52 protein-coding genes and 2 pseudogenes (1 of these 54 cut by a window edge) are annotated in these 56,713 nt (G+C 57.8%); 18 read left to right on the top strand and 36 right to left on the bottom strand.

Going from position 1 to position 56,713, the window contains the following annotated elements; genetic code table 11:
- The 10 genes from prfB to PSES9_RS0105065 all read right to left on the bottom strand — a co-directional run.
- A protein-coding gene (gene prfB / locus PSES9_RS24800) for a peptide chain release factor 2 (protein WP_138943017.1) occupies positions 1-954 on the bottom strand; the annotation gives its coding sequence in 2 pieces (ribosomal slippage) (positions 1-881 and positions 883-954; 1,095 coding nt in all); it reaches 142 nt to the left of the window's first position.
- 90 nt (positions 955-1,044) lie between these two features.
- A complete protein-coding gene (locus PSES9_RS0105105) occupies positions 1,045-2,058 on the bottom strand; it encodes a diguanylate cyclase (protein ID WP_010484755.1) in 1,014 nt (337 codons plus the stop codon).
- Positions 2,059-2,122: 64 nt separating this feature from the next.
- Positions 2,123-3,127 carry a chemotaxis response regulator protein-glutamate methylesterase gene (locus PSES9_RS0105100; protein WP_010484753.1) on the bottom strand — a complete coding sequence of 335 codons (1,005 nt, stop codon included), beginning with the start codon at positions 3,125-3,127 and terminating at the stop codon, positions 2,123-2,125.
- Entirely contained in the window at positions 3,124-5,415 is a 2,292-nt protein-coding gene (locus PSES9_RS0105095) for a hybrid sensor histidine kinase/response regulator (protein WP_010484751.1), read from the bottom strand. The genes PSES9_RS0105100 and PSES9_RS0105095 overlap by 4 nt, the downstream gene beginning before the upstream one ends.
- Positions 5,412-6,098, bottom strand: coding sequence for a chemotaxis protein CheW (locus tag PSES9_RS0105090; RefSeq protein WP_010484748.1), 687 nt, complete (start codon positions 6,096-6,098; stop codon positions 5,412-5,414). The genes PSES9_RS0105095 and PSES9_RS0105090 overlap by 4 nt, the downstream gene beginning before the upstream one ends.
- The gene (locus PSES9_RS0105085; protein ID WP_010484746.1) at positions 6,088-7,380 is read right to left on the bottom strand and encodes a CheR family methyltransferase; all 1,293 of its coding nucleotides are present in this window, start codon (positions 7,378-7,380) and stop codon (positions 6,088-6,090) included. The genes PSES9_RS0105090 and PSES9_RS0105085 overlap by 11 nt, the downstream gene beginning before the upstream one ends.
- A complete protein-coding gene (locus PSES9_RS0105080) occupies positions 7,373-7,891 on the bottom strand; it encodes a chemotaxis protein CheW (RefSeq protein ID WP_010484745.1) in 519 nt (172 codons plus the stop codon). Before PSES9_RS0105080 ends, PSES9_RS0105085 begins: the two co-directional genes overlap by 8 nt.
- Positions 7,892-7,897: 6 nt before the next feature.
- Entirely contained in the window at positions 7,898-9,538 is a 1,641-nt protein-coding gene (locus tag PSES9_RS0105075) for a methyl-accepting chemotaxis protein (protein ID WP_010484743.1), read from the bottom strand.
- Positions 9,539-9,672: 134 nt separating this feature from the next.
- A complete protein-coding gene (locus PSES9_RS0105070; protein ID WP_010484741.1) occupies positions 9,673-11,340 on the bottom strand; it encodes a GMC family oxidoreductase in 1,668 nt (555 codons plus the stop codon).
- 142 nt (positions 11,341-11,482) lie between these two features.
- On the bottom strand, positions 11,483-12,250 hold the full coding sequence (locus tag PSES9_RS0105065) for a tellurite resistance TerB family protein (RefSeq protein WP_029529378.1): 768 nt from the start codon (positions 12,248-12,250) through the stop codon (positions 11,483-11,485).
- Between the two features lie 197 nt (positions 12,251-12,447).
- Here PSES9_RS0105065 and PSES9_RS0105060 point away from each other — a divergent pair, with 197 nt between their 5' ends.
- Positions 12,448-13,044: a carboxymuconolactone decarboxylase family protein gene (locus PSES9_RS0105060; protein ID WP_010484735.1), complete on the top strand. Its 597-nt coding sequence runs from the start codon at positions 12,448-12,450 to the stop codon at positions 13,042-13,044.
- Positions 13,045-13,129: 85 nt separating this feature from the next.
- On the opposite strand, the gene PSES9_RS0105055 is transcribed toward PSES9_RS0105060, so the two are convergent.
- The 3 genes from PSES9_RS0105055 to PSES9_RS0105045 form a co-directional block, all read right to left on the bottom strand.
- On the bottom strand, positions 13,130-13,891 hold the full coding sequence (locus PSES9_RS0105055) for a tellurite resistance TerB family protein (protein WP_010484733.1): 762 nt from the start codon (positions 13,889-13,891) through the stop codon (positions 13,130-13,132).
- Between the two features lie 240 nt (positions 13,892-14,131).
- The gene (gene recJ, locus PSES9_RS0105050; protein ID WP_010484732.1) at positions 14,132-15,847 is read right to left on the bottom strand and encodes a single-stranded-DNA-specific exonuclease RecJ; all 1,716 of its coding nucleotides are present in this window, start codon (positions 15,845-15,847) and stop codon (positions 14,132-14,134) included.
- A 39-nt stretch (positions 15,848-15,886) separates the two neighbouring features.
- Complete coding sequence (locus PSES9_RS0105045; protein WP_010484730.1) at positions 15,887-16,414, bottom strand: winged helix DNA-binding protein; 528 nt, start codon at positions 16,412-16,414, stop codon at positions 15,887-15,889.
- 204 nt (positions 16,415-16,618) lie between these two features.
- Between PSES9_RS0105045 and PSES9_RS0105040 the strand changes: the two genes are divergently transcribed.
- From PSES9_RS0105040 to PSES9_RS0105020, 5 genes are all read left to right on the top strand, one after another.
- Positions 16,619-17,368 carry a 5-oxoprolinase subunit PxpA gene (locus tag PSES9_RS0105040; RefSeq protein WP_010484728.1) on the top strand — a complete coding sequence of 250 codons (750 nt, stop codon included), beginning with the start codon at positions 16,619-16,621 and terminating at the stop codon, positions 17,366-17,368.
- A complete protein-coding gene (gene pxpB, locus PSES9_RS0105035; RefSeq protein ID WP_010484726.1) occupies positions 17,365-18,069 on the top strand; it encodes a 5-oxoprolinase subunit PxpB in 705 nt (234 codons plus the stop codon). Before PSES9_RS0105040 ends, pxpB begins: the two co-directional genes overlap by 4 nt.
- Positions 18,066-18,986: a biotin-dependent carboxyltransferase family protein gene (locus PSES9_RS0105030; protein ID WP_010484724.1), complete on the top strand. Its 921-nt coding sequence runs from the start codon at positions 18,066-18,068 to the stop codon at positions 18,984-18,986. The genes pxpB and PSES9_RS0105030 overlap by 4 nt, the downstream gene beginning before the upstream one ends.
- 20 nt (positions 18,987-19,006) lie before the next feature.
- Complete coding sequence (locus PSES9_RS0105025) at positions 19,007-19,798, top strand: putative hydro-lyase (protein WP_010484722.1); 792 nt, start codon at positions 19,007-19,009, stop codon at positions 19,796-19,798.
- Positions 19,799-19,894: 96 nt separating this feature from the next.
- Positions 19,895-21,121 carry an NRAMP family divalent metal transporter gene (locus tag PSES9_RS0105020; RefSeq protein ID WP_010484721.1) on the top strand — a complete coding sequence of 409 codons (1,227 nt, stop codon included), beginning with the start codon at positions 19,895-19,897 and terminating at the stop codon, positions 21,119-21,121.
- 73 nt (positions 21,122-21,194) lie between these two features.
- Here PSES9_RS0105020 and PSES9_RS0105010 read toward each other — a convergent pair whose 3' ends face one another.
- On the bottom strand, positions 21,195-21,734 hold the full coding sequence (locus tag PSES9_RS0105010) for a YaeQ family protein (RefSeq protein WP_010484719.1): 540 nt from the start codon (positions 21,732-21,734) through the stop codon (positions 21,195-21,197).
- Between the two features lie 221 nt (positions 21,735-21,955).
- Here PSES9_RS0105010 and PSES9_RS23010 point away from each other — a divergent pair.
- Positions 21,956-22,666 (top strand): annotated as a pseudogene (locus PSES9_RS23010) (endonuclease).
- Positions 22,667-22,690: 24 nt separating this feature from the next.
- Here PSES9_RS23010 and PSES9_RS0104995 read toward each other — a convergent pair.
- Entirely contained in the window at positions 22,691-23,614 is a 924-nt protein-coding gene (locus tag PSES9_RS0104995) for a LysR substrate-binding domain-containing protein (RefSeq protein ID WP_010484716.1), read from the bottom strand.
- 201 nt (positions 23,615-23,815) lie between these two features.
- On the opposite strand from PSES9_RS0104995, the gene PSES9_RS0104990 reads away from it, so the two are divergent.
- The 5 genes from PSES9_RS0104990 to PSES9_RS0104970 all read left to right on the top strand — a co-directional run bounded on the left by PSES9_RS0104990 (position 23,816) and on the right by PSES9_RS0104970 (position 29,327).
- Positions 23,816-24,934 (top strand): ABC transporter ATP-binding protein, encoded by a 1,119-nt coding sequence (locus PSES9_RS0104990; RefSeq protein ID WP_029529377.1) that lies wholly within the window; start codon positions 23,816-23,818, stop codon positions 24,932-24,934.
- Between the two features lie 15 nt (positions 24,935-24,949).
- On the top strand, positions 24,950-25,876 hold the full coding sequence (locus PSES9_RS0104985; protein ID WP_029529376.1) for an ABC transporter permease: 927 nt from the start codon (positions 24,950-24,952) through the stop codon (positions 25,874-25,876).
- Positions 25,876-26,682: an ABC transporter permease gene (locus tag PSES9_RS0104980; RefSeq protein ID WP_010484710.1), complete on the top strand. Its 807-nt coding sequence runs from the start codon at positions 25,876-25,878 to the stop codon at positions 26,680-26,682. The genes PSES9_RS0104985 and PSES9_RS0104980 overlap by 1 nt, the downstream gene beginning before the upstream one ends.
- 33 nt (positions 26,683-26,715) lie before the next feature.
- Positions 26,716-27,750, top strand: coding sequence for an ABC transporter substrate-binding protein (locus PSES9_RS0104975; RefSeq protein ID WP_010484709.1), 1,035 nt, complete (start codon positions 26,716-26,718; stop codon positions 27,748-27,750).
- A gap of 113 nt (positions 27,751-27,863) precedes the next feature.
- A complete protein-coding gene (locus PSES9_RS0104970) occupies positions 27,864-29,327 on the top strand; it encodes an amidase (RefSeq protein ID WP_010484707.1) in 1,464 nt (487 codons plus the stop codon).
- Between the two features lie 48 nt (positions 29,328-29,375).
- Here PSES9_RS0104970 and PSES9_RS0104965 read toward each other — a convergent pair whose 3' ends face one another.
- Together PSES9_RS0104965 and PSES9_RS0104960 are read right to left on the bottom strand one after the other, a co-directional pair.
- Positions 29,376-29,615: a GntR family transcriptional regulator gene (locus PSES9_RS0104965; protein WP_010484705.1), complete on the bottom strand. Its 240-nt coding sequence runs from the start codon at positions 29,613-29,615 to the stop codon at positions 29,376-29,378.
- Positions 29,616-29,802: 187 nt separating this feature from the next.
- Complete coding sequence (locus PSES9_RS0104960) at positions 29,803-30,594, bottom strand: IclR family transcriptional regulator domain-containing protein (RefSeq protein WP_010484703.1); 792 nt, start codon at positions 30,592-30,594, stop codon at positions 29,803-29,805.
- Between the two features lie 324 nt (positions 30,595-30,918).
- Here PSES9_RS0104960 and PSES9_RS0104955 point away from each other — a divergent pair, with 324 nt between their 5' ends.
- A complete protein-coding gene (locus tag PSES9_RS0104955; RefSeq protein ID WP_010484701.1) occupies positions 30,919-32,235 on the top strand; it encodes a short-chain fatty acid transporter in 1,317 nt (438 codons plus the stop codon).
- Positions 32,236-32,299: 64 nt separating this feature from the next.
- Here the strand turns inward: PSES9_RS0104955 and gtfA are convergent, their stop codons facing one another.
- From gtfA to xerD, 5 genes are all read right to left on the bottom strand, one after another.
- Positions 32,300-33,742 (bottom strand): sucrose phosphorylase, encoded by a 1,443-nt coding sequence (gtfA, locus tag PSES9_RS0104950; protein ID WP_010484699.1) that lies wholly within the window; start codon positions 33,740-33,742, stop codon positions 32,300-32,302.
- Between the two features lie 289 nt (positions 33,743-34,031).
- Positions 34,032-35,441: a threonine synthase gene (gene thrC / locus PSES9_RS0104945; protein WP_010484697.1), complete on the bottom strand. Its 1,410-nt coding sequence runs from the start codon at positions 35,439-35,441 to the stop codon at positions 34,032-34,034.
- A gap of 11 nt (positions 35,442-35,452) precedes the next feature.
- Positions 35,453-36,757 (bottom strand): homoserine dehydrogenase, encoded by a 1,305-nt coding sequence (locus tag PSES9_RS0104940; protein ID WP_010484695.1) that lies wholly within the window; start codon positions 36,755-36,757, stop codon positions 35,453-35,455.
- Between the two features lie 127 nt (positions 36,758-36,884).
- Positions 36,885-37,613, bottom strand: coding sequence for a bifunctional protein-disulfide isomerase/oxidoreductase DsbC (dsbC, locus tag PSES9_RS0104935; RefSeq protein WP_010484692.1), 729 nt, complete (start codon positions 37,611-37,613; stop codon positions 36,885-36,887).
- Positions 37,614-37,695: 82 nt separating this feature from the next.
- Positions 37,696-38,592, bottom strand: coding sequence for a site-specific tyrosine recombinase XerD (gene xerD / locus PSES9_RS0104930; RefSeq protein WP_010484690.1), 897 nt, complete (start codon positions 38,590-38,592; stop codon positions 37,696-37,698).
- Positions 38,593-38,706: 114 nt separating this feature from the next.
- On the opposite strand from xerD, the gene PSES9_RS0104925 reads away from it, so the two are divergent.
- A complete protein-coding gene (locus PSES9_RS0104925) occupies positions 38,707-40,581 on the top strand; it encodes a cation:proton antiporter (protein WP_010484688.1) in 1,875 nt (624 codons plus the stop codon).
- Positions 40,582-40,628: 47 nt separating this feature from the next.
- Here the strand turns inward: PSES9_RS0104925 and PSES9_RS0104920 are convergent, their stop codons facing one another.
- From PSES9_RS0104920 to ffh, 6 genes are all read right to left on the bottom strand, one after another.
- Positions 40,629-41,048, bottom strand: a complete 420-nt coding sequence (locus PSES9_RS0104920) for an acyl-CoA thioesterase (RefSeq protein ID WP_010484686.1) — start codon at positions 41,046-41,048, stop codon at positions 40,629-40,631.
- Positions 41,049-41,221: 173 nt separating this feature from the next.
- Complete coding sequence (gene rplS / locus PSES9_RS0104915; RefSeq protein ID WP_010484685.1) at positions 41,222-41,572, bottom strand: 50S ribosomal protein L19; 351 nt, start codon at positions 41,570-41,572, stop codon at positions 41,222-41,224.
- Positions 41,573-41,614: 42 nt separating this feature from the next.
- Positions 41,615-42,367, bottom strand: coding sequence for a tRNA (guanosine(37)-N1)-methyltransferase TrmD (gene trmD / locus PSES9_RS0104910; RefSeq protein WP_010484682.1), 753 nt, complete (start codon positions 42,365-42,367; stop codon positions 41,615-41,617).
- A 5-nt stretch (positions 42,368-42,372) separates the two neighbouring features.
- The gene (gene rimM, locus PSES9_RS0104905) at positions 42,373-42,909 is read right to left on the bottom strand and encodes a ribosome maturation factor RimM (protein ID WP_010484680.1); all 537 of its coding nucleotides are present in this window, start codon (positions 42,907-42,909) and stop codon (positions 42,373-42,375) included.
- Positions 42,910-42,915: 6 nt separating this feature from the next.
- Positions 42,916-43,167, bottom strand: a complete 252-nt coding sequence (gene rpsP, locus PSES9_RS0104900) for a 30S ribosomal protein S16 (RefSeq protein WP_010484678.1) — start codon at positions 43,165-43,167, stop codon at positions 42,916-42,918.
- A gap of 227 nt (positions 43,168-43,394) precedes the next feature.
- Positions 43,395-44,774, bottom strand: a complete 1,380-nt coding sequence (gene ffh, locus PSES9_RS0104895) for a signal recognition particle protein (protein WP_010484677.1) — start codon at positions 44,772-44,774, stop codon at positions 43,395-43,397.
- Between the two features lie 157 nt (positions 44,775-44,931).
- Between ffh and PSES9_RS0104890 the strand changes: the two genes are divergently transcribed.
- Positions 44,932-45,732 (top strand): cytochrome C assembly family protein, encoded by an 801-nt coding sequence (locus PSES9_RS0104890; RefSeq protein WP_010484674.1) that lies wholly within the window; start codon positions 44,932-44,934, stop codon positions 45,730-45,732.
- Positions 45,733-45,747: 15 nt separating this feature from the next.
- Positions 45,748-47,034 carry an HlyC/CorC family transporter gene (locus tag PSES9_RS0104885; RefSeq protein WP_010484671.1) on the top strand — a complete coding sequence of 429 codons (1,287 nt, stop codon included), beginning with the start codon at positions 45,748-45,750 and terminating at the stop codon, positions 47,032-47,034.
- On the opposite strand, the gene PSES9_RS23005 is transcribed toward PSES9_RS0104885, so the two are convergent.
- The 6 genes and pseudogenes from PSES9_RS23005 to PSES9_RS0104860 form a co-directional block, all read right to left on the bottom strand.
- Positions 47,024-47,605: a GDSL-type esterase/lipase family protein gene (locus PSES9_RS23005; protein WP_083840244.1), complete on the bottom strand. Its 582-nt coding sequence runs from the start codon at positions 47,603-47,605 to the stop codon at positions 47,024-47,026. The genes PSES9_RS0104885 and PSES9_RS23005 overlap by 11 nt on opposite strands.
- Positions 47,533-47,880 (bottom strand): annotated as a pseudogene (locus PSES9_RS25210) (SGNH/GDSL hydrolase family protein); the annotation flags it as partial. The pseudogene PSES9_RS25210 and the gene PSES9_RS23005, both read right to left, overlap by 73 nt.
- Positions 47,877-49,058 carry a formate-dependent phosphoribosylglycinamide formyltransferase gene (gene purT / locus PSES9_RS0104875; RefSeq protein WP_010484667.1) on the bottom strand — a complete coding sequence of 394 codons (1,182 nt, stop codon included), beginning with the start codon at positions 49,056-49,058 and terminating at the stop codon, positions 47,877-47,879. The pseudogene PSES9_RS25210 and the gene purT, both read right to left, overlap by 4 nt.
- 93 nt (positions 49,059-49,151) lie before the next feature.
- Entirely contained in the window at positions 49,152-49,340 is a 189-nt protein-coding gene (locus tag PSES9_RS0104870; protein ID WP_010484665.1) for a DUF1289 domain-containing protein, read from the bottom strand.
- The gene (locus tag PSES9_RS0104865; RefSeq protein ID WP_010484663.1) at positions 49,340-49,864 is read right to left on the bottom strand and encodes a gamma carbonic anhydrase family protein; all 525 of its coding nucleotides are present in this window, start codon (positions 49,862-49,864) and stop codon (positions 49,340-49,342) included. The genes PSES9_RS0104870 and PSES9_RS0104865 overlap by 1 nt, the downstream gene beginning before the upstream one ends.
- A gap of 8 nt (positions 49,865-49,872) precedes the next feature.
- Positions 49,873-50,478 carry a CoA pyrophosphatase gene (locus PSES9_RS0104860; RefSeq protein ID WP_010484661.1) on the bottom strand — a complete coding sequence of 202 codons (606 nt, stop codon included), beginning with the start codon at positions 50,476-50,478 and terminating at the stop codon, positions 49,873-49,875.
- Between the two features lie 414 nt (positions 50,479-50,892).
- Here PSES9_RS0104860 and PSES9_RS0104855 point away from each other — a divergent pair, with 414 nt between their 5' ends.
- Positions 50,893-51,453 (top strand): NUDIX hydrolase, encoded by a 561-nt coding sequence (locus PSES9_RS0104855; protein WP_010484659.1) that lies wholly within the window; start codon positions 50,893-50,895, stop codon positions 51,451-51,453.
- 19 nt (positions 51,454-51,472) lie between these two features.
- Positions 51,473-51,994 carry a L,D-transpeptidase family protein gene (locus PSES9_RS0104850; protein ID WP_010484657.1) on the top strand — a complete coding sequence of 174 codons (522 nt, stop codon included), beginning with the start codon at positions 51,473-51,475 and terminating at the stop codon, positions 51,992-51,994.
- Between the two features lie 38 nt (positions 51,995-52,032).
- Here the strand turns inward: PSES9_RS0104850 and PSES9_RS0104845 are convergent, their stop codons facing one another.
- Complete coding sequence (locus tag PSES9_RS0104845; RefSeq protein WP_010484655.1) at positions 52,033-52,350, bottom strand: Nif3-like dinuclear metal center hexameric protein; 318 nt, start codon at positions 52,348-52,350, stop codon at positions 52,033-52,035.
- 347 nt (positions 52,351-52,697) lie between these two features.
- Positions 52,698-56,594, bottom strand: coding sequence for a phosphoribosylformylglycinamidine synthase (gene purL, locus PSES9_RS0104840; protein WP_010484653.1), 3,897 nt, complete (start codon positions 56,592-56,594; stop codon positions 52,698-52,700).
- Between the last annotated feature and the right edge of the window lie 119 nt (positions 56,595-56,713).

Raw genomic sequence — 56,713 nt, 5'->3', positions numbered from 1 at the left:
CATCCGATGTCCGACTTGGAGTCCTCGAGCTCTTGCGAGGCCGCATTACGCTTTTGAATCTCTTGCTCGTACAGCTTGGCCCGCAACATTTTCATGGCGGTGTCTTTGTTGGCGTGCTGAGAACGCTCGTTCTGGCAGCTCACCACCGTGTTGGTCGGCACGTGGGTGATACGTACCGCAGAATCAGTGGTGTTCACGTGCTGACCACCGGCGCCGGAGGAGCGATAGGTATCAATACGCAGGTCAGCCGGATTGATCTCGATCTCGATGTTGTCATCGATTTCAGGCGAGACAAACACTGCTGTAAACGAGGTATGGCGACGATTGCCCGAGTCGAACGGACTCTTGCGCACCAGGCGGTGGACACCGATTTCAGTGCGCAGCCAACCAAAGGCGTACTCGCCCTTGATATGCACGGTCGCGCCTTTGATACCGGCGACTTCGCCAGCCGACAGCTCCATGATGGTCGCATCAAAACCGCGTTTGTCTGCCCAGCGCAGGTACATGCGCAGCAGCATATTGGCCCAGTCCTGAGCCTCGGTGCCGCCAGAGCCCGCCTGGATATCCAGATAAGCGTTATTAGGGTCCATTTCACCGCTGAACATGCGGCGGAACTCAAGCTTCTCAAGAATTTCACGCAGGCGTTCAACTTCGGTCGCTACATCATCAACTGCGCCCTGATCGTCTTCTTCAGCGGCCATTTCGAGCAAGTCGGCACAGTCGGCCAAGCCTGTCTGAAGGTCGTCCAGGGTCTCGACTATTAATGCAAGGGATGCGCGTTCGCGCCCCAAGTTCTGGGCGTACTCAGGGTCATTCCAGACATTTGGGTCTTCAAGCTCACGGTTTACTTCGACTAGACGATCATGCTTTTGATCGTAGTCAAAGATACCCCCGAATTGTCAGGGTGCGCTCGGAGAGGTCCTTGATGCTGTTAACGATCGGGTTGATTTCCATAGCTGGCGGGCACTCGCAGGTAAAACGTTCGAAAAGCCGACGATTATACCTGCTGTAGCGCGCCATCGACAGCCCGGTGTTTGTCCAGCGCTATTGCTCGACGCCAACCTGGTTACGACCGTTACCTTTGGCCCGATATAGCGCGTTGTCGGCCTTTTCGACCAGGGTCAATGAATCGCCCCCGGCGATAGGCATGATGGTTGCGACGCCAAGGCTCACGGTCACTGACGCCCCTTCCTGAGGCTGGCAGTGCGGAATATTCAGGGCCTCGACAGCACGGCGGACCTTTTCGGCCTGCAAGCGCGCGCCACCGGACGCCGTGCTTGGCAGAATCATCGCAAACTCTTCGCCGCCGTAACGGGCGACCAGATCGGAGGAGCGCGAACATGCGTCGGCTAGCGCAGCACCCACCCGGCGCAGCACGTCATCGCCAGCCACATGGCCAAACTGATCGTTATAGACCTTGAAATAGTCGACATCGATCATGATCAAGGACAATTGACTTTGCTCGCGAAGCGCCCGGCTCCACTCGATCTCAAGGTACTCGTCGAAATGCCGGCGATTGGCCAAACCGGTCAGGCCATCGGATTTCATCATGCGCTGCAGCACCAGATTGGCTTCAAGCAGCTGTTGCTGACTCTCACGCAAGGCTCGAAACGCCTCGTCCCGCTGCTGCAAGGCAATATAGGAACGCGAGTGATAGCGAATACGCGCGATCAATTCAATGGTGTCGGGCAGTTTCACCAGGTAGTCGTTGGCGCCGCTGGCAAAGGCGGCGCTTTTGACCTGGGGATCTTCCTTGGTCGAAAGCACGATAATGGGAATGTCCTGCAGGCTTGGCTCTGCTCGATATGCACCCAACAAGCTCAAACCATCAACCCCCGGCATGACCAGGTCTTGCAGAATCACCGTTGGCCTGATTTGCCGGGCAGTATCCACGGCCGAGTAGGGATCGGAGCAAAAGTGAAAATCAATGCCCTCCACGCCGCTCAGTGCACGACGCACTGCCTCGCCAATCATGGCTTTGTCGTCGACCAGCAACACCATCACAGCGTTGGTCGCTGCAGGATAGTCTTTGGCATCTATTAGCTTGGAATCGTGCATACCATCTCCAGACAACACAGGGCATTGTGCCTTTATCTACTCAACTCAGCCAGCAGCCAAACCGTTACCCGTAGTGTTCAATCAATTTTGATGCAATTTGATCCAGAGGCAGAATCTCTACCGCCGCATTGATAGAGGCAGCAGCCTTGGGCATGCCGTACACCGCGCAAGTGGCCTGGTCCTGGGCGATCGTCAAGAAGCCCCGCTCACGCATGTTTTTCAAACCCTGGGCGCCGTCACGCCCCATCCCCGTCAACAAGACCCCAACCGCCTCGCCTTGCCAATGGCGCACCAGGCTGTCAAAGAACACATCTATGGAGGGCCGGTAGATCTGCTCGGCAGGCTCCTTGCGATAGCACAGGCGACCATTGGCTTGCATGCACAGGTGGTTGTTGGTACCCGCCAGCAAAATCTCGCCACGGCGAGGCTGATCATCGGGCTGCGCCAGACGCACAGGCAGTTTTGACTCTGTGGCCAGCCATTGCGCCATACTTTTGGCGAATACTTCATCAACATGCTGCACCAGCACGACCCCGGCACTGAAGTCCGCCGGTAATTGCCTGAGCAACGTCACCAGGGATGCCGGCCCTCCCGCCGATGCGCCAATGGCGACTATTCGTTCACGCTTGCGAGTTGTCTCGGCTTGCGTGTGTACGGCCGCCGACTTGACGCCGTGCTGCCCAATCATCCAACCAATATTGTGCAGCTTGCGCAGCAGTGCTGTTGCATCGACAGCTTGCGGGTCAATCAGAGAAGGGGTGTTGACGACATCCAGCGCACCATGCCCCATGGCCTCGAAGACCTTGTTCATGTTGCGTTCGATGTCCGAGGTAACGATCAAAATAGCGCAGGGACACTCAGCCATGATGCGCCGGGTAGCCTCTACGCCATTCATGCGCGGCATCAGCATATCCATCAACACCACGTCAGGCCTTTGCTCTTCGCACTTTTGCAGCGCTTCCAGACCATCAGTTGCAGTCCAGATAACCTGATGCGCATGCTCTCGACTAATGACTAGCCGCAACACCTCAATCGCCAGCGGCATGTCATTGACTATCCCGATCCTCATTCCTGCGCATCCCCAATCAAAACCTGAACAGCATCCAGCAATGCTTCGTCATGGAAACTGGCTTTCGCTAAATAGTAGTCGGCCCCGGCATCAAGACCACGCTGGCGATCTTCTTCGCGATCCTTGTAGGAAACCACCATCACTGGCAGCGACTGCAGGCGACTGTCGCGGCGTACCAGGCTAACCAGCTCGATACCGTCCATGCGTGGCATATCGATATCGGTGATCAGCAAGTCGAATGACTCCGCCCGCAGCGCATTCCAGCCATCCATGCCATCTACCGCAACAGCTACATCATAGCCACGACTGAGCAGCAACTTACGTTCAAGTTCACGGACTGTGAGCGAGTCATCAACCACCAGCACGCGTTTACGCACCCGGCCACCCCCTTGCCTGTCACGACTGTCGACCCGCTGCAGGTTACCGCTGCCGAGCAACTTGCCAATCGAGCTGCAAAGGTCTTCTACATCGAGGATCAGCACCGGCGTGCCGTCATCCAGCAAAGCCCCTGCCGACACATCTCGTACCTTGCCAAGCCTTGCATCAAGCGGCATTACCACCAGGGTTCGCTCGCCGATAAAGCGTTCGACCGTCAGCCCATAAAGCATGTCCCGGTCGTTGATAAGCACCACCGGGATACCGTCTTGCTCGACACGCGCCTCGGTCTTTTGCAGCAGCTGGCTCGCCGCGATCAAGCCGACATGGCGGTTCTCGTGCCAAAAATGCTGGCGTCCCTCAAGCTGGACAATTTGCTGTTGCTCAAGGCGTACCATGTGTTCGATATGCGCCAACGGAATCGCATAGGCCTCGGCGCCAATTTCAACCACCAGGCTACGTACAACCGATAGCGTCAGGGGAACCTCGAGGATAAACAGGCTGCCCTGCCCTGTTTGCTGCTGCATGCGTACGCTGCCACGCAGTTGGCGAATCTCGTGCATGACCGCATCAAGCCCCACGCCGCGACCCGAGACTTCGGTCACTTGCTCGCGCATGCTGAAACCGGGCAAGAACAGGAACGCCAGCAGTTCTTCCTCGCTCAACTTGGCGATGGTTTCCGCAGTCGACAGCTTGCGCGCGCGAATGCTTTCCCTGAGTCGCTGCAGGTCGACCCCGCCACCATCGTCACCTAGCTCCAGAACCAGCATGCCCGCGTGATGCCGGGCACGTAGCTTGATCACCCCTTCAGCGGCCTTGCCGTGACTGACCCGTTGTTCAGGACTTTGGATTCCATGATCAACTGCATTGCGCAACAGGTGTGTAAGCGGCGATTCAAGTCGCTCCAGCACATCGCGGTCAACCTGGGTACCTTCCCCCTCGACTTCCAGGCGCACCTGTTTGCCAAGGGATCGGCCAAGGTCACGCACCATCCGCGCCTGACCCGCCAACACATCGGCAAATGGCCGCATGCGCGAGGTCAGCGCCGCGTCGTACAGCGCCTGGGTACGCTGCTCGCCCTGCCAGGCGAACTCGTCAAAGGCTTCGATATGCTGCGTCAGCATCTGCTGGCATTCACCAAGCAGCCCCCGGCTTTCACTCAGCAAAGCCTGGGCCTGTGCATCCAAAGACGACTCGAGGGTGACTTCACGCAAAGAATCGAGCGCCCGACGGGTCGTGGAATGCAAGCGTTTCAGACGTGCCAGGGAGTCACTCAGCGGCTTGATACGCTGAAACTCAACCAGGGATTTCCCCGACATGTCCAGAAGATGATCCAGACGCTCGGCCGAGACACGCAGCACTCGCCCACGGGCATCAGTTGCCGGTTCAAGGGTCGAGTCCTGGGAAGGCTCCACCACTGCTGGCTCGGGGCTGTCCTGCACCATCGGCTCTTCAGCCGGAGCTGGCGGCGGTACGGGCGGCGGCGATGATTGCGCAAACGCAGGAACAGCCGCAACAAACAGCGCCTGCAGGCGGACGACCAGACTGGCAACCTGCTCGCTGAGCTGGTTCTGTTGCTCGCTATTCAGCCCGACCTGGCCAATGCGCAATAACACATCGGAACCCTGCAACAGTGCATCGATATGATCCGACTGCAAGCGCAGCAAGCCTTCCTGCGCGGCAACCAGCAAGTCTTCCATGACGTGGGCAATGCTCACGCCCTCATCAAGACCAACAATTCGCGCCGCACCTTTTAACGAGTGCGCCGCACGCATACAGGCTTCGAGTTGTCGGGCGTGCGTGGGATCACGTTCCGGCACCAGCAAGCCGGCATCAAGCACCTGGGTCTGTGCCTCGGCCTCCATGCGAAACAGTTCAAGCAGCGAGGCGTCACGCATTTGATCAGGGGTCATGCCAGGCTCCTGGTCATTGCCTGCGCCAGCAGTTGCTCATCCAGCAAGGTAATACTGCGTTCCCGCCAGCGGACCACGCCCTTGGCGTACTGGCCAGCGGCTTGCCCGACACCTCGTGCAGGCTCCCTGATGGCACTCAGGGCAATCCTGTGAATGCCTTCGACCTCGTCAACAGGAGCAACAAAGACACCGTTGCTGCTGCCCAGAATCAGCATGCGTGGCACGACACGACGCTCAGTATTGGCGATCTGCACGGGCTCAAGACCGAGCAGGTCCTGCAGGGAAATGCAGGCAACCAAGGCCCCGTTGACATTGGTCACCCCCAACAGGCTTCGCGAGCGCTGATGGGGCAGCGAATGAATGGTGGTCTGGCTCACCACCGAGACCAAACCCGAGGCCGAAAGCCCAAGCCATTGCTCACCCAGCCGAAAGATCAGGGTTGAGCGACATTCGCCAAGGTCTTGTTCAACGTCCGCAGTAGCATCATCGCGTTCGAGCAACTGCGACCCATAGCGGTCAAGCAAGCTGATTGCCGCCTGCGCATACACCTCGCAATTACGGCAGTGCACATGCTCGACCAGGCGCGGGCAGCTTTTATCGCCATAAACGCCAATGCGTTTCCAACAGTCATCGAGTATTGGCAAGGAGTCATCAGTGATGAGGGTTGGCGAACTATCGACCACTGTTATTCACTCCACGACTCGCTCGCAGGCGCAAGCGCCGGGCACCGGCCTGGTCACCACGGGCTTCCAGCAACATGGCCAGATGCGATAACGCCTCAATGTGTTCAGGCTCCAGGTACAGCGCCTTGCGGTAATAGTTTTGTGCCTCATCGCTGCTGCCAGCAGTGTCATGAAGCAACCCAAACCAGTAGAACAGCCCTGCGCTCGGCCCCTGCGTCGCCAATAAGGCATCACAGGCTTTTAACGCCTCGGCAGTGCGCCCGCTATTGGCCAAAGCCTCGATTGCAGCCAACTGATCAGTTGTTGCATCAGGCTTGGCCTGGGTGTTTTTTCCAGTGACGGTACTCAGCGAAGACAATGCCGGCCTGGGCGCAACAGGCTTGGTCTGCCGGGGAGGCGCCATCACCGGTTTTGCGGGCAGCTTAAGTCGGGCGGCCAAGGGTTGCGGCCGGGACCTGTCATTCAGCCCCTGCGTCGAGGCGGTCGCACTGGCATCGGCAAGCTTGAACACAAAACTCAAGGGCACGCCCAATGCCTGCATACCGTTCTGACTGAACAGGCCTGTCTCGGCCGGCCCGGTGAACATCGCACCACCAGGCGCCAGCAAGCGCTTGAGCGCCTGCAAGGCCTTGAGCTGGGTGGGCCGGTCAAAATAGATCAGCAGATTGCGGCAAAACACAAAGTCATAAGGCTGGCGCGTGTTGTGCAGGCTGGCGTCGAGCACATTGGCACATTGCAAGCTCACCTTTTCACGCACGCTTTCAGCAAGCCGGTAGCGATCAGTCTCAAGGCTGAAATAACGCTCGCGAAAGCCCAGGTTGTCACCACGAAAGGAGTTGCGCCCATATACAGCCTTGCCGGCGACTTCCAGTACCCGCTCACTCACATCCAGCGCTTCGACCCGAAACGACTCCGGCGCCAGACCACCATCCAGTAATGCCATGACGATTGAATAGGGTTCTTCACCGGTCGAGCATGGAATACTGATAATCCGAAGTGGCCTTGAGGCCTTCAATTCGCTTAGACGAACCTGCGCCAACCTGGCCAGGAGATTGAATGACTCGGGGTAACGGAAAAACCAGGTTTCAGGCACAACCACAGCCTCGACCAAGGCATGCTGCTCATCTGCAGAGACCTGCAACTGCTGCCAGTACGCTTCTTCATCGGTGCTGGCCGTTGCCTTGATGCGCTGGCGTATGGCGCGCTCGATCACGGTCTGCCCTACGGACTCGACATCCAGGCCGATTTTACGCTTGAGTAACTGCTCGAACCGTTCATTCATGAGTTGGATCATCAACTGCATCACGCACCAGCAGCGCCCGGACTTCATCGGTCAACAACTGCTCAACGCTGATGCGCTGAACCATTCCCCCGGCGGTCTGCTGGACCATGCCCAAGTAGGGCGCTGTCGGGTTTTGCACCGGATTGGAGCTGAACCCATCCTCACGCAAACGCTGCGTATCAGTTGCCTGCTCAAGGATCAGACCAAGTTGCACCGGCTGTGCCTGCGAGGACAAATACCTGACCACTACCAAACGGGTACTGGCGCGCGACTGCGCGGGGGTGGCAAACACCAGCTGGCAGAGATCAATCACTGGCAGCGGCTCCCCACGAAACACAAACAAGCCGGAAACCCACTTCGGTGCGTCGGGGATCGCCTTGAACCGCTGCATTGGCAAGACCGCGCTGATGGCGTGAACGTCCAGTGCATAGCGGTCCTTACCGAGGGAAAACAGCAAGTACAACTCGCCACGCTGGCGGCGAGCTTGCTGGTAGGTGGCTGGCGCGCTCATCCCGATCTAGACCTTGAAGCGGCTAACGCCGGATCGCAGGCTACCAGCCACCTGGTTGAGTTCATCAATCGCTGATCCGGTCTGGCGCAGCGACTCGACTGTCTGGCCACTGGCCTCACCCAGTTGCACCAGTGCCTGGTTGATCTGCTCGGCCCCAGTGGCCTGCGCCTGCATCCCTTCATTGACCATCTGTACCCGGGGCGCCAGCGCCTGGACCTGATGGATGATTTGCGTCAACTGCTCACCCATTTGCCCCACTTCAGCAATACCGCGACGCACCTCTTCGGAAAACTTGTCCATGCCCATGACACCGGCAGAGACAGCAGACTGGATTTCACGAACCATTTGCTCGATGTCATAAGTCGCCACCGCGGTTTGATCGGCCAGACGACGGACTTCAGTTGCCACAACCGCAAAACCGCGACCATATTCACCGGCTTTTTCGGCCTCGATCGCGGCATTCAGGGACAACAGATTGGTTTGATCGGCAAACTTAACAATGGTGGTGACCACATGATTGATGTTGCCAGCCTTCTCGTTAAGGATCGCCAGCTTGGCGTTGACCAGGTCAGCGGCGCCCATAACCTGGTGCATGGTGTCCTCCATGCGGGTCAGGCCAAGTTGGCCAGACCCTGCCAGCACCGAGGTTTGCTCGGCGGTACCGGACACCTCATCCATGGTGCGCACCAGGTCGCGGGCAGTCGCGGTAATCTCGCGCGACGTGGCGCCAATCTCGGTGGTGGTCGCTGCGGTTTCGGTCACTGTGGCTTGTTGTTGCTTGGAAGTTGCCGCGATTTCGGTGACAGCAGTGGTCATCTGCACCGCCGAACGTTGCGCCTGGGTCACCAACGACTTCAGCGCCTCGCTCATGTCGTTGAAGCCGACCTCGATTGCGTTGAATTCATCATTGCGTTGCAGGTCCATGCGTACCGACAAGTCGCCCTCGCCCATCACCCGCAACGTCCTTACGATCGCCTTGATCGGCGTAGTAATGGCTCGCAACAGCAACAATCCACAAACACCGGCAATCAAAATAGCCAGCAAGACCGCGATAACGGTGCTGACTTCCAGCGCAACCACCGCAGCAGAAATCCCATTTACCGCTGTTATGGCATGAGTGCGATTCAAATCCACAAGCTGGTTGAGCTGTTCACGCCCTTGCAGCCATTTACTTTCTAGCGGACCGAGCCCCAATGCCGAAGCTTGAGCAAACTCGCCCTGGCCAAGCAACGCCCTGAACTGCGCATGCAGCTTGAGGTAATCAGCACGGTCATGTTCAAACTCAGACAGGAGCTGCTCATCCGTTTTATCGAATACCGTCCTTTTGTACAGGGCAATTTCCTTGTCGAGTTGTTTCTCGCTGTCCTCGAAACCCTTCATATCAATGGGCTGGCCATTGAGCTCGGTTGCGCCCTCGCGCAGGGAGGCCGCCAGCAGGGCCTGCTGCGTCATGAGTATATGGTCGACCCAAATACCGCGAATCTTGGAAATCTGGTAAAGGCCAGGCACCGCATCTTCCTGTACCGACCTTGCCTCTTCGTCGACACTGGCCAGGCGGGTATAGGTATACACCGCAAGCAACAGCAAAATGGCAATGACAACCGCAAAACTTGCAACAATACGCCGCCGAACAGTCCAGTTCTTCACAGTTTTCCCCGGTTTTAAATACTTGACTCGATTCAGTCCCGCAGCATAGGGCTTGGGCCTTAGGGTTATAGCGGCGACTCTAGAGACTCCCTGTATCGACTGCAAGTTGGATATCTGTAGGTTCGACCACCCGCTTAACTAACCTGGCCTTCTGGCTGCGTGACTGATCCAGCACAGACCTCCTTAACCATAGCTGTTGAATTGACCTGCATGATCATTTGCGCCGCTTTCTCGGCAATCATCAGCACTGGCGAGCAGGTATTGCCCGAAACGATGCTGGGCATGATCGAGGCATCGGCGACCCTCAACCCGGCAATTCCGTGCACACACAGGCGGTCATCAACCACCGCATCGGTGCCTTGGCCCATCTTGCAAGTGCCGACCGGATGAAAAATGGTGGTGCCTATTTCAGCGGCGGCGCGGTACAGGTCCTCCTCAGTCTGATAACTCGGGCCGGGCTTGTATTCCTCCGGCCTGAAGGCTGCCAACGCAGGGGCGGCAACAATCCTGCGCGTCAAGCGAATAGCCTCTGCAGCTACTTGCAAGTCGCGCTCATCGCTCAGGTAATTAGGCTGGATCAATGGCATCGCCGTGCTGTCGAGCGAATTGATCTCGACCTTGCCGCGACTAAAAGGACGCAAATTACACACAGAGGCGGTAAACGCCGGGAAGTCGTGCAGCGGTTCACCGAAACGCTCGAGTGACAGGGGTTGAACGTGATACTGCAAGTTGGCGCTGGTTTGCTCGTCACTGGAACGGGCGAATGCTCCCAACTGACTTGGAGCCATCGCGAGCGGTCCGCTACGCTTGAGCAAATACTCAAGCCCCATGGCCATCTTGCCCGTCAGTTTCGAGGCTATCTGATTAAGGGTTCTAACCCCGCTGACTTTATAGACAAGGCGTAGTTGCAAATGGTCCTGCAGATTCTGGCCAACACCGGCCAGCTCGTGCTGGACGGCGATACCCAGGCGCGCCAATAACGGACGCGGACCTATACCGGAGCGCTGCAACAACGCCGGCGAACCAATGGCCCCGGCACAGAGGATCACTTCCCGACGCGCCTTGATACTGTGCTCACGGCCTTGCAAATGCACGTTCAAACCCTGGGCACGCCCCTCCGCCAAGATCACCCGCTGGACATCGGCGCCGGTCACTATGTGCAGGTTGCTGCGCTGCTCAATGCCTCGCAAGAATGCTTTCGAGGCATTCCAGCGCACACCACGGCGCTGGTTAACCTGGAAGTAGCTACAGCCTTCGTTATCGCCACCATTGAAGTCCTCGACACTGGCGATCCCGGTTTGTGCGGCAGCCTGCCTGAACGACTCCAGTACATCCCATTTCAAGCGCTGCTGCTCGACTCGCCATTCCCCCTGCCCCCCGTGCAAGGCGCTCTCGCCGCCATAGTGGTTTTCACTGCGCTTGAAGATGGGCAAGACATCATTCCAGGCCCAGCCCTGGTTACCCGCCGCCGCCCAGCCATCGTAGTCCTGGCGCTGGCCGCGCATGTAAATCATGCCATTGATTGAAGAACTGCCGCCCAGCACGCGCCCTCGCGGGTATTTCAGGGAACGCCCATTGAGCCCGGGCTCGGCAACAGTGTCATAGCACCAGTCCGTACGCGGGTTGCCAATGCAATAAAGATAACCCACCGGGATATGAATCCATGGATAGTTATCGCGGCCTCCTGCCTCAAGCAGCAGCACCTGGACACTCGGATCCGCAGACAAGCGGTTAGCCAGCAGGCACCCGGCAGGGCCAGCACCGACGATCAGATAGTCGTAGCTCTCCAGAAGTTTCTGCATTGACGCCTCGCTTTGTAGTTTTTATATGCTCGCGGCCAGCCTAGCCGCTCAAGGCTGTCAACAGAAATAATCTATTGGTCGGAGTACTTCATGGCTTCGCCAACTGCACAGCACAGTTGGCGAAGCCATTTCCCGCGATTGATCAGCCCTGTGGCCGGGCGTGTGCCTCAAGCTGTGCCTGCAAGCCTGGCTCCAGCTGTAGCTGGGCGGCCAGTTGGTTGAGGTACTCACGCTCACCGCCCTCTTGCTGGCCAATCAACATGGCACTGGCAAGGTACATTTCAGCCGCCATTTCAGGACTATTGGCGGCCTGGGCAACGACGGCGGCATCCAGTGGGCTGCGCACTTCGCGATCCAACCAGTCCTGCAACTCGGGGTCGGAGGTCAGCTTGGCTATTTCCCCGTAGATAAGCTTTTTCTCTTGCTCATCCACTCGTCCGTCGGCCTTGGACGCGGCAATCAGCGCACGCAATATCCCATGGCTATGTTCTTCAACCTCCGGACCGGCAAGCATGTCGACAGTCTGAGGCATCGCCATTGCAGCCGAACGGGTCGCCGGAGCCTGAGTATTTTGTGCCTGGCTTTTTTGCCAGACGCTATAAGCCTGATAGGCCAGCATACCGAGGGTGGCCAAGCCGCTCATGCCAATACCGCCAGTACTATTCGTGGTACTGCCTCGGGACTGGCCAGCTTGCGGGCTCTGCCCTCCAGAACCCAATAGACCACCGAGTAAATCCCCGAGACCACCTGCTCCGGCATTGGTACCGCCCGCCCCGCCCAACAGGCCGCCAAGCGCACCACCCAATGCACCGCCAAGACCACCGGCCATGCCGCCTGCGCTTCGGTTTGAGCCTCCTTGCCCAGACAACCCAGCGCGTAATAACTGTTCAAGTAAACCGCTAGTGTTCATTGATGCCTCCTTTGCGTTGATACACCCGATTCTGGGAAATAAACCATAGACCAGTGCCTGGCCCCACACCAGCGATTAAACCTGCAAGCACAGCTTCGTCTGGAACTTGTGGGCAGTCGTACGTACCATTGCCGGCGCATCATGGAAATTAGCGCATTGGCGCTATGCGGATAATTAAAACAAAGGAACTGTGCAGAATGAAAAGCAAGACAATCACACTGGCCGCCTGCCTTTTGACAATTGTCACAGCCAACGCTGGTGCTGCGGATATCATCAATCAGAATTTTGGCGATATCACTTTCAAGACCACTCGCCTGTCCAGCAACGAGTCCAACTACCTGGACCTGCCCACGCAGTGGGCCAAGGCCTACGGTTCATTCAATAAAAAACTGAAACTAGAGCCGCAGATCGCGGAAATGGTGCGCTTGCGCGTTGGCCAGATAGACAACTGCAATTACTGCAATGTGTTTCATACTCGCGATGCGCTGGAGTCTGGGATCTCGCCTGCCAAGGTCTATGCAATTTCCACGTGGCGCAGCAGCGAGCTGTTCAGCGCCAAAGAGCGCGCAGCGCTTGCATATGCCGAGGCCCTGGCCAAGGTGGATAACGCCGCCATGCCCGAGGCATACGCCCAACTCGACAAGGTCGGCTACAGCGCGGTAGAGAAAGAAGAACTCACCAACTGCGCGCTCCTGATGAGCCTGTGGTCGCGCCTGTTCCTGGCCCAGGGTAAAACCTCCTACCTCACCGATGGCCCCAGTGAGCCCGAGAAAGCCCCAAGCCCGAAGCCCTGAACTGCGAGCCTGGCGTCATAAAAAAGGCTGGAACACCCAGGTGCGCCAGCCTTTTAGCTAAAAGGTCAAAGGTGTCTGAAGCGACTTAGGCTGGAGTGAGCTCCGCCCTGACCTGTGCTTCCAGTTCCTGCTTCAACGCAGGATCAAGCTTGAGTTGACGCGCTAATTCCTCAAGGTATGCGCGCTCCATAAAATGCTCTTCATCGACCATCAACACACTGGCGATATACATTTCCGCCGCCATTTCAGCCGTGGTGGCAGCACGGGCGACATCAGCCGGGTCCAGAGGCTTGTTCAGCTCGGCCTCTAGCCAACTCTGCAATGACTGATCATCCGCCAGCTTGCTGAGTTCGCCTTCAATCAATTGACGTTCGCGGGCATCGACATGACCATCGGCCTTGGCTGCCGCCACTAACGCCTTGAGAATGCCCTGGCTGTGAATCTCCGCTTCCGGAGCGGGCAGACGATCGATGGTTTGCGGTTCATGTCGAACATTACCCGCCTGCTGGGACTGCCAGTTGCCGTATGCCTTGTAGGCAATAACCCCCAAGGCAGCCAAGCCACCATATGTGAGCGCCTTGCCACCAAACTTGCGGGCCTTCTTATTGCCCAGCAACAACCCCATTGCCCCAGCAGCCAGCGCACCGCCACCGGCGCCAGAGAGCAAGCTACCCAAACCGCCAGATGAGCCAGACTTGCCCAAGACACTGCCCAACACATCGCCCAAGCCACCGCCACCGGAGCTTGAGCCAGGGTTATTGGCAGCGCCCTGCTGGCCTGATGATTTTTGCTGCATCAGGTCTTGGCCGGATTTGAGTAACTGGTCGAGCAGTCCACGTGTGTTCATTGCATTCTCCGCGCATTATCTGAAGGCGTTGAAATTTCAGGTCTAACTAAATTGACCGGATTTAAACGCATCAGTTGCGCAGAGCCTGCCAACAGAGTGCATCGAAATATTGCGAGGTCTGAGCCTGCACCCATGCAACTGAGCCTGTTGCGAACAGGCCGATGACGATGCCTGCGGCAGCCAGTATCCGCGCTCGACGGGCAAGCCCACGCAAACCCTGCCCGTTATGAGTGCTGTTTTTTAGCGAGCCGCCAGATGGGCAACCATGAGCTGTACCGTTTCGTTGCCGCGGTACTCATTCACGTCGAGCTTATAGGCCAGTTCGACCCAGCGCACGGTCGGGTTCGGCCACTGGTCACGGTCGATATTGAAGGCGATGGCGTCCAGGGTTTGTCCGCCACACTCGGTTTTAAGCACCATTTTCAGGTGTTTTTCACCCACCAAACGCTGCTGCACAAGCTGGAATGCACCATGAAAAAGCGGCTCGGGGAAATGCTGCCCCCAAGGCCCGGCATTACGCAGTGCCCGTGCCAGCTCAAGGTTGTACTCGGCAAGCGACAGCGTGCCATCTGAAAACAGGCGTCCGGTAAGGTCATCTTCGTTCAACTGGCGGCGCACCTCGCCATCAAATGCCTCGGCGAAGGCCGGAAAATTAACTGCAGGCAAGGACAAGCCCGCCGCCATGGCATGACCTCCAAACTTGCTGATCAACCCCGGATGCCTGGCTGCAACGGCATCGAGCGCATCGCGAATATGAAAACCTGGGACCGACCGCGCAGACCCCTTGAGCAGACCATCACCGGCATCGGCAAAGGCAATGGTTGGCCGGTGATAGCGCTCTTTCAGGCGCGAGGCGAGAATTCCGATGACCCCCTGGTGCCAATCTGGTTCGTATAGGCACAAACCAAAGGGCATCTGTTCAACCGGTAACTCCTTGAGTTGCGCCAGGGCTTCGCGCTGCATGCCTTGCTCGATGCTTTTGCGATCCTGGTTAAGTTGATCAAGCTCAACGGCCATGTCACGGGCCAGCGCTTCGTCTTCACACAGCAGGCACTCGATACCCAGGCTCATATCGTCCAACCGCCCAGCCGCATTCAAGCGCGGCCCGAGGATAAAGCCCAGGTCGGTAGAAGTGATACGTCCATGGGGACGCCCCGCAACCTCCAGCACCGCCCGTAGACCGGGGCGCGCGCGACCGGCACGAATCCGCGCCAGGCCCTGATGCACCAGGATGCGGTTATTGGCATCCAGCGGGACCACGTCTGCAACACTGCCCAGTGCAACCAAATCCAACAACTCAGCCAGATTCGGCTCTGCTATCGCGCGCTGGGTGAACCAGCCGATAGTCCGCAAGCGCGCACGCAGCGCCAGCAGCACATAGAACATCACGCCGACACCGGCCAGCGCCTTGCTCGGAAACTCGCAGCCAGGCTGGTTGGGGTTGACGATTGCATCAGCCGCCGGCAACTCCGGCCCAGGCAGGTGGTGATCGGTAACAAGCACACTCAAACCCGCAGACTTGGCTGCCGCCACACCCTCGACACTGGAAATGCCGTTATCAACGGTGATCAGCAATTGCGGCTCACGCTCAAGTGCCACGGCAACGATTTCCGGGGTCAGGCCATAGCCATATTCAAAGCGATTGGGTACCAGGTAATCGACATGGGCTGCGCCCAGCATCCGCAAGCCCAACACGCCCACAGTGCTGGCCGTGGCGCCATCGGCGTCGAAGTCACCAACAATCAGCATGCGCTGGCGCTGCTCAAGGCCTGCCACCAACAAATCAACCGCCGCATCGATCCCCTTGAGTTGCTGGTAGGGGATCAATCGCGCCAGTCCTTTATCCAACTCAGCGATCGATTGCACGCCGCGCGCGGCATACAGGCGCGTCAGCAAAGGTGGCAGGCTGCCCAGGTCGGGCAGTATGTCTGGCAGTGGACGAGGTTCAATACGCATTAATCAGTATCCAGGAGGGCTGCACAGGCCTGCACAGGCTTACAAAGAGGTCGCAGCGCGTGCGGCCTGGTCATAAAGCCCGGACATCGCGCGCAACATACCCGCGAGACGATGAATGTCCTCGGGATTGATATTGAGGTTTTCAAAGGCGGAGATCAGGCACTCTTGGCGAATCTCGATGTATTCGGCGCAAAGCTCAAGCCCCTTTTCAGTGGCCTGATAGAACATTTCCTTGCCTTGCTTGCTTCCCGACACCAACCCCAGCTTGCCCAGCTTTTTCAGGGCATAGGTGACGGTATGGGTGTCTTCGATATTGAGCAGCAGACAGAGATCGGCCTGGCGTTTCGCCCGGCCACGACTGACCAGATTGTGTAACACCATCACATCGAGGGCATTCATTTCAACGCCGCCCGCGGCCTTCATGCAGCGCTCCATCCAGCGCATGAAGGCGTTACCCGCGATGATCATGCCGAACTCCATTTGCGAGAGTTCTTGTGACTGCTCCGCCAGGTGGCTGGAGGCCACAATCGAGCTGCGCGCGGGTCGTGAGGAGTTGCCGTCGGTCATCTGGAGTCCGTTGCTAGGCGAAGGTTTTTATGGGGTTTAGGGTCAGCAGCTGGCAAGCATACAACAAAGCCATTTGTCTGGCAGACGACTGGCCGGAAGATTCTCGGTAAAAAATACATTGACGTTTTATCGATAAAATATCATCGTTTTGTCAAAGAAATTCTAGTTCGCATTTTGAACGCCAATAATAAACAGGGGATTTCAATGAGTCGTTTACTCCTCAATTGCGATATCGGTGAGAGCTTTGGTGCGTGGCGCATGGGCCTCGACGCCGAAGTAATGCCGTTCATCGACTGCGCCAATATCGCCTGCGGCTTCCACGCCTCGGACCCCAGCATCATGCGCCGTACAGTGGCCCTTGCGGTGGCTCATCAAGTACGCATTGGCGCACATCCGGCCTATCCCGACCTGGTCGGTTTTGGTCGTCGCTCCATGGCCTGCAGCCCGCAGGAAATCGAAGACATGCTGCTCTATCAGATTGGCGCGCTCGAAGGCATTTGCCGCGCCGAAGGCACCCAGGTCAGCTACGTCAAGCCACATGGGGCTATGTACAACGACATGATGCGCAACCCCGACTCGCTGCGTGCAGTCATGCAGGCGGTTGCCCGCTACAACCCCGAATTGCCACTGATGCTGATGTCGACCCGCGACAACAGCGCCAGCCAGCGCCTGGCCGATGAAATAGGGATCAAGCTGTGGTTCGAGTTATTTCCCGCCCGCGCCTATGATGCCGCCGGCATGCTGGTCTCCCGCGCCAAACCAGGCGCGGTGCACCACCAGGCTGAAACCATCGTCAAGCAAGCCACCGACCTTGCCACTGGCACCGCCCTGACCGCCGAGGATGGCAGCAGCTTGCAACTGCGTGCCGATACCCTTTGCGTGCATGGCGATAACGCCGGCTCGATTGCTGCGGTGCAACAGATTCGTGCTGCATTGAAGGCCCTTCCAGCATGAAGCTGCGCATTGAAGTGGTTGCCATCGACAGCCTGATGCTGCGCCTGTTTGACCAGATCGACGAAGACAACATGCCTTGGCTGCTGGCCGCCACCGAGCGCCTGCGCGAGACATTCGCCGGCGCCTTGCTGGAGTTGGTCCCCTCCTACACCACGGTGTTGCTGCAATATGACCTCAAGCAAATTGACGATCGCCAGGCGCGCCTATTGATTCAACAGGCCTTGGCTGACTTGCAACCCCAAGCCAGCAAAGCCGGGCGTGAACAACAAATTCCCGTGTGGTACCAGCGCAGCGTCGGTCCTGAACTGCAAGCCATCGGCGAACGCACCGGGCTGGGTGATGCCGGGGTCATAAAGTTGCATAGCGAGCACACCTACCAGGTGTTCGCCTTGGGCTTCGCCCCCGGCTATGCCTTTATGGGCCTGGTTGATCAAGTGCTTGCCAGCCCACGCCTGAGCACGCCGCGCCAGCAGGTTCCGGCAGGCAGCCTGGGCATTGCTGATCGGCAGACCGCGATTTACCCGCTGCAATCGCCGGGGGGCTGGAACCTGATCGGACGCAGCCCAGCGCGCCTGTTTGACCGCGAACTGGATGGCTACAGCTTGCTGCAACCCGGTGACCGCGTCCGCTTTATCCCTATTGATCATGCCGAATTTATCAAGCTGGGCGGCGATGACACCCCTTTTGAGGCCAAATCATGAGCCTGTTGATTGAACGCAGTGGCGCCCTCGCGAACCTGCAGGACATGGGTCGCGTCGGTGTACGTCACCTGGGTGTAACCCAGGGTGGCGGCGCTGACTGGATCGCACAGAACTGGGCCAACTGGCTGCTCGGCAACCCGCTTGATGCGGCGGTGATCGAAGTCACCCTTGGCAACCTCGAACTACTCGCCGAAGCCGACACCTGCCTGGCGCTGTGTGGCGCGGACCTGGGCGCCCAACTGGATGATCAAGCCATCAGCCCGGGGCGCAGCTTCAAGATTCGTCGCGGCCAGCGCCTGCGCTTGCAAACACCAGTCGCAGGCGTGCGCGCCTATATCGCGGCACCCGGAGGCTTTGTCGCGCCACAGGTATTGGGCAGTTGCTCCAGTGTGAAACGCGACCAGCTCGGCGGCTTGCATGGTGATGGCCAGGCACTGCAAACCAATGATCGCCTGCAATGGCGCGACACCAGCCGCCTTCCCACACCGCGGGAACTGGATCCGCAACTGTTGCCGCAACGCCCGACAAAAATTGTCCTGCCAGTGGTTTTAGGTGCACAGATTGCAGATTTCAGCGGCCAAAGCCTGTTCGATGCATTCAACAGCAGTTGGAAGGTTGATCAGCGTGCCGACCGCATGGGCATTCGGCTGCTCGGCCCGACGCTGCGTTGCGAGCGCCAGCAGATGGTGTCTGAAGGTGTGCCGCTCGGCGCCATTCAGGTGCCGAGCGATGGCCAACCCATTGTGCTGCTCAACGACCGGCAAACCATTGGTGGCTACCCGCGTCTTGGCGCACTGACACCAAGTGCCGTCGCTCAATTGGCGCAGTGCCTGCCCGGCACTGAGTTGCAGCTTAAACCCATGGCGCTGGAAGCAGCCCAACGCCTACATAAACAGCTACTGGCCCAGTGGGCTTAAGGGCTTTCGGAGACTCGGCCATGCAGCCACTGAACAGTTTGAGCCCTGGGCAATTGCGCCAGAAAATTCGCCAGGGAGAATTTACCGGCCCCACCGCCGGATTGGCTACTGGCTTTGCCCAGGCGAATTTGTTGATTGTTAATCAAGCCCAGGCCTACGACTTTCTGTTGTTCTGCCAGCGCAATCCGCAAGCCTGCCCGCTGCTGGATGTCACCGATGTTGGCTCAGCCGTATCGCGCTATGCCGCACCCGGCGCGGACATCCGCACTGATTTGCCCAGGTACCGGATTTACCGGCACGGCGTGCTCGAGGAGGAAGTCTGCGATATCTCGGCCCACTGGCAAGACGATATGGTGGCTTTCCTGATCGGTTGCAGCTTCAGCTTTGAAAGCGCCCTGTTGGCCAATGATGTGCCGGTCAGGCATATCGAAGACAACCACAACGTGCCCATGTACATCAGCAATCGTCAGTGCCGCCCTGCCGGCCAGTTCAGCGGCCCGATGGTGGTCAGCATGCGGCCGATGCCTGCCGAAAAAGTGGTGCGCGCCGTACAGGTGACCTCACGCTTCCCCGGCGTCCATGGCGCTCCAGTACACATTGGCGACCCCGCAGCGCTGGGCATTGACGACCTGGCGCAACCGGACTTTGGCAACGCATCACGACTCAATGAAGGCGAAGTCCCGGTGTTCTGGGCGTGCGGCGTAACTCCACAGGCAGTGGCCATGCACAGCAAACCGCCACTGGCGATTACCCATGCACCGGGCCACATGCTTATTTGTGATGTGCGCAATGAGCAGTTGGGCGTGATCTAAGGCCCCAGAACAACCTCAAGGCTTCACCCAATAACAATCAGAGCACTCCGCTTTTCTAAAAACGACCTGCCAAACTCCAAAAAAAAGAAGGTAATCATGCAACCAACGGCAAGCACCCTCGACACCGCCCCTGGGCAACAGCGCAGCGTAATGCGTGGCGCTATATTCATCATGGCGACCTCATCGATTGGGCCGGCGTTTCTCACCCAGACTTCGTTTTTCACCGCCAAATACATGGCCAGCTTCGCCTTTGCCATTCTCATATCATTGCTGATTGATATAGGCGCGCAACTGAATATCTGGCGCATCCTCAGCGTCTCCAACCTGCGCGGCCAGGACGTGGCCAACAAGGTACTGCCTGGAGCTGGCCACCTGATTTCCGGGTTTATCGTGCTCGGAGGTATCGCCTTCAACATCGGCAATATCGGTGGCGCGGGCTTGGCCATGAACGTGTTGTTCGACGTGCCACCGGTGCTGGGCTCGATCATCGCGGCGGTCGCCATCATCGGTATTTTCATGATGCGCAATGCAGCGCGGGTCATGGACAAGGTCATGCAACTGCTTGGCCTGGTAATGCTGTGCATGATCGGCTACGCCATGCTGCAATCGAACCCACCACTGCTTGAGGCCTTGTCGCAAAGCATCAACCCGGATGACCCGATGCTCCTGCTGCTGCCAATCGTAACCCTGGTAGGCGGCACAGTCGGCGGCTACATTTCCTTCTCCGGCGGCCATCGCCTGGTTGATGCTGGCATCACCGGCATCGAAAACGTCGGCGCAGTCACTCGCGCCGCGGTCATTGGTATCGCCACCACGGGTGCCGTGCGTGTGTGCCTGTTTCTTGCCGCACTTGGCGTGGTCAGCCAGGGGTTGATGCTTGACCCGGGTAACCCAGCCGCCTCGGTGTTCTCGCACTCGATGGGCACCATAGGCTACAAAATGTTTGGTGTGGTGCTGCTTGCGGCTTCGATCACCTCTGTAATCGGCGCGGCATACACCAGCGTCAGCTTCATGTACTCGCTGCATGAGAGCATCAAGCGTCACAATCAACGCGTGGTAATCGCCTTTATCCTCTGCTCGACACTGATCTACAGCCTGGTCGGCAAACCGGTCAAGGTGCTGGTAGTTGCTGGTACGCTCAACGCCCTGGTGCTACCGCTGGCACTGGGCTGCATCCTGATTGCAGCGAAGAAATCGAATATTGTCGGCAAGGATTACCGTCACCCGAACTGGATGCTCGGCTTTGGCATTCTGGCAGTGATTGCCACCTGCGTGGGCGTGGCGCTGTCGTTCAATTCGTTTATCAAGTTCTGGATGTCTTGATTGCAAGCGAGCCACTGACTGGTGAAACCACCGAGGGTGAACACGCGCTGTTCACCCTCGGTAACGGCAATGCCTAGCGGCTGCCCTTGAGCCACTCCATGGGTATCTCATGCTGGCCACGCTCGTCAGTGACGAACAACTCTCCGTCACTGATCATCACGCTCCAGTTCAGCGCGCGTGGCATATCCAGGGCCAGGCTGGCCAACTCTTCCTGGCCCAGCGCGACTACATTGATGTTCTTCAAGCCCAGCACTGGCGCCAGCACCTTGGTCTGCCAGACGCGCAGGCTGCCATAGGCAACCAGGCTGAATTTCTCGGTACGCCGCGAGCACCAGGTAATGCGATCACTGTCTGGCTGCCCCACTTCGATCCAGTGCAGCACGCGGTCATCCAGGCTCTTTTCCCACAGCGCAGGCTCATCGACATCCGACAGGCCGCGACCAAATGCCAGTTGCTCGTCATAGAACAGCGCATAGGCAATCAGGCGCACAGCCAGACGCTCTTCCGTCTCGGAGGGGTGTCGAGCGACCGTGAAACGCAGGTTTTGGTAAACCCCACGATCGATATCGGTAAGGTTCAACTCAATTTTGTACGTAGTGGAAGGCAGGGCCATGGGCGAGCTTCTTGGCTGATCAAATAGGCGGCAAGTCTACCCGATGCGGGCTGCGTACGTCAGGATCACGTCCAGGGTCTGATCGATGGAGACCATCAACCGCGTTTGGCTGGCTTGAATCATCCCCGTGAAAAATAAATTTATGAGTAGATACAACTGCTTATCCAGCCTTGGCAAATGCTCGCCAGTTGCTATGATGCGTCCCTTTTGGACGAAGCTGCATGTTTGTTCGTTTGATTGCCGGCCTGGCTTGCCTGCTCCTGTGCGCCAGTGTCTGGGCAAGCCCGCCTCGTACCTTCAACGAGGCCAAGAAGATCGGCTGGAAGCTCTATGCCAAGCAATCGACCGAGTTCTACTGCGGCTGCAAATTCAGCGGCAAGCATGTCGACCTCAGGAGTTGCGGCTAAAAGCCACGTAAAAACAGTAGTCGTGCCTCACGTATCGAGTGGGAGCATATAGTCCCGGCCTGGGAAATTGGTCATCAGCGCCAGTGCTGGCAGCATGGCGGGCGCAAGAATTGCTCGAAAAACGACAAGATCTACCAGCGCGCCGAAGCCGACCTGTTCAACCTGGTGCCCGGTATCGGCGAGATAAACGGCGACCGCAGCAACTTCCGCTACGGCTGGCTGCCACAGCCCCCCAGCCAATATGGCGCCTGCCCGATGGTAGTGGATTTCAAAGCCAGGGTCGCAATGCCACGCAAATCGGTACGCGGCATGATCGCCCGCACCTACCTGTACATGAGCGACCGCTACAAGCTGCGCTTATCGAAAAAGAACCGCCAACTGTATGACGTCTGGAATCGTACTTATCCGGTTAAAAACTGGGAGCGCCAACGCAACCAGCAACTGGGCTGCATCATGGGTTGGAGCAACCCCTATGTCGGCAGCTACGATCCCAAGGCATGTACAAGCAGCCTGCGCAGAATCTGACTCATTCAGGGCTTGAAACCCAGATCAGGCGAGTTGAGCCGCGACCGCATCCGGCGTCGACTCGGGAAACTCCCTGGCCAGTGTGGTTTGCAGCCAGACTTCAAACCATTGCATGTCAGTACTTCGCGGCCCTGGCGGGATCAGCAACTGGTAGCTATCCAGGCGCACCTGGTTTGGCAGCGGTCTGACCAACAGACCGGACTCCAGCTCTTTGCGCACCAGCACATCATTGGCCAGCGCAATACCAGCACCGGCCTCCGCCATCGACAAGGCGTGGTCGTTGCTCACATAGCGCACCTCCGAACTGACTCGAAACGCCTGGTTGTTCGCAGCCAGCCAAGCGTTCCACCAACTGCCTTCATCGACGTGGATCAGCTCGTGCTGCGCCAGTTCTTCAATACTATGCAGCGGGCCGTGCGTCTCCAAATAGGCCGGCGAACACACGGGAAACACCTGGGGATGGAGCAACATGCCCTGACTCTGGGCGAAATCACCGGGCATGCCGTACACAATCCCCAGGCTGGCCACGTTGGCATCCACCTCGGTGAAAGTCGGGTTGGGTTCAATCGCTACTTTCAAGCCTGGCCGTTCCTGACGTAGTGCATCCAGGTGAGGCATCAGCCAGCGCTTGGCAAATGCCGGGACCACAAGGATTTTTAGCCAGCGCGCCGCGCCACCGGGGGTCAGTTCCAGGCTGGCCTCGGCGATCTGCTGCAGCGCCACTGAAATCTTGTCGTAGTAGCGCTGCCCGGCCGCAGTCAACCTGACCCCGCGCGATGTGCGCTGGAGCAATTGCACCCAAAGCCAGTCTTCCAACAGGCGCACATGACGACCTATTGCCGGTTGCGTCACGTGCAGCGACTTGGATGCAGCCACATAGCTGCCCAAGCGTCCCGCCGCCTCGAAGGCACGCACCGCATTAAGCGGCGGCAGGCGTGTTGTGCTCATAACGACCCCAGCCTAACTGTTAAATTTATTAACAGCAACGGTAAACAAATTGAGCTTTTCGCACAACCGCAATCTAGACACACTCAGCTTCAGCAGTCTCATTATAAAAACCGCTGCACAGATATGTTCTTAATCCCTGCCACAACAATTAAAACCCCCGGCATGCCAGGCATCGGCGGGGGGGGAATCGGAGGTATGACCATGAATGCCCTGCACAGCTTGCAGACGGCAGCCGTATCCATTCGTTCGGTACGCAAAGTCTACGGCGATCCACAGACAGGCCCCGTGGCGCTGAAACACGTCGACCTGGACATCCGCGACAATGAGTTTTTCACCCTGCTCGGCCCATCCGGCTGCGGCAAGACCACCTTGCTGCGAATGATTGCCGGCTTTGAATTCCCAAGCGCCGGGGAAATTCTCCTCTACGGCGAGAACATCGCTGACCGGCCGCCATACGAGCGCCCAGTCAACACTGTGTTCCAGCACTACGCCCTGTTCCCGCACATGAGCATCGCCGAGAACCTGGCCTTTGGCCTTGAATCGCACCCCATGGGCAAGCGCCTGGGCAAAACAGCCATCACACAGCGAGTTAGCGAAATGCTCGCCCTGGTGCAGATGGAGCGCTTTGCCGATCGCCGCCCTTCCCAACTCTCCGGTGGCCAGCAACAACGCGTGGCACTGGCGCGCGCACTTGCCCCGCATCCCAAGGTGTTGCTACTGGATGAACCGCTCTCGGCGCTTGACCTGAAACTGCGCCAAGCCATGCGCGAAGAACTCAAGAGCATCCAGGCCAAGACCGGGATCACCTTTATTTTCGTAACCCATGATCAAGAAGAAGCCTTGACCATGTCCGACCGCATTGCCGTGCTCGCTGAAGGCCAGGTGCAACAGGTCGGGCGACCATCGGATATTTACGAGCAACCCAACAACCGCTTTGTCGCCGACTTTATTGGCGAGACCAACTTCCTCCCGGCCCAAGTCGAGACGCTCGCCGACGACCATGCCCTGCTGCGTATTGCCGGAGGCCAACTGATGCGCGCCGCAGGCCGCGAGGGCCTGCACCAAGGTGCGCAGGTAACCCTGTCAATTCGCCCGGAGCGTGTGCAGTTAGTCGCGCCCGACAGCCCCGAAACAACACCTTGCACACTGGTAGAACAGATCTACCTGGGCACCGACCTGCAATACCAGGTGAGCCTGGCCGATGGCAGCCACTTGCGTGTGCGTACACCGAACAGAGCCGGGCAAAACCAGAGTTTCGTTCCGGGGCAACGCCTTGGCCTGCAGTTTGACCGCGAAAGCGCCAGCGTACTGTTGGACTGAGCCTAGGAGCCAACAATGAACTCACGACCTATAGCTCCCGGTAGCGCGTTGGAACGACGCAGAGCCTTGGGTAGCCTCTTGGGCGTATCGCCCGCGCTACTCGCCATCGGCCTGTTCTTGCTTGTGCCGATACTGATCATTGCCGCTTACTCGCTGATGCAGGCCAACCCCTATGGTGGTGTCGACCAGGTATTCAGCAGCGAGGCCTACACATCCCTGCTGTTCGAGCGCCAACTGGACGATAGCCTGGCGTTTACCGACTCGTACCTGATTATTGCCCTGCGCTCAGTAGGTATTGCCACGGCCACCACCCTGGTCACCCTGCTGATTGGCTTTCCGGTCGCGGTATGGCTGGCGATGCAGCCCATACGGCGCCGGGGCCTGTTGATTTTCCTTATCACCATTCCGTTCTGGGCCAACCTGCTGATTCGCACCTATGCGTGGATTCTCCTGCTGCGAGGCACAGGCGTGATCAACAACAGCCTGCTGGGCCTTGGCTTGATCCAGCAACCATTGCCGCTGCTATACAACGACGGCGCCGTACTGCTGGGCCTGGTCTACACCTACGCCCCCTTCGTCGTACTGCCGATCTACGCGACACTCGAAAAAATGGATATGCGCCTGCTCGAAGCAGCTCAGGATCTATACGCCGGACGCCTGCGTACACTGTGCAAAGTTGTCCTGCCAATTGCCAGGCCCGGCATTCTCGCTGGCGCCATCCTGACCTTTGTACCTTGCCTGGGCGCGATGATCGCCCCCGAGCTGCTCGGCGGCGGGACCAAGTTGATGCTTGGCAACCTCATATTCCGCCAATTCAGTGATGCACGAAACTGGCCATTTGGCGCAGCCCTGGCGCTGGTCCTGATGGCTGCGGTGATGCTGGTTCTGATGTTCTATGCAATGCGCACGGAACGCCTGCGCGTTGCCCGGGAGGGGAAATAATGTTGCCTCTATTCAAGCGCCGTCGGCTCGACATTCAGCACTTCCCCGGCTTCGGCGGATTCAGCTTCCTGTTTTACCTGTACCTCTACGCCCCGATCCTGGTGCTGATCCTGTACTCGTTCAACGCGAACCAATCGGCCACGGTGTGGACCAGTTTCAGCCTCGACTGGTATCGCGCAGCCTTCAACAATCAAGCCTTGCGCTCGGCGGCCGGCAACAGCCTGCTGATTGCCGTTTGCGCCAGCGTGATCGCCACGGTTATTGCCACCCTGGCAGCGCTGGGCACCTCACGCGGGGCGCGGTTCAAGGGCATGCGCCTGTCCATCGGTGCGATCATGTTGCCATTGGTGCTGCCAGAAATAGTGGTCGGCGTCGCTACCCTGGGATTGTTTTCCAGCATCGGCCTGTCACTGGGCTACGGCAACCTGATCATCGCCCACACGGTGTTCTGCATCCCCTTCGCCTACCTGCCGATCCGTGCACGCCTCGAGGACATGGACCTGTCGCTGGAGCAAGCCGCCAACGACCTCTATGCAGGCCCCTGGCGCACCTTTACCAAGGTCACCTTGCCACTGCTGATGCCCGGGATTTTCTCCGGCCTGATGCTGGCTTTCATCGTGTCGCTGGATAACTTCGTGATCTCGATGATGGTGTCCCAGGCCGGCACCACCACCCTGCCCATCTTCATCTTCGGCATGTTGCGAATGGGCGTAACCCCCGACGTCAACGCTGTATCGACCCTGATCCTGGCCGTTTCGGTGTTGTTCGTCAGCTTGTCTTTCCTGCTGGGTAAATCAAAAACCTGATCAGGCCTTTACTTTCATCAAAGGGAGTCACTTATGCACAAGTCAATTACGGCAATCGCAGCCGCCATGGCTCTGGGGCTAGCGGCCACGGCACAGGCCGACCAAAGCGTTAACGTCATTAGTTGGAGCGGCTATTTCTCGCCACAGATTATTGAAAAGTTCGAGAAACAGACAGGCATCAAGGTCAGCGTGGACTCATACGACTCCAACGAAACCCTACTGGCCAAGCTCAAGCAAGGCGGCAGTGGTTACGATGTAGCCATTCCCTCGCACCAGTTCGTACCCATCCTGGTCCACGAAAACCTGCTGGAGCGTTTCGACCCGGCCAAACAGCCGTATTACGCAAACCTGAGCGACAACCTGAAAAAGCCGAGCTGGGACCCGGAAGGTGGCTATTCGGTGCCCTTTATCTGGGGCACCACCAGCGTGGTGCTCGACACCGCGAAATACAATGGCCCAATGGATAGCTATTCGGTGCTCTTCGAGCCGCCAAAAGAGCTGCAGGGCAAGATCAATATGCTCGACTCGGTCAGCGATGTAATGGACACCGCCAGCCTGTACCTGGGGATTCCGCTGTGCAGCGAAGACCCCAAGCAAGTCCAGCAGATCCTCAATCTGCTCAAGGCGCAAAAGCCTTTCGTCAAGACCTACAGCTCCAAGGCTGGTTCTATCCGCGAAAACCTGGCCGCCGGGGAAACTTCGATGTCGCTGTTCTGGGGCGGTTCCTCGTTGCGCGCCCGGGAATTGAAACCAAGCCTGAAATACCTGTACCCAAAGGAAGGCGTAATGGCTTGGGTGGACAATATGGTGATCCCCAAAGGCGCCAACAATCCTGAGGCTGCACGCGCGTTCATCGCCTTTATGAGTCAGCCGGAAAACTCGGCGATGACCCAGAACTTCCTCAAGCACCAGAGCCCGGTCAAAGGCACCGAAGCCTTTCTTGATGCAGATCTGAAAACTGCGCCGGAACTGCAAATCCCTGAAGGCACCAGGGTTGTATTCAGCCAAACCTGCGGCAAGGACGCGATCCGCCTGGCCGACCGGCTATGGACCAACCTGATGCGCTAGGCAACTGCCTGCCACTGCTGCGGGACAAGCCTGCAACGGCTCTCCCGCGGTGTGGCGCACTGCATCTGCGCCGATGCAATCTCCTTCAAAACTGCTTTGATAAGCGAGACCCAATGAACCAAAACCAAAGTATCAGCGAGCTGGTCCAACTCCAGGCCCATGAACTGGCTGAGCGCATCCGCTTGCGTCAAGTGTCGTGCCGTGAAGTCATGAGCGACTACCTTGCGCACATCGAGCGTTTCAACCCGGCAGTCAATGCCATCGTCAGCCTGCAACCAGAAGAAACCCTCCTCGCTCAGGCCGATGAACGTGACCGCGAATTGTCGCGCGGCGAGTACCGGGGCTGGATGCATGGCCTGCCCCATGCAATCAAGGACTTGTCACTGACCAAGGGCATCCGCACCACCCTGGGTTCGCCGCTCTTTCGCGACTTTGTTCCCGAGAACGACGGCATCATGGTCGAGCGTATCCGTGGAGCTGGCGCCATTCTTATCGGCAAGACCAATACCCCTGAATTCGGGCTGGGTTCACACAGCTATAACCCGGTATTCGGTGTCACTGGCTGCGCATATGACCCAAGCCGCACGGCCGGTGGTAGCAGCGGCGGCGCTGGCGCGGCGCTGGCCTTGCAACTGGTGCCGGTCGCAGACGGCAGTGACATGATGGGTTCGCTGCGCAACCCAGCCGCATTCAACAACATCATTGGTTTCCGCCCTTCCCAGGGCCGTGTGCCATTTGATGACAGTGCCGACCTCTTCATCGACCAGCTAGGCTACGAAGGCCCCATGGGCCGCAGCGTGCGCGACGTTGCCATGCTCCTGTCAACCCAGGCCGGGGGCGACTCACGCTCACCCTTGTCCATCAGCGAGCCCGGCACCCAGTTCGCAGGCAGCCTTGAGAGTGACATCAAAGGTGCGCGGCTCGGTTGGCTCGGTGACTTCAACGGCTATTTACCCATGCAGCGCGGGGTGCTGGATTTGTGCAAGCGCGCCCTGGGTGACTTCGAGGCACTGGGTTGCCATGTCGAGGATGCCCGCAGCGACTATGCACCCGAACGCTTATGGGACACCTGGTGCACCCTGCGCCACTGGCTGGTGGCCGGCTCACTCGGTAGCCGCTATGCCGACCCACAACAGCGCGAGCAGCTAAAACCGGAAGCCTGCTGGGAAATCGAAGGCGGACTGGCACTGTCGGCAATGGATGTCTATCGCGCCTCGGCCGCACGTACCGACTGGTATAGGGCCATCAGTCGTCTGTTCGAGAAATACGATTACCTGTTGCTGCCCAGTGCACAGGTATTTCCTTTCGACAAGACCCTCGACTGGCCAAAAGAGATCGAAGGTGTCGCCATGGATACCTATCACCGCTGGATGGAGGTGGTTATCCCAGGCACGTTGTCCGGATGCCCGGTAGCGAACGTGCCAGTTGGCTTCAATGAGCAAGGATTGCCCATGGGCATCCAGATCATAGGCCGACACCAAGCCGACATGGCCGTGTTGCAATTGGCCCATGCCTACGAGCAAGCCACCCGCTGGTATCAGCGCTGTCCACCGCCCCTGCTCGGTCTGGGCGGCTGATCCCTTTAGCCTGCAAAACAACCCGCCCCTGCCGGGGCGGCGCGTTGCTCAGGGATGCCTTAGCACAGCCTTTAGCAAAGGGTCATTCAGATAGGCCACGTTCAGTCGGGTCCAGGGGTTAATACCTGACTGCTCTGGTGAAAAAATATGCCCGGGCGCAATCATGAAACCCTTGGGCAATAGCTGGCGGGTCAACTCGCGGGCATCATCCATGTGCGCCATTCTTGCCCACAGGTACAGGCTCTGCTCAGGCCTGAAGAACACCTCGGCACCAATTTCATCCAGCATCTGCAAGCCTGCCTCGGTTGCAGCCTTGAGGCGCTCCTGCAGACGAATCTGATGCCGCAGAAAGTGACCTTCAGCCAGGATGACGAAGCCTTATTCCTGTCAGCTGATGTGAGGACCAGGATCAATCCACTCAATGTCATGGCGCGCAAGCAAGCCTCTGGACGGCGGCGATAGCAACCAGTTGCATTTAGCCCAAAGCTGAACGAATGACACTGCGTACGGTTTGCGCAACCCGTTGAAGCTTGGGCAGGTAGTCATTGAGCAGGACTTGCGTTGGCACCCGTGAAGCGTTGGTGCTGATATTGATGGCTCCGAGCAAATCTCCATTTCCGGCAAATACGGGCACGGCTACCGAGCGCAAGCCAAGGTCCAGTTCCTGGTCGACCATGGCGTAGCCTTGCCCACGCACTTTGCCAATTTCCTCGCGCAATGCCTCTTTAGCCGTTATTGAAAAAGCGGTGTGAGGCTCAAGCGGTACGCGCTCGACAAAGTCGTGCAGCGCCTGATCAGTCATCTGCGCCAGCAAAACCCTGCCCATCGACGTGTAAGCTGCAGGCAGCCGGGTACCCGCGACCAGGGTGATTGCCATCAGTCGGTGGGGCGCTGCAGAACGACTGACATAGACCACATCATTGCCGTCGAGCACAGTCAAGGACGAGGATTCGCCAAGCTCTGCGGTGATGTCCTGCAGGTAATGCTGAATGACCGCACTGTATTGATTAGAGGCCTGATAAGCATGGCCAAGCTGCAATACCTGCGGCGTCAACTCGAACTGGCGTCCACTGCGGCGCATATACCCCAGCGAATGCAAGGTAAGCAGAAACCGCCTGGCTTTAGCCCGATCCATGGTCGTGCGGGCCGCCACTTCACTGAGCGTCATCCGCGGATGAGCCGCATCAAAGGCGAGCAAAACCTTCAACCCGGAAGCCAGTGCACTCACGTAGTCCCGGTCATCTGGCTGAAGCACCTTGTCGTCCATCGTTTCTCCTTGATTGATGCATGTACGCCTGTTGAGCGGGCAGAACTCTAGCATTTGTTCGCCTTGCGAACATGCATTTTGCAGTTGCATCCAGAAAGTATTGACCTGAGAACGATGATCGCGCATTGTGTTCGTTAGGCAAACATATGTTCGTATAGCGAACTTAGATGCCTGATGAAATAACCGGGCGTGCCGCCAAAAGCCCAGCACCCCGATCACAAGGTGTGAATATTTCCCCAAGAGCCAAACACGCCGACGAGCAGAGGCCGTCTGCCCATAACCTTGCAGCCAGTTGCAATCACCATAAAAACAACAGGATTCCTGATGGAAGCTATAACTAATTTCTCTGTAAAAATGGTGCAGCGGTATCTGCCGAGCGCCTTTCTATTGGCAGTCCTGCTGACCTTCATCGTGTTGCTGATGGGGGTTGGCATCACCGGCCAATCGCCCATGGACATGGCCAGTTACTGGGGCGATGGATTTTCCAAGCTGTTTACCTTCGGCATGCAGATGGTACTCGTGCTGCTGACCGGCTATGTGCTTGCACTGAGCCCGGCAGTCCAGGCCATGCTCAGCGGTTTTACCAAGCACGCCAGCACCCCCAAACAAGCATTGGTGTTGACCATAGTGGTCAGCTTTGTTTGCTATTACCTCAACTGGGGTTTTGGCATGGTGGCAGGCGCCATACTCGCGCGGGAAATGGGTAAACGCGTTGCGATTCACTTCCCGTTGATCGTGGCCGCTGCATATGGGGGCGAACTGGTGCGCGGCCCCTCGTCATCGATTCCATTGGTAATCGCCACACCTGGGCATTTCATGGAGGATACGCTGGGTATCATTCCTGTCTCGCAGACGCTTTATTCAAGCTGGAACATCATCCTCACCCTGTTGCTGCTGGTTTTACTGGTGGGATTCTTTTTGCTGCAAAAGCAGCCCAAGGACATCATCCGCCTGCAAGACACCGATGAGGATATCCAGCAGGAGGCGCCCCTCAGCAAAAAAGACATGGCCCCTTCTGACCGGCTTGAACACAGTCGCTGGCCGATCCTCCTGCTGGGCTGCCTGGCGGCGGCCTATCTGGTTGGACAAATCGTCCACAAAGGTTTCAACGTAAACCTAAACACCATCATCCTGTTCTTTCTCGCGCTCGGCCTGATCCTGCACAAAAACTCGGTTTCCTACACCAAGGCTGCCAGCAAGGCCGTTACCGCCGGCAGTGGCATTATCGTGCAGTTCCCACTGTACGCCGGCATTGCCGGGATGATGACCGGCTCAGGGCTGGTGACCGAGTTTTCCCAGGCAATCATCCACATCGCCACACCGGAAACCTTTCCGCTGCTGACCTTCCTCTGCGCGGGCATAGTCAACTTCTTTATTCCGTCCGGTGGCGGACAATGGGCGATCCAGGGTCCGATCATGATGAACGCCGCTCACGCCCTGGGCGCAGATCCTGCACAAACCATCATGGCCTTTACCTGGGGCGATGGCTGGACCAATCAAATCCAACCCTTCTGGGCCTTGCCACTGCTGGGGGTTGCTGGCCTCTCGGCTCGGGATATCATGGGCTACCTGATTATCTGGCTGGGCATCTCCGGCGTGGCGATTGGTGGCACATTCGTCGTGCTTTCGATGATGGGCTAAGCAACAGCTCCCATCCAACCCTGGTAAGCCAAGCGCCAATGACACTGCGTCATTGGCGCTTTTTTCAGCACTGCATTTCCCGCTCGCAACAGCCCTCGACATCGCGGTAATTGATCACAGCTGTCTTGGCGACCAAGTCGATATCCAGCCGACAATAAAACTCGCCGTGGCGCCAGCCCATCAACACCCGACTGTCGATCGAGGAGTTAAGCTCGAAGCGACCCTCAAACGCCGGGTAATGACTGCGAAAGCGCATCAGTTCAAGCAAGCGCTGGACGACTGGCCGCTGCATTTGCTGGTCGATTTCCTCGAAGCTGTAGTAATGACGGTTGATGTCACGCGCCTCGCCACTGCTTTCCAACAGGCCATAGTCATTGGCACCGGCCAGCAGGCCGACGTAATACACCTGCGGGATACCCGGCGTGAAGAACTGAATGGCGCGCGCGACAATATAGGCATCATCGTCACACTGCAGCGCTTCATAGAAGGTGCAGGTCAGTTGGTAAATGGCGCCGACGCTATGCACATTCACCGCCGAGCGACGCATGATCGGGTCGGCACTGCGCTCCGAGACATTGGCGACCAATGCCTTGATCTGGTCTTCCGGCAGCACGCCTTCGACATCCGGAATACAAATACCGTCGTGAGTATCGAGCACTGTCACCTGATTACGCGGGCACATGCGCAGCCAGTTCCTCAGGTACCGGCTGCTGCCTTCGAGCAGGCAATGCAGGATTAATGGCGGCAAGGCGAAGGCATAGGGCCGCATGCCTCGACGGGAGATGGCGTACTGGTAACTGGTGTGATCGTGTACCTCGGGCAGGGTTTCGGCCCCGTATTTCTGGGTCGTATCACGGAACCATTCGAGAATCCGATAGACCTCGGGCTCAACCAGAAAACAACTGCTGCCAATGCGCTTGGTGGTGTAGCCAAATGCATCGAGGCGGAACAACTTGACCCCACGTGCGGCGAGGAAGGCGATATAGCCTTCCATCAACTGATAGGTATGGGCGGCCGTGTAATCCAGGTCGATTTGCTGCTCGGTAAAAGTACACCAGACCCGCCCGCGCTCACCGTTGGCAAACTGTACCTCGCGAAACGGTTCCTTTTCCTTGCGGATATGGATCAGCGCCAAGTCTTGCGGGCTGATGGGACCAAGTCGATCGACCTGTACGAACAGGTCGGCATAGGCCGAGGCCGTGCCGTTTTTAAGAAAATCCTTGAACTCAACCGACTCATCGGAAATATGGTTGATGGTCAAGTCCAGGCACAGGTCATAGCGGGCAGTGATGCGTTCGACATCCGCCCAGGTGCCAAATGCCGGATCCACCTCAGCATGGGTCAGCGGTGAAAAGCCACTGTCGGCATTGGATGGATACAGTGGCAGGATATGCACGCCACCTATGGTGTCGCCCAGATAGCGGTCGATCACGGTGTAGAGGTCAGCAAGGTTATTACCCAGGCGGTTGGGGTAACAAATTAGCTGGACAGCATTACGCAGCGACATGGCAGCCTCCTTTCCAGTTCAGCCCTCACGGGCAGTACACGAAAACGCTGCCAGGCGACAGCTTTCGATGCGCTGCCAACTACCCTAGCAAGTATCGCCACGCAGTTGATAAAAAATTGGGGATAAATCTAAATGACCGCCACAAAAAAGGCCGGCACCCTAAGGTTACCGACCTTCTTTCAACACCAAAGTGCAAATTGCCCCAGAACAGCTAGCAAGCGGCAATAAGACAAGGCGCAACGATCAACGGCTGGCCCTGTAATATCGAACGCAGTGGTTTCAGGAGCCCTTAAAGCGGTTTTCCACGATTGCCGTGGGCAGTGACAAAGCCCTGCACCGCTTTGAGGTCATTGGCCAGCACCGTGCAGCGCTCTTCACGCTCGAACAGGTCAGCCAGGTGTGGCGGCAACGCCGGGGCCTGGCCGATATTGGCCTTCTCGACCGCCTCCGGGAACTTGACCGGGTGTGCAGTACCAAGAATGACCATCGGCACGCTCAGGCTACGACGACACTCACGAGCGGCCTTGACCCCAATCGCCGTGTGCGGGTCGAGCAACTCGCCGCATTCATTGTAGACCTCGGCAATGGTTTCGCAGGTGGCGGCATCATCCACGGCCAGCGAATCAAACAGCTTGCGGGTTTCGCTCCAGCGATCCTGCTCGACGCTGAAACCACCACCTTTCTTGAAGCTGGCCATCAGTTCGGCAATGGTAGCGCCATTACGGCCATGCATGTCGAACAACAGCCGCTCAAAGTTAGAGGACACCATGATGTCCATCGACGGCGACAGCGTTGGGTGCAGGGTTTCCTTGGCATACTGGTTACCGCTCATAAAGCGATGCAGGATGTCATTACGGTTGGTCGCCACGATCAGTTGGCTGATCGGCAAGCCCATGTTACGCGCCAGGTAGCCAGCGAAGATGTCGCCGAAGTTGCCGGTTGGCACCGAGAATGCCACCGAGCGTGCTGGCCCACCAAGCTGCAAGGACGCGTGGAAGTAGTAAACGATCTGGGCCATGATCCGCGCCCAGTTGATCGAGTTTACCGCGACCAAACGCGTGCCCTTGAGGAAGCCCTGGTCAGCAAAGCTATCCTTGACCATCTCCTGGCAGTCATCGAAGTTACCTTCGACTGCGATGTTATGGATGTTCTCACCGAGAATGGTGGTCATCTGCCGACGCTGGACCTCGGACACGCGGTTGTGCGGATGCAGGATGAAGATATCGACGTTTTCACAACAGCGGCAGCCTTCAATCGCGGCAGAACCGGTATCACCCGAGGTGGCACCCATGATCACCACGCGCTCGCCACGCTTCTCCAGCACGTAGTCAAGCAGACGACCCAGTAACTGCAGGGCGAAGTCCTTGAATGCCAGTGTTGGGCCATGAAACAGCTCAAGTACCCACTCGTTGCCGTTCAACTGGCGTAGGGGCGCAACCGCACTGTGGGCAAACACGCCGTAGGTTTCTTCAAGGATCTTCTTGAAATCGGCATCCGGGATACTGCCCGTTACGAACGGACGCATGACCCGGAAAGCCAGCTCGTGGTAGGGCAATCCCGCCCAGGAGGCAATCTCTTCCTGGGTGAAACGTGGCAAGTTCTCCGGTACATAGAGACCGCCGTCACTGGCCAGACCGGCCAGCAATACATCTTCGAAATTCAGGGCCGGTGCCTGGCCACGGGTGCTGATATAACGCATATGGTTCTCCCTTAGACCAGTTGTTCGACACGGATACGCACAACGCTGCCAGCGATATCATCCAACGCCTCGAGCGCGGTGATGGCTTCATCGATCTGCGATTCGACGACACGGTGGGTGACCAGGATCATCGGCACCAAGCCGTCATGTTCTTCGACTTCTTTCTGCATGATCGACTCGATATTGATACCGCGAGCCGACAGAATGCTGGCCACCTGAGCCAGAACCCCCGGGCGATCCTTGGCTTGAATGCGCAGGTAGTAAGCGCTCTCGCAGGCATTGATCGGCAGGATCGGGTGATCAGACAGCGCGTCTGGCTGAAACGCCAGGTGCGGCACATGGTTGGTCGGGTCAGTGGTCAGCGCGCGTACAACGTCGACCAAATCGGCCACCACCGACGAAGCGGTTGGCTCCATACCGGCGCCAGCGCCGTAGTACAGGGTCGAGCCCACGGCGTCACCATTGACCATGACCGCATTCATCACGCCGTTGACATTGGCGATCAACCGATCAGCCGGGATCAGCGTCGGGTGTACACGAAGCTCGATGCCCGCTTCAGTACGCCGCGCAACACCCAAATGCTTGATGCGATAACCCAGCGCGTCCGCATAGTTGACGTCCGCGGTGGTCAGTTTGGTGATGCCCTCGGTATAGGCCTTGTCGAACTGCAACGGGATACCAAAGGCAATCGAGGCAAGGATGGTCAGCTTGTGCGCCGCATCGATCCCTTCGACGTCGAAGGTCGGGTCAGCCTCGGCATAGCCCAGAGCTTGCGCCTCAGCCAGCACATCGGCGAAGGCACGGCCTTTTTCACGCATTTCGCTGAGGATAAAGTTGCCAGTACCGTTGATGATGCCCGCCAGCCAGTTGATACGGTTGGCCGCCAGGCCTTCGCGGATCGCCTTGATCACGGGAATACCGCCTGCGACCGCCGCTTCAAACGCAACAATTACGCCTTTCTCGCGGGCCTTGGCAAAAATCTCGTTGCCATGGACCGCAATCAGCGCCTTGTTGGCGGTCACCACATGCTTGCCGTTTTCAATGGCCTTGAGCACCAGGTCACGGGCAAGCGTGCTGCCACCAATAAGCTCGACAACCACTTCAATTTCAGGATTGCTGACCAACTCGAAGACATCGTTGGTAATTGCAGTGCCGGTCGTATCGCATTGCGGGTTAGCTGAACGCTGCGCAATTTGCGCCACTTCAATGCCACGCCCAGCACGTCGCGCGATTTCTTCTGCGTTACGCTTGAGCACGTTGAATGTACCGCCACCGACAGTACCTAAACCACAAATGCCTACTTTGACCGGTTTCACACTGAACTCCCATCTGTACTGCACAAAACGACCGACTCATAAGTCGGTCGCATAAAAGAGAGCCGCACATTACGAAGCGGCTAGGTATTAGTCAATCTGCCCTGCAACAGGGTCAAATCGCCAGCTATTACTGGGCTGCAAGTGCCTGGGCGCCAAGTTGGGCAGCCGGCTGGTAGCCGGGGATCAACTGACCGTTGGCAAGCACCACAGCGGGCGTCCCACGTACACCGATCGATTGTCCAAGGGCAAACTGCTTGGACACCGGGTTGGTACAGGCTGCTGCCGAAATGTTCTTGCCTTCGACCATTTTATCCATGGCGTCGCGGCGATCCTTGGAACACCACACAGCCTGCAGCTGCTTGTCACCTGCCGAGCCAAGCCCCTGGCGCGGGAAGGCAAGATAACGCACCTCGATGCCTTGCTTGTTCAATTCGGCCACTTCGCCATGCAGCTTGTGGCAATAAGGGCATGTGGTGTCGGTAAACACGGTGATATGGGTCTTGGCCTTGCCCGTCGCCGGGTAAACCACCATTTCAGCCTGTGGAATATTGTTGATGGCCTTGGCGATGCCCTGGCTTTCAGCCTTTTCAGTCAAGTTGACCGGCGCGCCATTTTGCATCTGGAACAAATATCCCTGCATCACGAACTGGCCATCAGCACTGGCATAAATCACCCGGCCACCTGCAAGCTTGACTTCGTACAAGCCTTTGAGCGGGCTGGCGGTGATGCTTTCGACCGGAACGTCGATCTGCAAGGTGTCCAGCGTTTTACGAATAGCCTGTTCTGCCTCGTCAGCAAAGGCCACACTACTCAACAGTGCCAATGCTGCGCACGCAATAATTCGGGTTAAGCGCATGGGTTCTCCTACAGAGCAGCGCAAATTTCGGAGGCTGGAGACTACCATAATTCGGTCCTGCTGGGCTGCGCCAAACAGCCTCTTATCCGCGCGGATGATGAACCGCATGCAACTCTTGCAGGCGGGCCCGGGCGATGTGCGTGTAGATTTGGGTGGTCGACAGATCGCTATGGCCTAACAGCATCTGCACCACGCGCAGGTCGGCGCCATGGTTGAGCAAGTGCGTGGCAAAGGCATGGCGTAGCGTATGTGGCGACAATGACTTGGCGATACCGGCAACCTTGGCCTGGTGCTTGATGCGATGCCAAAAGGTCTGGCGCGTCATTTGCTCGCCACGGGCGCTGGGAAACAGCACATCACTGGGCTTGCCACCGAGTAGAAAACCGCGGGCATCCTTGGTATAGCGCTCAATCCAGACAATAGCCTCCTCGCCCAGCGGCACTAGCCGCTCCTTGCTGCCCTTGCCCAATACACGCAGCACGCCCTGGCGCAGGTTCACCTGCTCCAGCGTCAGGCTAATCAACTCGCTGACCCGCAAACCGCAGGCGTAGAGCACCTCAAGCATGGCTCGATCACGCAGACCGATGGGATCGTCCAACTCAGGGGCGGCCAGTAACGCCTCGACATCAGCTTCTGACAGCGACTTGGGCAACGGACGACCCAATTGCGGCAGGTCGATCTGCAGCGTCGGGTCCTGGCTAATTATTCCTTCACGCAACAAGTAACGGTAGAAGCCACGCAGCCCGGATAAGAACCGGGCGGTGGAGCGAGCCTTGTAGCCTTCATTCAAGCGCCAGGCCAGATGATCCAGAATAACCTCGCGTCCGGCCGCCTCCAGGGTCAGGCCGCGTGAGTCGAGCCAAGCATTTAAATGAGTCAAATCACTGTGATAGGCATCGCGTGTGTGCGCGGAGAGGCCTTTTTCGAACCATAATGCTTCAAGGAACCGGTCAATCAGCGGATGTTCTAGCGTCGGCATAAGTAACTGCTTTAATGTGGCGTGCGCTTTAGGGGTCTCCTGAAAAAAGTAGTTTTTCAGAGACGCCTTAGTCTTCCATAGCAAGTAACGCTGCACCAGTGACAAGGAGTCTTGATGAACGAAACACAAATTTTATTTGCCATTGGCGGCATCGGCGCAGCAGCCCTGGCCAGCCAATGGCTGGCTTGGCGCCTGCGCTTACCAGCCATTTTATTTTTACTGCTAAGCGGCTTGCTGGCAGGCCCCATCACTGGAGTTCTAGACCCTCAAGCACTATTTGGCGACTTGCTGTTCCCCCTGGTATCGCTTGCCGTGGCACTGATCCTGTTTGAAGGCAGCCTGACACTACACATGTCAGAGTGGAAAGAAATCGGCACCGTGGTTCATCGCCTGGTGACTTGGGGCGCGCTAATCACCTGGGCCGTCATTGCCTGCGCGACCCACTATTTGCTCGGTTTCAGTTGGGAGCTGGCACTGCTTTTCGGCACCTTGACGCTGGTAACAGGCCCAACGGTCATTGTGCCGATGCTGCGCGTGGTGCGCCCCAAAGCCTCGATTGCCAACATCCTGCGCTGGGAAGGCATTGCCATCGACCCCATAGGCGCACTGCTTGCGGTCGTGGTCTTCAGCTTTATCGTCAGCATTGACGATGGCAGCCCGTGGGGCCATAGCTTCTCAACCTTTGGTGCTGTGATTGGCACGGGCGCGCTACTCGGGGTCATTGGCGGCTGGCTCTTTGGCCAGGTGCTCAAGCGCCACTGGCTGCCCGAATACCTGCACAACCTCGCATCCCTGGCCGCCGTGCTGGGTATTTTCATTACTTCCAACCAGTTGATGCACGAGTCTGGGCTGCTGGCGGTGACCGTCATGGGCATGTGGCTGGCCAATATGCGTGGCGTTGATGTCCGGCAAATCCTCCACTTCAAGGAAAACCTGAGCGTTTTGCTGATTTCCGGGCTGTTCATTCTGCTCGCCGCGCGCCTGGACCTGAAAGCATTGATTGCCCTCGGACCTGTGACCTTGGTATTGCTGGCGATTATCCAGTTTGTCGCCCGGCCACTCAGCGTATTTGCCTGCACCCTTGGCTCGAACCTGAACTGGCGCGAGCGAAGCCTGCTGGCCTGGATCGCTCCACGCGGGATTGTCGCGGCGGCGGTATCGGCCATCTTTGCCCTGCGCCTGCAAGAGGCAGGTGATGAGCAAGCAGTGTTGCTGGTACCGCTTACATTCCTGGTGATTATCGGTACCGTGGTGCTGCAAAGCGCCACTGCGCGCCCCTTGGCGCGCCTGCTGAAGGTCGCCGAGCCCGCACCCAGTGGATTCCTGATCGTTGGCGCCAACCCGGTGGCCCGCGCCATGGGCAAAGCCCTGCAAAGCCTTGGCAACCGCGTATTGCTCACCGACTCCAGCTGGGAAAACACCCGCGCAGCACGCATGGCCAACCTGCCGACCTACTTCGGCAACCCGACTTCGCAGCACGCCGAAGCCAATTTGGACATGGTTGGCCTTGGCCACCTGATTGCACTGTCGCCTTCCAGCGAGCTAAACGCCCTGGCCTGCATGCATTTCCGCCATGACTTTGCCTCGACAAACCGCTTCACCCTGCCCTCTGGCAGCGACAGCCGACGTTCGGACAAGCATCGCAGCAGTGACGGTGTGCGCGGCCGTAACCTGGGCAGCGAAGCCATCAGCTTTCCACAGTTTGCCAGTCGCCTGAGCAAAGGCGCGGAAATCCGCACCACCACGCTGAAGTCCGCATTCGGCTGGAAGGAGTATCAAGAGCTGCACGGGGACAGTGCTCTGCTGCTAATGGCGAGAGACCCCAAAGGCTGGATCCACGTCGCCACTCAGCCTCTGGATTTTGAACCTGAAGCCGACTGGACGCTGGTGTCATTGATTGATGACGTACCAACCTGCACACCAGCGGCCAAAAGCGAACCAACAACGCAGTCCGACACAACCGCCGCGGCCCCCAGCACCAACCAGTAATAACAAAAGGCGCCTATCAAGGCGCCTTTTCAGTGCTTGCAGAACGCTTATGCGTCTTGCGGGAAGTCCGGCAAGACAGGTACTGGCCGCTTGTCATCATCAATGGCGACGAAGCTGAATACACCGCTGATTGCGCGCTCAACACCGTCTTGATACATGCTTTCAACGAAGACCTCGACCTCGACCTTGAGGCTGGTATTGCCGACCTTGATGACCCGTCCAACCAGCTCAACAATCGATCCTGCTGCAATCGCATGGTTGAAGTCGATGCGATCGGTGGACACCGTTACCAGCGAGCGCCTGCAAAAGCGCGTCGCGGCAATAAACGACACTTCATCCATCCAGGCCAGCGCTGTTCCACCGAACAAGGTGTTGTGATGATTGGTCGTCGGCGGAAATACCGCCTTGGCAACGCGCGTGGTGGAAAGCTCGATGCGGCGCTGGATTTCTTGTTCACGAGGGGTCATGACATAGCGGCCTGTAGTTTAGCGTTGAGTAAGCATAATCATTGTAGGGTGCAACAACGCGAAGCCTGCTCACCCGAAGTCGAATATCCACCAATAAAGCGGCGCATGCCCGACTGATCATGCTTAAACGAAAAAGGCAGCCCGTAGGCTGCCTTTTTTCAAGGAAAAACGTCTTACGACAGTTTTTCCTTGATGCGTGCTGCCTTACCAGACAGGTCACGCAGGTAGTAAAGCTTGGCTTTACGAACGTCACCGCGACGCTTAACGGCCAGGCTGTCAACCAGCGGGCTGTAGGTCTGGAAAGTACGCTCAACACCTACACCGTTGGAGATCTTGCGAACAGTGAAAGCACTGTTCAGGCCACGGTTCCGCTTGGCGATTACGACGCCTTCGAAAGCCTGCAGACGCTGACGGTCGCCTTCCTTAACTTTTACCTGAACGACAATGGTGTCGCCCGGAGCAAAAGGAGGGACTTCTTTGCTCATCTGCTCAGCTTCGATCTGCTGAATGATTTTGTTGGTCATGCTGCGCTCCTAAGACAAGCGGTCTGGCTTGTCATCGATACATTAACTATCGTCCCGCTGGCGGATGTATTCCTCCAGCAGCTTCTTCTCTTCCCCAGAAAGCGAGCGGCTATCCAGAAGATCAGCGCGTCGTTCGTGCGTCCTACCAAGGGACTGCTGCAAACGCCAGCGCCGGATGTGTTCATGGTTGCCGCCAAGCAGCACCTGAGGAACACGTTTATCCGCATACACCTCCGGGCGGGTGTAGTGCGGGCAGTCAAGTAAGCCATCCGTAAAGGAGTCTTCCTCGGCCGAACCTGCATGACCTAATGCACCAGGCAAAAGGCGCGTTACCGCATCAATCAGAACCATGGCTGGCAGCTCACCGCCAGACAAGACGTAATCCCCGATCGACCATTCTTCATCGACATGCGCTTCAATAAAGCGCTCATCGATGCCTTCGTAGCGACCTGCGATGAGGATCAAAGCCTCTTCGTTTACCAGTTCGCGTACTGCTGACTGAGTCAGCTGGCGACCTTGCGGCGAAAGGTAAATCACCTTCGCTTTTTCACCTGCGGCCTGCTTGGCATCGAGCAAAGCATCCTCAAGCGGCTTGATCTTCATTACCATGCCCGGACCGCCACCAAAAGGTCGATCATCCACTGTGTGATGACGATCGCTGGTGTAGCTCCGCGGATTCCAACAAGTAAGCTGCAACAGCTCTTGTTTCACCGCACGGCTGGTAATGCCATATTCGCTGATGGCAGCAAACATTTCCGGGAACAACGTAATGACTTCAACGCGCAAGCTAGGCATGGCGCTTAGAAGTCCGCATCCCAGTCAACCCGCATTTCGCCAGCACTCAAGTCAATCGACAACACGCATTGCTCGGTATAGGGCAACAGGCGTTCGCGATCATCAAGGCTGTCGGCGCAGGCTTTGACCACCATCACATCGTTGGCGCCGGTCTCGAACAGATGGTCAATCTTGCCGAGCAACTGCCCTGCCTGATCAATCACCTTAAGACCTTCCAACTGATACCAGTAGAACTCGCCATCGGTTAGTTCCGGTAATTCGCTGCGAGGCACGCAGATCTCAAAGCCGGCGTAAGTACGCGCAACCTCGCGATCATCGAGACCTTTCAACTTCGCTACCAGGACCTTGCCTTGCAAGCGCCCACTGGCCACTTCAACTTGCTTAACCTCGTTGTCACGCCGGAGCGTCCAACGCGGGTAATCGAGCACGTTATCGATTGGATCGGTAAAGGAATACACCTTCACGTCGCCTTTCACGCCATGCACCGATACGATCTTGCCGAGGACAACCAGGTCTTCAGCTGGAGCTGGCGTTGTGCTCATAAATACTTAGGCTGCAGCCTTAGCATTTTCCTTCAGCAGCTGAGCAACACGCTCAGACGGCTGCGCACCCTGGCCAAGCCAGTAAGTAACGCGTTCTTCGTTTACGGACAGCTTGATTTCGTTACCCGATGCAACTGGGTTGAAGAAACCAACACGCTCAACGAAACGACCATCGCGCGCATTGCGGCTGTTGGTCACTGTGAGGTGGTAAAATGGGCGCTTTTTAGAGCCGCCACGGGCTAGACGGATGGTTACCATTAAACTTCGTTCCTGTAGTCGGTGCTGCAAAACTGATAATGCAAGCATCGGGCACTAGGCCCGAAAGGCCGCATATTCTAAGGATAATCCGGTTTTTTGCAAATAACTTTTTGCCTCCACCGGTCGAGGCCCAGACTTGGCATGCCTGCCAAGCCATTCAAGCCGCCTCGAAAAAACACCTGAACAGCCCGCATGAGTGGGCTGCAGCTGTATTTCAAGACACTGAATTACATCTTGGGCATCCCGCCGCCACCTGGCAGCATTCCACCCATACCACGCATCATTTTCGCCATGCCGCCCTTGGCGGTGAATTTTTTCATCATTTTCTGCATCTGCTTGTGCTGTTTTATCAGCCGGCCGATGTCTTGAACCTGGGTGCCAGAACCCATGGCGATACGACGCTTGCGTGAACCACTGATAACTTCAGGGTCGCGACGCTCAGCTGGGGTCATCGAGTTGATGATGGCCTCCATCTGCTTGAATTGCTTTTCAGCTGCGCCCTGGGCATTGCCCATCTGAGCGAGATTCACCCCACCCATTTGCGGCAGCTTGTCCATGAGCCCGCCAAGGCCGCCCATGTTTTTCATTTGTTGTAGCTGGTCACGGAAGTCTTCGAGATCGAAGCCCTTGCCCTTTTTCAGCTTCTTGGTGAGCTTGTCGGCCTTGTCGCGATCAAGGGTTTGTTCAGCCTGCTCGATCAGGCTGAGCACGTCGCCCATGCCAAGGATGCGCGAGGCGATACGGTCCGGGTGAAACGGCTCCAACGCATCGCTCTTCTCGCCCATACCAATGAACTTGATCGGCTTGCCTGTAATTTGGCGCACGGACAGAGCCGCACCACCACGGGCATCACCGTCGACCTTGGTCAGTATTACCCCAGTCAGCGGCAGGGCATCGGCGAAGGCCTTGGCGGTGTTGGCGGCATCCTGACCGGTCATGGCGTCGACCACGAACAGGGTTTCGGCAGGCTTGACCGCTGCGTGCAGCGCCTGGATCTCAGCCATCATCTCAGCATCAACGGCCAAGCGACCGGCGGTATCGACCAGCACCACATCAATGTACTTGAGCTTGGCTTCGCTAATGGCCGCCTGGGCAATCGCCACGGGCTTTTGCGTGATGTCCGAGGGGAAGAAGGTCACGCCAATATCATTGGCCAGGGTTTCCAGCTGCTTGATCGCCGCAGGGCGATAAACGTCAGCAGAAACCACCAGCACGCTTTTCTTCTTACGTTCTTTTAGAAACTTTGCCAGCTTACCGACGGTGGTGGTTTTACCCGCACCTTGCAGGCCTGCCATCAACACCACCGCTGGCGGCGTCACATTCAATGCCAGGTCTTCGTTGGCGGCGCCCATCAGCTCTTCGAGCTCGGCGCGCACAATCTTCACAAAGGCTTGGCCCGGGGTCAGGCTTTTAGACACTTCCGTGCCGACTGCGCGGTCCTTAACCCGGTTGACGAACTCTTTGACCACCGGCAACGCAACGTCAGCCTCGAGCAAAGCCATACGCACTTCACGCAGGGTGTCCTGGATATTTTCCTCTGTCATCTTGGCTTTGCCAGTGACATTTCGCAGCGATTGCGAGAGGCGGTCTGTCAGATTTTCGAACATGCTCGTTCCTTTCAGGTTCAACCGAACCGAGGCTGGGCTTGCAACTAGCCGGCGATTATAACCAACTGTTTGCAACACTGACACCGCCAGTAGTCTTTCGTAAATTATGCTTTATGTGCCAAACTCAGCGCCTTTCGGGCTTTCCCTACTAGGATTTATGCACCCATTGCTGCCCAGCTTAGCGGCCGCATGCCTTTACGGCGGCGCTGCAATCTACCAAGGCCTGCGCCTTTCCACGCGCAGCAACCCTGACAAACGCCTGCTTGGCCTGCTCGGCGCGCTCGCGCTGTTGTTTCATGGCGGCAGTCTTTTCGTGCAAATGCATCACGATATTGGCATGCAGTTGGACTTCTTCAACGCAGCCAGCCTGATCACATTCGCCGTGATCAGCATCACATTACTGGCCTGCCTGCGCATTCCGGTGGAAAATTTGTTGCTGTTTTTATTTCCGCTGGGCTGCATAACCGTGCTGCTCGCACAATTCATGCCCATAGGCACCATAGACCCAATCGACGAAGAACCCGGCATCATTGCCCACATCCTGCTGTCGATCATTGCCTATGGCATGCTGACGATTGCGGTATTCCAGGCCTTGCTGGTGTCCATGCAGGACTACCAGCTCAAGCACAAGCACCCATCGGGCCTGACCAAGAACTTCCCGCCGCTACAAACCATGGAAAGCTTGCTGTTTGGCTTCCTGTGGGCTGGCTGGATCTTGCTTTCGCTGTCGCTGTTGTCGGGTGCGCTTTTCATCGATGACTTGTTTGCACAGCATTTAGTGCATAAAACCATCCTTTCTTGCTTCGCCTGGATCGTCTTCGCCGTGCTCCTCTGGGGTCGCCATCAACTTGGCTGGCGTGGACACAAGGCAATTCGCTGGACCCTCGCAGGCTTTTGCCTGTTGATGCTCGCCTACTTTGGCAGCAAGCTGGTCCGTGAATTTATTCTGCACATATAGGTAGGCCCGCACCTCGTGGACACATTGCCCCCCGGCTTTTTGCTTGGCGTTCTGATTTTCCTGCTGGCTTGTTCAGCCTTCTTTTCCAGCTCCGAAACCGGCATCCTCAGCCTTAACCGCTATCGCCTGCGCCACCTGACCAAAGAAGGTCATCGCGGCGCCAAGCGCGTCAGCGCCCTGCTCAGCCGCCCAGACCGGCTGCTCGGGACAATCCTGATCGGCAACAACTTCGTCAATATCCTCGCATCCTCGATTGCCACCGTATTGGCCATCAAGCTGTGGGGCGAAGCCGGTATCGCCATTGCCACCATTGGCTTGACAATCGCCCTGCTGATATTCGGCGAAATCACCCCAAAGACCCTGGCAGCCCTACACCCAGAGCGCGTGGCCTATCCGTTCAGCATGCCACTGAGCATCCTGCTCAAGCTGTTTTACCCGCTGGTCATCATGCTCGGCTGGATCAGCAACGGCATCCTCAGGCTGCTTGGTGTTGACCCCACCAGCAAAAGCAGTGACAGCCTGACCACAGAAGAACTGCGCAGCGTTGTGCGCGAGTCAGGCCATGAGCTGCCGAAAAACCGCCAGAGCATGCTGCTGGGCATTCTTGACCTGGAAAAGGTCACGGTTAACGACATCATGATTCCGCGCAATGAAGTCACCGGCATCGACCTTGAAGACGATATCGAGGTCATCATCACCCAACTGGTCAGCACCACGCACACCCGTTTGCCGGTATTTCGCAACGATATCAACCAGATCGAAGGCGTGGTGCATATCCGTCAGATTGCCCGCCTGCTAACCAGCAACCAACTGACCAAGGACAGCCTGCTGGGTGCCTGCATGGAGCCGTATTTCGTGCCCGAAAGCACGCCACTCTCGACCCAGCTGATCAACTTCCAGAAGCAGAAACACCGCATCGGCATCGTCGTTGATGAGTATGGCGATGTGATCGGCGTAGTTTCGCTTGAAGACATCCTTGAAGAAATCGTTGGCGACTTCAGCAACCAGAACACCCTGCGCAACCCGGACATCCACCCGCAAGATGATGGTACCCAGGTCATCGACGGTGCGGCCTACATCCGTGAAGTCAACAAAGCGCTGGGATGGGAATTACCCTGCGAGGGGCCAAAAACCCTGAACGGCTTGATTACCGAGGTTCTTGAAAGCATCCCTGACAGCCCGGTGTGCCTGAAGATTGGCAACTATCACCTGGAAATTCTGCAATCCTCTGACAACCGCGTTAAAAGCGTGAAGGTCTGGCAAGCAGATAGCAGCGATACGGACAACGATGCTAACGACTGATAGCGTCCGCTAGAGCCTGAGCCCAATCCCGATAACCCATGCTTGATGGGTGATAGCCATCAAGCGCCAGGTACCCGGCAGCCAACTTCGGCCTCAGGGGCACATATTGAGCGCCACATCCAGCCGCGACCTGCTGCAACTGTGCATCCAGCTGCTGCGCCCGGGCGCCCAGCAGCCAGCGCATCAGCCACGGCAACGTACTGAAGTGCTGCAACGGCGGCACGCCCGTCAGTACCAACGATCCGCTCCTCGCCTGCAAACCCGCCGCCAAGCTGCACAACGCAGAGCGCCAGCGCCGCAGCCCGGTCAGATGCGTGCAATCATTAACCCCAAACACCAGCACGACCCAGTCAAGGCCGTCGACCTCCACTTGCGGCAGCAAACGCTGGCACGCCTGTTCCGCGGGAAAGGCCGTCTCCCGCCCCCCCCCCCCCCCCCGCCCCCCCCCCCCCCCCCGCCCCCCCCCCCCAACACCCGCCCCCCCCAGCCACGGCCGTCCCCCTCCACTTGCGGCAGCAAGCGCTGGCACGCCTGTTCGGCGGTAATGCCGTTCTCGCCCAGCGCCCACCATGCAACCGGCCGCCGATGACGAACAGCCAATTCATCGGCCAGTTGCCCGACCAGCCCTTGTTGCAGGCAGCTTACACCGACGCCGACCACAGTCGACTCACCCAGCATCAACAAGCGCAAGGGCTGGCCCGCATACTGGGGACGGGCCAGCCCCCGGACCGGACCGGCAGCAGGCGCAAGGCGAAGCGCAGTTCGCCGCGTATGGATCGCCAGTGGCAACAGCAGCGGCGACAACAGTCCGACAAGCAACCACCAGCGCCAACCCTGGATGTTCACAGCTCGACTTCAACCGCCTCGGCCGCACGCATTGCCTTGGCCCGCGCCAATTCCAGCGATTCATCACGCGCCAGGGCGACACCCATGCGTCGCTGGCCATTGACTTGCGGCTTGCCGAACAGGCGCAGCATGGTGTCAGGCTCTGCCAGCGCAGCGCCCAGATTACCGAAGCTGACCTGCTCCGATTGCCCCTCGACCAGCACGACTGCCGAGGCCGAAGGACCAAACTGGCGAATCACCGGGATTGGCAGCCCAAGAATGGCCCGCGCGTGCAAGGCAAACTCAGACAGGTCCTGGGAAATCAGGGTCACCATGCCAGTGTCGTGCGGGCGTGGCGAGATTTCACAGAACCAGACCTGATCGCCCTTAACAAACAACTCGACACCAAACAGGCCGCGCCCACCAAGCGAGTCCGTCACCGCCAAGGCAATGCGCTCGGCCTCTGCCATGGCCTTGGCACTCATCGGCTGCGGCTGCCAGGACTCCTGGTAATCCCCACGCTCCTGGCGATGGCCTACAGGCGCACAGAAGGTGGTGCCATTGATATGACGTACCGTCAGCAGCGCAATCTCGTAGTCAAAATCGATAAAACCCTCGACAATCACCCGCCCCTTGCCCGCGCGACCGCCCTCCTGCGCGTAATCCCAGGCCGACTGGACGTCCGCCGCGCCCTTGAGCACCGACTGGCCCTTGCCGGAAGAGCTCATGATTGGCTTGACCACGCAGGGGAAACCAATTTTGGCCACTGCAGCTTCGAACGCCTCGAAGGAGTCAGCGAATTCATAGGGCGAGGTTGGCAGGCCAAGCTCTTCGGCAGCCAAACGGCGAATACCTTCGCGATTCATGGTCAACTGGGCGGCACGCGCGCTGGGAATCACGGTGTAGCCTTCATTTTCCAGCTCAGCCAGGGTCGCAGTGGCGATCGCCTCGATCTCGGGCACGATGTAATGCGGTTTTTCCTGCTCGATCACGGCGCGTAGCTGCGCGCCATCAAGCATATTGACCACATGGCTGCGGTGCGCAACCTGCATCGCCGGGGCATTGGCATAGCGATCAACGGCAATCACCTCAACTCCGAGGCGCTGCAACTCGATCACCACTTCCTTGCCCAGCTCGCCCGAGCCACAGAGCAATACACGTGTCGCGCTAGGTGATAACGGGGTTCCGATACAGGACATAACAATTCCTTGGGCTAGCTTAAACATAAGGGAAGTCAGCCCGCGCAGATTGCGCCTGGGCCAATGGATACACAAACCAGCATGGCGTATGCGCTAGAGAATAATGCCTTTGCTCACCGCGCGCTGATGGCAGCGCTGCAGCACCTCACGCCGCTCCTGGTTATCCATGCGGCTCCAGCGGGTAATTTCAGCAACATTGCGCTGGCAGCCAATGCAAATGTCCTCTTCATCCAACGCACAGACGTGCACGCAGGGTGAGGCGACTGGACGCTCATCGCTCATTAATCTTCTTGCTCGGTCAAATCACGCGCATAGCGCTGGGCGTTGTGGACATAGTGCGCAGCACTGGCCTCAAGCATTTTCTTTTGCGCATCAGTCAGCTCGCGCACAACCTTGCCTGGCGAGCCCATGACCAGCGAACCATCAGGAATTTCCTTGCCCTCGCCAATCAGCGAGTTGGCGCCAATGATGCAATATTTGCCGATCTTGGCACCATTGAGCACCACGGCATTGATCCCGATCAAGCTGTAGTCACCCACAGTGCAACCATGCAGCATGGCGTTATGACCAACAGTAACTCCCTTGCCGAGGCTGAGCGGAAACCCCATGTCGGTGTGCATGACACTGCCGTCCTGCACGTTGCTGTGTTCGCCAATGTGGATCAGTTCGTTATCACCGCGCAGCACGGCGTTAAACCAAACGCTTGCGCCCTGCTCCAGCTTGACCTTGCCGACCAGGGTGGCATTCGGCGCGGCCCAGCTTTCAGGATGGGCATCAACTTCGGATTGTCCAAGACGGTATTTCACGGCATTCCTCACGTAAGGCTAATGAAGTGTTTTGGCGGCGCGTGCAGATCGATCGGCGATTCGTCGTACAGCAGATTGATCAACTCGACCAGCATGATCGCCGTCAGCCCCCATATTTTATATTCGTCGTAGCGGTAGCTCGGCACATACCAACTCTTGCCGAGGTAGTCTATACGGTGCGTGGTTTCGCGCGGGTCTTCACGGAAAAACCTCAACGGCACCGAGAACACCGAGGCAATCTCGCCATCGTTGGCCCGGTAATCGACAAAGTCGGGCACCACCCCCACGAACGGCGTGACTTGAATGCCGTGACGTGAAACCAAGGTGCTGAGCGGACCGATCACCTCGACCAAGCCAGGCGGCAAGGCGATCTCTTCCTCTGCCTCACGCAGCGCGGTTTGCACAAGATCCTGGTCTTCAGGGTCACGACGACCGCCAGGAAAGGCAACCTCGCCACCGTGCGTGGACAAACCACTGGCACGCAAGGTCAGTACGACTTCAGGGTCATCACTGCGGGTAATCGGCACCAGCACCGCCGCCTCCGGGAAACTGCTATCGGTTTCCAGAACTAACGGCTGATGGGACCGTACACGTTGGAGTAGCTCATCGAGCATGGGCAATCTCAGTGTTCTCTTTCTTATCTGGATAATGGCATGAAAGCCGACGACACCCAAGCTTGATACAGTGCCGATATTGCCGTTTTAAGGACACAGAGGAACCACTGGCGAAGGTAGCGAGCGACCATAGGAGAAGGCGCAACGATCGGCGAGAGCAACAGCCAAAGACTGGCCGCCAGCGAGTCAAGAACCGCGAGAAGCGACCGTGGCCCCGCTCGATTTTAGTAGCCTGAGTGAGCATTTGACTCGCTTCGCCCACCCCTTCGGGACCGCACCTGAATGCGTTCAGCCTCAAGGCTGTGAACCGTTTTTAATGCAGTGATATCGAACCCAGTAGTTTTCAGAGGCTCCTCAGATTGATTCAAGCAGGCTTATCAAGCCAAGATATGCAATGAGTAGCGAGGAAACGGCATGAAATTCTGCAGTCAGTGCGGCAACCCGGTTAGCCATAGAATCCCCGAGGGAGACAGCCGTTTACGCTTTGTCTGCGAGCTTTGCAGCACCATTCACTATGAAAACCCGCGCATCGTCGCCGGCTGCATTCCGGTTTGGAACCAGCAAATCCTGCTTTGCCGCCGGGCAATCGAACCGCGTCGCGGTTTCTGGACACTGCCTGCCGGTTTCATGGAAAATGGCGAGACCATCGAGCAAGCCGCCGCCCGCGAGACAGCAGAAGAAGCCTGCGCTCGCGTACATGACCTAGTGCTGTATAACCTGATCGATCTACCGCATATCAACCAGGTGCATGTATTCTTCCGTGCAGAGCTAACCGACCTCGACTTTGCAGTAGGCGCCGAAAGCCTGGAAGTCGCGCTATTCAGTGAGGCCGACATCCCTTGGTCCGAGCTGGCTTTCCCGACAATCGGGCGTACTTTAGAATGCTACTTTGCCGACCGCCTGACGGCTCAATTCCCGGTCCGCAATGAGTCCCTAGAGGCCTTGCGTGCGCACTATAAAAAAGTAGCTTTTTGATCATATGGATATCGTTCTGATGCGCTGGTTGCTGGTTTTAATCTGCTTTTCCTTTGTTGCAAACGCGGGTGCAAACACGCTCGCGCCACCACCTCAACAAAAAAGCCACGCGACTCAGCGCATCGACAAGGTGCTGATCCTCAAGTCCGAACGCAAGCTGCAACTCATCAGCAAAGGCCAGCCATTCAAAAGCTACCGAGTGTCTTTGGGTAAAAAGCCCCAAGGCCACAAGCAGTTTGAAGGTGACCAACGCACGCCAGAAGGGATTTACTGGATTGACTGGCGCAAAACCAGTGACAACTACCAGCTGTCGATGCACATCTCCTACCCCAACGCCCGCGACCAGGCCTTTGCGCGCAGCAAAGGGCTATCGGCTGGCGGCATGATCATGATTCACGGCACCCCGATCGACGAAGAGTATCCTGAGTGGTATTTCAGCACGCTGGACTGGACCAACGGCTGCATCGCCATGAAAAACACCGACATGCGCGAAATCTGGTCACTGGTCAAGGACGGCACGCTGATCGAAATACGCCCCTGACTTGCGCGCTTGGCAGGCTATTGCACCCGATGTCTAACTCAGAACTGCAGATCAGAAAGTCGCCAAACTTGATAAGCAGGGGTTTCGTAAGGGTGGCTGGTTTTCAAGGCCTTGACGCTGTCATGGATTAGTTCATCGGCCACCACCACCTCGACCTTCCATTCCGCCATCCGCTCGACAACGCCTTCATTTCCCAGGTAGGGCCGGCTGCCTGGCAGCGGTCGAAACTGACCTTGACCCGGCACCTGCCAGCAACAATGGTCATAGTTACCTATATGCCCGGCCCCTGCGGCAAAAATTGCAGCTTTAACGGTTTCAAGGTGACTTTCAGGCACGTAAAAGCACAATTTGTACATTAAGATCTCCGCTATACAGGCAGTCAGGCAATAATGCCATTTTGCCATCAACGTATCTAACCGCAGTTCAAATAATCCTTAATCTAAAGACCCGAATCCCTGGAAAACGTTCAGCGGCGACACCGGCGCCTGCGCCCGAGCCAACGAAACATGACCGCCATCACAATTGGCCAGACACCCTCCGTCAGCAACTGCCGAGGGGCACAAATCATAGCGGGCAAGCACAGTCCAGATGCCTGGGTGAAAATCCAGCGCGCCAATACAACAACGCCTCACCAGATCAAGCCTGGCGAGGCGCTGTTAATGATTCGCCAGGCTAACCATCAGCCTGGCGGAACAAGAGGTCGTTAATCGACCCACACACGGGCATTGCGGAACATGCGCAACCAGGCACCGTCTTCATTCCACTCATCCGGACACCAGGAGTTCTGCACGGCGCGGAAGACCCGCTCAGGGTGCGGCATCATGATGGTCACACGGCCGTCACGGCTGGTCAGGCCAGTAATGCCACGCGGCGAACCGTTGGGGTTGGCGGGATAGGTTTCGGTGATCTTGCCGTGGTTATCGACAAACCGCATTGCAACGCAACCTGACAAATCGGCCTCAAGCAAGGCTTCCTCACTCGCGAACTCGGCGTGACCTTCACCATGGGCAATGGCGATTGGCATGCGCGAACCGGCCATGCCACGCAGGAAGATCGACTCGGACTCCTGCACCTGGACCATCGCCACGCGAGCCTCGAACTGCTCGGAACGGTTGCGCACGAAGTGCGGCCAGAACTCACTACCTGGAATCAGCTCATGCAGGTTGGAGAGCATCTGGCAACCGTTACACACGCCCAGCGAGAAGCTGTCTTTACGCTCGAAAAACGCGCTGAACGCATCACGCGCCCGATTGTTGAACAGGATTGACTTGGCCCAGCCTTCGCCAGCCCCAAGCACGTCACCATAGGAGAAGCCGCCACAAGCCACCAGGCCCTTGAAGCTGTCCAGGTCAACGCGACCCGCGAGAATATCGCTCATATGCACATCGACAGCGCTGAAGCCCGCACGGTCGAACGCAGCCGCCATTTCAACCTGGCCGTTGACGCCTTGCTCACGCAGTACAGCGATCTGCGGGCGCAGGCCTTTCTTGATAAAAGGCGCGGCGATGTCTTCGTTGACATCAAAACCCAGCTTGACGCTCAGGCCCGGGTTGTCTTCTTCGAGCAGGGCATCGAATTCCTGGTCGGCACATTCGGCGTTATCACGCAGACGCTGAATCTGATAGCTGGTCTCGGACCACTGACGCTGCAGAATCCGGCGTTCTGCCGAGAATACCGCGACATCCTTGTAGCTGATTTCGATGTGGCCGTTGTTGACCGGCTTGCCGATCACAGCAACACAGTCATCAAGACCTGCCGCCGAGAACTGGGCGAGCACTTCCGCGGTGAAGTCCTGATTGACCTGGATAACCGCACCCAGTTCTTCGTTGAACAGCACACCGGCCAATTCGGCATGGTTCAGTGCCAGGGTGTCGAGTTGCAGGTTGAGCCCGCAGTGCCCAGCAAAGGCCATCTCAACCACGGTCGCCAACAGGCCACCATCGGAACGGTCGTGATAAGCCAGCAGTCGACCGTCAGCATTGAGCCCCTGGATAACGGCAAAGAATGCCTTGAGGTCTTCTGCGTCATCGACATCCGGGGCCTGCTTGCCCAGCTTGCCGTAGACCTGTGCCAGGATCGAGGCCCCCATGCGGTTCTGGCCACGGCCGAGATCGATCAGGATCAGATCGGTCTCGCCTTTGTCCATGCGCAGTTCAGGGGTCAGCGTGCGACGAATATCGGTAACCGGAGCGAAGCCAGTGACGATCAAGGACATTGGCGAGGTCACGCTCTTGTCGTCGTCACCATCCTGCCAACGGGTCTTCATCGACATCGAGTCCTTACCCACCGGAATGGTGATCCCCAACTCAGGGCACAGCTCCATGCCGACCGCTTTTACCGTGTCGTAAAGGCGAGCATCTTCACCCGGATGCCCTGCAGCGGCCATCCAGTTGGCCGACAGCTTGATGTCGGACAGCTTGGCGATGCAGGCTCCCGCCATGTTGGTCAGTGTTTCGCCAATGGCCATACGCCCGGAGGCCGGTGCGTCGAGCAAAGCCAATGGCGTGCGCTCCCCCATGGCCATGGCTTCGCCGTTGTAGGTGTCGAAGCTGGCTGCGGTCACGGCGCAATCGGCAACCGGAACCTGCCAGGGGCCAACCATTTGGTCACGCGCCACCATGCCGGTGATGGTGCGGTCGCCAATGGTGATCAAGAAATTCTTGCTGGCCACGGCCGGGTGATGCAGGACGCGGCTTACCGCTTCACTGATATCAACCGCAGCCGGATCAAAATCATCGCCCAGCTCGGCTTCGCGGTCAGCACTGCGGTGCATGCGCGGCGCCTTGCCAAGCAGCACGTTGAGAGGCATATCGACCGCGTTGTTGCCGAAATGGCTGTCGGCAACGGTCAGGTGCCGTTCCTCAGTGGCCTCGCCGACCACTGCGAACGGGCAGCGCTCACGCTCGCAAATCGCTTTGAAACGCTCAAAGTTAGCGGCATCGACCGCCAGCACGTAGCGTTCCTGGGATTCGTTACACCAGATTTCCAGTGGCGCCATGCCCGGTTCATCGTTAGGCACCGCACGCAGGTCAAAACGACCACCACGCTCGCCATCGTTAACCAGTTCCGGGAATGCATTGGACAAGCCGCCCGCGCCAACGTCATGGATAAAGCTGATGGGGTTGTCTTCGCCCAACTGCCAGCAGCGGTCGATAACCTGTTGGCAACGACGCTCCATTTCCGGGTTTTCACGCTGAACCGAAGCAAAGTCAAGATCAGCCGAGCTGGCACCGGTGGCCATGGACGAAGCAGCGCCACCGCCCAAGCCAATCAACATGGCCGGGCCGCCGAGCACGATCAGCTTGGAGCCAACCGTGATTTCGGCTTTCTGTACGTGGTCTTCGCGGATGTTGCCCATGCCGCCTGCCAGCATGATCGGCTTGTGGTAACCCCGGACTTCGTCGCCGTGCGGTGTGCTGATCGACTGTTCGAAAGTACGGAAATAACCGGTCAGTGCCGGACGACCGAATTCATTGTTGAACGCCGCGCCACCCAAGGGGCCTTCGAGCATGATATCCAGCGCAGTGACAATGCGCTCAGGTTTGCCGTAAGGCACTTCCCAAGGCTGTTCGAAGCCAGGGATCTGCAGGTTGGATACGGTAAAGCCTGTCAGGCCCGCCTTTGGCTTGGCGCCACGACCGGTTGCGCCTTCGTCGCGAATCTCACCGCCCGAGCCGGTCGATGCACCCGGGAAAGGCGCAATCGCGGTTGGGTGGTTGTGGGTCTCGACCTTCATCAGGATGTGCACAGGCTCTTTGACGGCGCCGTATTCACGGGTTTCTGCATTCGGGAAGAAACGGCCGGCCGTACTGCCCACGATCACCGCAGCGTTGTCTTTATAGGCCGACAGAACGCCTTCGCTGTGCATCTGGTAGGTATTTTTGATCATGCCAAACAGCGATTTTTCCTGCGCCTGGCCATCGATATCCCAGCTCGCATTGAAGATCTTGTGACGGCAATGCTCGGAGTTGGCCTGGGCGAACATCATCAGTTCGATGTCATGCGGGTTACGGCCCAAAGTACCGAAACTGCTGACCAGGTAATCGATTTCATCTTCAGCCAGTGCCAGGCCCAGCTCGACGTTGGCTTTTTCCAGCGCAGCCCGGCCGCCACCGAGCACATCGACCACGGTCAGTGGCTTGGGCGTCGCGTGGCTGAACAGCGCCGCGGCGTCTTCCATGTTTTCCAGGACCAGCTGGGTCATGCGGTCATGCAGCAGCACTGCAACCTGCTCGCGCGCGGCGGCATCAAGCTCGCCAGTCACGTAGTAGGCAATGCCGCGCTCAACGCGATGAATTTTCGCCAGGCCACAGTTGCGGGCGATATCGCTGGCCTTGCTCGACCAGGGCGAAATAGTGCCAAAACGTGGAATCGTCAGAAACAAGCGACCGCTTGGCTCCTGCACTTCTACACTTGGCCCGTATTTGAGCAAACGAGCCAAGACTTGCTCTTCGTCAGCGGTCAGGACACCGACAACATCGGCGAAGTGTGCAAATTCGGCGTACAGCCCAGTAACAGCCGGTATTTTGCGGGTAAGTTGCTCAAGCAACTTGCCGTGACGAAAAGCAGAAAGAGCGGGGGCGCCGCGCAAGATCAACATCGATGACAGCCTCTGGGAAGGGGGTGTGCTTTGAGGCCGTGCATTCTAGCCTAAAGCGCCGAACACATCCCCCTTTTGCCTACGCCAAAACCACAGCCTGCTTGCTAGCAGAGAAGCAG

Source organism: Pseudomonas sp. S9 (assembly GCF_000222125.1).
GTDB classification, from domain to species: domain Bacteria; phylum Pseudomonadota; class Gammaproteobacteria; order Pseudomonadales; family Pseudomonadaceae; genus Aquipseudomonas; species Aquipseudomonas segetis.
The sequence above is the reverse complement of the archived record's forward strand: the minus strand, read 5'-3'. Positions and strand labels throughout refer to the sequence as shown.

Excerpts from the sequence above, each read along its gene's own strand:
- PSES9_RS0105105 (WP_010484755.1), bottom strand. The coding sequence starts at position 2,058 with ATGCACGATTCCAAGCTAATAGATGCCAAAGACTATCCTGCAGCGACC.
- PSES9_RS0105100 (WP_010484753.1), bottom strand. The coding sequence starts at position 3,127 with ATGAGGATCGGGATAGTCAATGACATGCCGCTGGCGATTGAGGTGTTG.
- PSES9_RS0105095 (WP_010484751.1), bottom strand. The coding sequence starts at position 5,415 with ATGACCCCTGATCAAATGCGTGACGCCTCGCTGCTTGAACTGTTTCGC.
- PSES9_RS0105085 (WP_010484746.1), bottom strand. The coding sequence starts at position 7,380 with ATGAATGAACGGTTCGAGCAGTTACTCAAGCGTAAAATCGGCCTGGAT.
- PSES9_RS0105080 (WP_010484745.1), bottom strand. The coding sequence starts at position 7,891 with ATGAGCGCGCCAGCCACCTACCAGCAAGCTCGCCGCCAGCGTGGCGAG.
- PSES9_RS0105070 (WP_010484741.1), bottom strand. The coding sequence starts at position 11,340 with ATGCAGAAACTTCTGGAGAGCTACGACTATCTGATCGTCGGTGCTGGC.
- PSES9_RS0105065 (WP_029529378.1), bottom strand. The coding sequence starts at position 12,250 with ATGAACACTAGCGGTTTACTTGAACAGTTATTACGCGCTGGGTTGTCT.
- PSES9_RS0105060 (WP_010484735.1), top strand. The coding sequence starts at position 12,448 with ATGAAAAGCAAGACAATCACACTGGCCGCCTGCCTTTTGACAATTGTC.
- PSES9_RS0105055 (WP_010484733.1), bottom strand. The coding sequence starts at position 13,891 with ATGAACACACGTGGACTGCTCGACCAGTTACTCAAATCCGGCCAAGAC.
- recJ (WP_010484732.1), bottom strand. The coding sequence starts at position 15,847 with ATGCGTATTGAACCTCGTCCACTGCCAGACATACTGCCCGACCTGGGC.
- PSES9_RS0105045 (WP_010484730.1), bottom strand. The coding sequence starts at position 16,414 with ATGACCGACGGCAACTCCTCACGACCCGCGCGCAGCTCGATTGTGGCC.
- PSES9_RS0105040 (WP_010484728.1), top strand. The coding sequence starts at position 16,619 with ATGAGTCGTTTACTCCTCAATTGCGATATCGGTGAGAGCTTTGGTGCG.
- pxpB (WP_010484726.1), top strand. The coding sequence starts at position 17,365 with ATGAAGCTGCGCATTGAAGTGGTTGCCATCGACAGCCTGATGCTGCGC.
- PSES9_RS0105030 (WP_010484724.1), top strand. The coding sequence starts at position 18,066 with ATGAGCCTGTTGATTGAACGCAGTGGCGCCCTCGCGAACCTGCAGGAC.
- PSES9_RS0105025 (WP_010484722.1), top strand. The coding sequence starts at position 19,007 with ATGCAGCCACTGAACAGTTTGAGCCCTGGGCAATTGCGCCAGAAAATT.
- PSES9_RS0105020 (WP_010484721.1), top strand. The coding sequence starts at position 19,895 with ATGCAACCAACGGCAAGCACCCTCGACACCGCCCCTGGGCAACAGCGC.
- PSES9_RS0105010 (WP_010484719.1), bottom strand. The coding sequence starts at position 21,734 with ATGGCCCTGCCTTCCACTACGTACAAAATTGAGTTGAACCTTACCGAT.
- PSES9_RS0104995 (WP_010484716.1), bottom strand. The coding sequence starts at position 23,614 with ATGAGCACAACACGCCTGCCGCCGCTTAATGCGGTGCGTGCCTTCGAG.
- PSES9_RS0104990 (WP_029529377.1), top strand. The coding sequence starts at position 23,816 with ATGAATGCCCTGCACAGCTTGCAGACGGCAGCCGTATCCATTCGTTCG.
- PSES9_RS0104985 (WP_029529376.1), top strand. The coding sequence starts at position 24,950 with ATGAACTCACGACCTATAGCTCCCGGTAGCGCGTTGGAACGACGCAGA.
- PSES9_RS0104980 (WP_010484710.1), top strand. The coding sequence starts at position 25,876 with ATGTTGCCTCTATTCAAGCGCCGTCGGCTCGACATTCAGCACTTCCCC.
- PSES9_RS0104975 (WP_010484709.1), top strand. The coding sequence starts at position 26,716 with ATGCACAAGTCAATTACGGCAATCGCAGCCGCCATGGCTCTGGGGCTA.
- PSES9_RS0104970 (WP_010484707.1), top strand. The coding sequence starts at position 27,864 with ATGAACCAAAACCAAAGTATCAGCGAGCTGGTCCAACTCCAGGCCCAT.
- PSES9_RS0104965 (WP_010484705.1), bottom strand. The coding sequence starts at position 29,615 with ATGCTGGATGAAATTGGTGCCGAGGTGTTCTTCAGGCCTGAGCAGAGC.
- PSES9_RS0104960 (WP_010484703.1), bottom strand. The coding sequence starts at position 30,594 with ATGGACGACAAGGTGCTTCAGCCAGATGACCGGGACTACGTGAGTGCA.
- PSES9_RS0104955 (WP_010484701.1), top strand. The coding sequence starts at position 30,919 with ATGGAAGCTATAACTAATTTCTCTGTAAAAATGGTGCAGCGGTATCTG.
- gtfA (WP_010484699.1), bottom strand. The coding sequence starts at position 33,742 with ATGTCGCTGCGTAATGCTGTCCAGCTAATTTGTTACCCCAACCGCCTG.
- thrC (WP_010484697.1), bottom strand. The coding sequence starts at position 35,441 with ATGCGTTATATCAGCACCCGTGGCCAGGCACCGGCCCTGAATTTCGAA.
- dsbC (WP_010484692.1), bottom strand. The coding sequence starts at position 37,613 with ATGCGCTTAACCCGAATTATTGCGTGCGCAGCATTGGCACTGTTGAGT.
- xerD (WP_010484690.1), bottom strand. The coding sequence starts at position 38,592 with ATGCCGACGCTAGAACATCCGCTGATTGACCGGTTCCTTGAAGCATTA.
- PSES9_RS0104925 (WP_010484688.1), top strand. The coding sequence starts at position 38,707 with ATGAACGAAACACAAATTTTATTTGCCATTGGCGGCATCGGCGCAGCA.
- PSES9_RS0104920 (WP_010484686.1), bottom strand. The coding sequence starts at position 41,048 with ATGACCCCTCGTGAACAAGAAATCCAGCGCCGCATCGAGCTTTCCACC.
- rplS (WP_010484685.1), bottom strand. The coding sequence starts at position 41,572 with ATGACCAACAAAATCATTCAGCAGATCGAAGCTGAGCAGATGAGCAAA.
- trmD (WP_010484682.1), bottom strand. The coding sequence starts at position 42,367 with ATGCCTAGCTTGCGCGTTGAAGTCATTACGTTGTTCCCGGAAATGTTT.
- rimM (WP_010484680.1), bottom strand. The coding sequence starts at position 42,909 with ATGAGCACAACGCCAGCTCCAGCTGAAGACCTGGTTGTCCTCGGCAAG.
- rpsP (WP_010484678.1), bottom strand. The coding sequence starts at position 43,167 with ATGGTAACCATCCGTCTAGCCCGTGGCGGCTCTAAAAAGCGCCCATTT.
- ffh (WP_010484677.1), bottom strand. The coding sequence starts at position 44,774 with ATGTTCGAAAATCTGACAGACCGCCTCTCGCAATCGCTGCGAAATGTC.
- PSES9_RS0104890 (WP_010484674.1), top strand. The coding sequence starts at position 44,932 with ATGCACCCATTGCTGCCCAGCTTAGCGGCCGCATGCCTTTACGGCGGC.
- PSES9_RS23005 (WP_083840244.1), bottom strand. The coding sequence starts at position 47,605 with ATGGTGGGCGCTGGGCGAGAACGGCATTACCGCCGAACAGGCGTGCCA.
- purT (WP_010484667.1), bottom strand. The coding sequence starts at position 49,058 with ATGTCCTGTATCGGAACCCCGTTATCACCTAGCGCGACACGTGTATTG.
- PSES9_RS0104870 (WP_010484665.1), bottom strand. The coding sequence starts at position 49,340 with ATGAGCGATGAGCGTCCAGTCGCCTCACCCTGCGTGCACGTCTGTGCG.
- PSES9_RS0104860 (WP_010484661.1), bottom strand. The coding sequence starts at position 50,478 with ATGCTCGATGAGCTACTCCAACGTGTACGGTCCCATCAGCCGTTAGTT.
- PSES9_RS0104855 (WP_010484659.1), top strand. The coding sequence starts at position 50,893 with ATGAAATTCTGCAGTCAGTGCGGCAACCCGGTTAGCCATAGAATCCCC.
- PSES9_RS0104850 (WP_010484657.1), top strand. The coding sequence starts at position 51,473 with ATGCGCTGGTTGCTGGTTTTAATCTGCTTTTCCTTTGTTGCAAACGCG.
- PSES9_RS0104845 (WP_010484655.1), bottom strand. The coding sequence starts at position 52,350 with ATGTACAAATTGTGCTTTTACGTGCCTGAAAGTCACCTTGAAACCGTT.
- purL (WP_010484653.1), bottom strand. The coding sequence starts at position 56,594 with ATGTTGATCTTGCGCGGCGCCCCCGCTCTTTCTGCTTTTCGTCACGGC.